General features: G+C 60.1%; 52 protein-coding genes and 2 pseudogenes (2 of these 54 only partly in view). 31 read left to right on the plus strand and 23 right to left on the minus strand.

Features of this window, described 5'->3' with window-relative positions; translation table 11 throughout:
* From C2E19_RS02890 to C2E19_RS02905, 4 genes are all read left to right on the plus strand, one after another.
* On the plus strand, positions 1–471 hold the 3' portion of the coding sequence (locus C2E19_RS02890) for a DUF2339 domain-containing protein (RefSeq protein WP_129387819.1). The gene continues 3114 nt to the left of window position 1, outside the view; only the last 471 of its 3585 coding nucleotides appear in the window; its start codon lies beyond the left edge, outside the window; it ends in the stop codon at positions 469–471.
* A gap of 5 nt (positions 472–476) precedes the next feature.
* A complete protein-coding gene (locus C2E19_RS02895; RefSeq protein ID WP_372238470.1) occupies positions 477–1832 on the plus strand; it encodes a DUF3999 domain-containing protein in 1356 nt (451 codons plus the stop codon).
* A 311-nt stretch (positions 1833–2143) separates the two neighbouring features.
* Positions 2144–3154, plus strand: a complete 1011-nt coding sequence (locus C2E19_RS02900) for a class 1 fructose-bisphosphatase (protein WP_008080580.1) — start codon at positions 2144–2146, stop codon at positions 3152–3154.
* Between the two features lie 3 nt (positions 3155–3157).
* The gene (locus C2E19_RS02905) at positions 3158–3760 is read left to right on the plus strand and encodes a DUF924 family protein (protein WP_129387825.1); all 603 of its coding nucleotides are present in this window, start codon (positions 3158–3160) and stop codon (positions 3758–3760) included.
* A 185-nt stretch (positions 3761–3945) separates the two neighbouring features.
* Here the strand turns inward: C2E19_RS02905 and C2E19_RS29335 are convergent, their stop codons facing one another.
* On the minus strand, positions 3946–4710 hold the full coding sequence (locus tag C2E19_RS29335; protein ID WP_371850962.1) for a methyl-accepting chemotaxis protein: 765 nt from the start codon (positions 4708–4710) through the stop codon (positions 3946–3948).
* Positions 4711–4803: 93 nt separating this feature from the next.
* A pseudogene (locus tag C2E19_RS29340) lies at positions 4804–5838 on the minus strand (cache domain-containing protein); the annotation flags it as partial.
* 281 nt (positions 5839–6119) lie between these two features.
* Here C2E19_RS29340 and C2E19_RS02915 point away from each other — a divergent pair.
* Both C2E19_RS02915 and C2E19_RS02920 read left to right on the plus strand, forming a co-directional pair.
* On the plus strand, positions 6120–6374 hold the full coding sequence (locus tag C2E19_RS02915) for a hypothetical protein (RefSeq protein WP_007952486.1): 255 nt from the start codon (positions 6120–6122) through the stop codon (positions 6372–6374).
* A gap of 30 nt (positions 6375–6404) precedes the next feature.
* Entirely contained in the window at positions 6405–6974 is a 570-nt protein-coding gene (locus C2E19_RS02920; RefSeq protein ID WP_129387831.1) for a lipocalin family protein, read from the plus strand.
* A 121-nt stretch (positions 6975–7095) separates the two neighbouring features.
* Here C2E19_RS02920 and C2E19_RS02925 read toward each other — a convergent pair whose 3' ends face one another.
* Positions 7096–8460 (minus strand): formimidoylglutamate deiminase, encoded by a 1365-nt coding sequence (locus tag C2E19_RS02925; protein ID WP_129387834.1) that lies wholly within the window; start codon positions 8458–8460, stop codon positions 7096–7098.
* Positions 8461–8606: 146 nt separating this feature from the next.
* Here C2E19_RS02925 and hutC point away from each other — a divergent pair, with 146 nt between their 5' ends.
* The 18 genes and pseudogenes from hutC to C2E19_RS03020 all read left to right on the plus strand — a co-directional run bounded on the left by hutC (position 8607) and on the right by C2E19_RS03020 (position 31523).
* Complete coding sequence (gene hutC, locus C2E19_RS02930; protein WP_162130175.1) at positions 8607–9317, plus strand: histidine utilization repressor; 711 nt, start codon at positions 8607–8609, stop codon at positions 9315–9317.
* Between the two features lie 9 nt (positions 9318–9326).
* A complete protein-coding gene (locus C2E19_RS02935) occupies positions 9327–9896 on the plus strand; it encodes a HutD family protein (protein WP_129387837.1) in 570 nt (189 codons plus the stop codon).
* Positions 9897–10345: 449 nt separating this feature from the next.
* Positions 10346–12028, plus strand: a complete 1683-nt coding sequence (gene hutU, locus C2E19_RS02940) for a urocanate hydratase (RefSeq protein WP_129387840.1) — start codon at positions 10346–10348, stop codon at positions 12026–12028.
* Positions 12029–12150: 122 nt separating this feature from the next.
* Complete coding sequence (locus tag C2E19_RS02945; protein ID WP_129387843.1) at positions 12151–13623, plus strand: cytosine permease; 1473 nt, start codon at positions 12151–12153, stop codon at positions 13621–13623.
* A gap of 70 nt (positions 13624–13693) precedes the next feature.
* Positions 13694–14662, plus strand: coding sequence for an ABC transporter substrate-binding protein (locus tag C2E19_RS02950; RefSeq protein WP_129387846.1), 969 nt, complete (start codon positions 13694–13696; stop codon positions 14660–14662).
* 83 nt (positions 14663–14745) lie between these two features.
* Positions 14746–15597 (plus strand): proline/glycine betaine ABC transporter permease, encoded by an 852-nt coding sequence (locus C2E19_RS02955; RefSeq protein WP_007949591.1) that lies wholly within the window; start codon positions 14746–14748, stop codon positions 15595–15597.
* The gene (locus tag C2E19_RS02960) at positions 15594–16424 is read left to right on the plus strand and encodes a glycine betaine/L-proline ABC transporter ATP-binding protein (protein WP_077570367.1); all 831 of its coding nucleotides are present in this window, start codon (positions 15594–15596) and stop codon (positions 16422–16424) included. The genes C2E19_RS02955 and C2E19_RS02960 overlap by 4 nt, the downstream gene beginning before the upstream one ends.
* A gap of 133 nt (positions 16425–16557) precedes the next feature.
* A complete protein-coding gene (gene hutH, locus C2E19_RS02965) occupies positions 16558–18081 on the plus strand; it encodes a histidine ammonia-lyase (RefSeq protein ID WP_129387849.1) in 1524 nt (507 codons plus the stop codon).
* A gap of 116 nt (positions 18082–18197) precedes the next feature.
* A complete protein-coding gene (gene hutH / locus C2E19_RS02970; RefSeq protein ID WP_129387852.1) occupies positions 18198–19730 on the plus strand; it encodes a histidine ammonia-lyase in 1533 nt (510 codons plus the stop codon).
* A gap of 351 nt (positions 19731–20081) precedes the next feature.
* Positions 20082–21287 (plus strand): imidazolonepropionase, encoded by a 1206-nt coding sequence (gene hutI, locus C2E19_RS02975; protein WP_129387855.1) that lies wholly within the window; start codon positions 20082–20084, stop codon positions 21285–21287.
* A gap of 10 nt (positions 21288–21297) precedes the next feature.
* Positions 21298–22101 (plus strand): N-formylglutamate deformylase, encoded by an 804-nt coding sequence (hutG, locus tag C2E19_RS02980; RefSeq protein ID WP_129387858.1) that lies wholly within the window; start codon positions 21298–21300, stop codon positions 22099–22101.
* A 220-nt stretch (positions 22102–22321) separates the two neighbouring features.
* The gene (pip, locus tag C2E19_RS02985) at positions 22322–23293 is read left to right on the plus strand and encodes a prolyl aminopeptidase (protein ID WP_064117068.1); all 972 of its coding nucleotides are present in this window, start codon (positions 22322–22324) and stop codon (positions 23291–23293) included.
* A complete protein-coding gene (dtd, locus tag C2E19_RS02990) occupies positions 23290–23727 on the plus strand; it encodes a D-aminoacyl-tRNA deacylase (protein ID WP_129387860.1) in 438 nt (145 codons plus the stop codon). The genes pip and dtd overlap by 4 nt, the downstream gene beginning before the upstream one ends.
* 431 nt (positions 23728–24158) lie before the next feature.
* Positions 24159–25970: a glucan biosynthesis protein G gene (locus tag C2E19_RS02995; RefSeq protein WP_129387863.1), complete on the plus strand. Its 1812-nt coding sequence runs from the start codon at positions 24159–24161 to the stop codon at positions 25968–25970.
* Positions 25963–28550, plus strand: a pseudogene (mdoH, locus tag C2E19_RS03000) (glucans biosynthesis glucosyltransferase MdoH); the annotation flags it as partial. The gene C2E19_RS02995 and the pseudogene mdoH, both read left to right, overlap by 8 nt.
* A gap of 357 nt (positions 28551–28907) precedes the next feature.
* Complete coding sequence (locus tag C2E19_RS03005; protein ID WP_129387868.1) at positions 28908–29705, plus strand: transporter substrate-binding domain-containing protein; 798 nt, start codon at positions 28908–28910, stop codon at positions 29703–29705.
* A 131-nt stretch (positions 29706–29836) separates the two neighbouring features.
* Positions 29837–30796 carry an amino acid ABC transporter permease gene (locus C2E19_RS03015; RefSeq protein ID WP_129387871.1) on the plus strand — a complete coding sequence of 320 codons (960 nt, stop codon included), beginning with the start codon at positions 29837–29839 and terminating at the stop codon, positions 30794–30796.
* A complete protein-coding gene (locus C2E19_RS03020) occupies positions 30789–31523 on the plus strand; it encodes an amino acid ABC transporter ATP-binding protein (protein WP_129387874.1) in 735 nt (244 codons plus the stop codon). The genes C2E19_RS03015 and C2E19_RS03020 overlap by 8 nt, the downstream gene beginning before the upstream one ends.
* 130 nt (positions 31524–31653) lie before the next feature.
* Here the strand turns inward: C2E19_RS03020 and C2E19_RS03025 are convergent, their stop codons facing one another.
* From C2E19_RS03025 to ubiE, 10 genes are all read right to left on the minus strand, one after another.
* Positions 31654–33570 (minus strand): methyl-accepting chemotaxis protein, encoded by a 1917-nt coding sequence (locus C2E19_RS03025; RefSeq protein ID WP_129387876.1) that lies wholly within the window; start codon positions 33568–33570, stop codon positions 31654–31656.
* 198 nt (positions 33571–33768) lie between these two features.
* Complete coding sequence (locus C2E19_RS03030) at positions 33769–34476, minus strand: 16S rRNA (uracil(1498)-N(3))-methyltransferase (protein ID WP_129387878.1); 708 nt, start codon at positions 34474–34476, stop codon at positions 33769–33771.
* The gene (gene tatC / locus C2E19_RS03035) at positions 34473–35264 is read right to left on the minus strand and encodes a twin-arginine translocase subunit TatC (protein WP_083367258.1); all 792 of its coding nucleotides are present in this window, start codon (positions 35262–35264) and stop codon (positions 34473–34475) included. Before tatC ends, C2E19_RS03030 begins: the two co-directional genes overlap by 4 nt.
* Positions 35261–35728 (minus strand): Sec-independent protein translocase protein TatB, encoded by a 468-nt coding sequence (gene tatB / locus C2E19_RS03040; protein ID WP_129387880.1) that lies wholly within the window; start codon positions 35726–35728, stop codon positions 35261–35263. Before tatB ends, tatC begins: the two co-directional genes overlap by 4 nt.
* A 10-nt stretch (positions 35729–35738) precedes the next feature.
* Positions 35739–36020, minus strand: coding sequence for a twin-arginine translocase TatA/TatE family subunit (locus C2E19_RS03045; protein WP_003220847.1), 282 nt, complete (start codon positions 36018–36020; stop codon positions 35739–35741).
* A 25-nt stretch (positions 36021–36045) separates the two neighbouring features.
* Positions 36046–36378, minus strand: a complete 333-nt coding sequence (locus C2E19_RS03050) for a phosphoribosyl-ATP diphosphatase (protein WP_007909355.1) — start codon at positions 36376–36378, stop codon at positions 36046–36048.
* Positions 36371–36772, minus strand: a complete 402-nt coding sequence (gene hisI, locus C2E19_RS03055) for a phosphoribosyl-AMP cyclohydrolase (RefSeq protein WP_007909357.1) — start codon at positions 36770–36772, stop codon at positions 36371–36373. The genes C2E19_RS03050 and hisI overlap by 8 nt, the downstream gene beginning before the upstream one ends.
* Positions 36773–36892: 120 nt before the next feature.
* A complete protein-coding gene (ubiB, locus tag C2E19_RS03060; protein ID WP_129387882.1) occupies positions 36893–38497 on the minus strand; it encodes a ubiquinone biosynthesis regulatory protein kinase UbiB in 1605 nt (534 codons plus the stop codon).
* The gene (locus tag C2E19_RS03065) at positions 38494–39117 is read right to left on the minus strand and encodes an SCP2 domain-containing protein (protein WP_003220855.1); all 624 of its coding nucleotides are present in this window, start codon (positions 39115–39117) and stop codon (positions 38494–38496) included. Before C2E19_RS03065 ends, ubiB begins: the two co-directional genes overlap by 4 nt.
* Positions 39117–39887: a bifunctional demethylmenaquinone methyltransferase/2-methoxy-6-polyprenyl-1,4-benzoquinol methylase UbiE gene (gene ubiE / locus C2E19_RS03070; RefSeq protein ID WP_008080626.1), complete on the minus strand. Its 771-nt coding sequence runs from the start codon at positions 39885–39887 to the stop codon at positions 39117–39119. The genes C2E19_RS03065 and ubiE overlap by 1 nt, the downstream gene beginning before the upstream one ends.
* A 154-nt stretch (positions 39888–40041) precedes the next feature.
* On the opposite strand from ubiE, the gene C2E19_RS03075 reads away from it, so the two are divergent.
* From C2E19_RS03075 to C2E19_RS03085, 3 genes are all read left to right on the plus strand, one after another.
* A complete protein-coding gene (locus tag C2E19_RS03075) occupies positions 40042–40317 on the plus strand; it encodes a polyhydroxyalkanoic acid system family protein (RefSeq protein WP_129387884.1) in 276 nt (91 codons plus the stop codon).
* Positions 40318–40559: 242 nt separating this feature from the next.
* The gene (locus C2E19_RS03080; protein ID WP_129387886.1) at positions 40560–40982 is read left to right on the plus strand and encodes a phasin family protein; all 423 of its coding nucleotides are present in this window, start codon (positions 40560–40562) and stop codon (positions 40980–40982) included.
* Positions 40983–40992: 10 nt separating this feature from the next.
* The gene (locus tag C2E19_RS03085; RefSeq protein WP_129387888.1) at positions 40993–41955 is read left to right on the plus strand and encodes a phasin family protein; all 963 of its coding nucleotides are present in this window, start codon (positions 40993–40995) and stop codon (positions 41953–41955) included.
* Positions 41956–42091: 136 nt separating this feature from the next.
* On the opposite strand, the gene C2E19_RS03090 is transcribed toward C2E19_RS03085, so the two are convergent.
* The 9 genes from C2E19_RS03090 to argS all read right to left on the minus strand — a co-directional run bounded on the left by C2E19_RS03090 (position 42092) and on the right by argS (position 52663).
* Positions 42092–42712 carry a TetR/AcrR family transcriptional regulator gene (locus C2E19_RS03090; RefSeq protein WP_129387890.1) on the minus strand — a complete coding sequence of 207 codons (621 nt, stop codon included), beginning with the start codon at positions 42710–42712 and terminating at the stop codon, positions 42092–42094.
* Between the two features lie 30 nt (positions 42713–42742).
* The gene (gene phaC / locus C2E19_RS03095) at positions 42743–44425 is read right to left on the minus strand and encodes a class II poly(R)-hydroxyalkanoic acid synthase (protein ID WP_129387892.1); all 1683 of its coding nucleotides are present in this window, start codon (positions 44423–44425) and stop codon (positions 42743–42745) included.
* Positions 44426–44563: 138 nt separating this feature from the next.
* Positions 44564–45418 carry a poly(3-hydroxyalkanoate) depolymerase gene (gene phaZ, locus C2E19_RS03100; protein ID WP_129387894.1) on the minus strand — a complete coding sequence of 285 codons (855 nt, stop codon included), beginning with the start codon at positions 45416–45418 and terminating at the stop codon, positions 44564–44566.
* Positions 45419–45560: 142 nt separating this feature from the next.
* The gene (gene phaC / locus C2E19_RS03105; protein WP_129387896.1) at positions 45561–47240 is read right to left on the minus strand and encodes a class II poly(R)-hydroxyalkanoic acid synthase; all 1680 of its coding nucleotides are present in this window, start codon (positions 47238–47240) and stop codon (positions 45561–45563) included.
* A gap of 258 nt (positions 47241–47498) precedes the next feature.
* Complete coding sequence (locus C2E19_RS03110; RefSeq protein WP_129387898.1) at positions 47499–47876, minus strand: gamma-butyrobetaine hydroxylase-like domain-containing protein; 378 nt, start codon at positions 47874–47876, stop codon at positions 47499–47501.
* 126 nt (positions 47877–48002) lie between these two features.
* Positions 48003–49340, minus strand: a complete 1338-nt coding sequence (hslU, locus tag C2E19_RS03115) for an HslU--HslV peptidase ATPase subunit (RefSeq protein ID WP_129387900.1) — start codon at positions 49338–49340, stop codon at positions 48003–48005.
* A gap of 55 nt (positions 49341–49395) precedes the next feature.
* Positions 49396–49926, minus strand: coding sequence for an ATP-dependent protease subunit HslV (gene hslV, locus C2E19_RS03120; protein ID WP_064117086.1), 531 nt, complete (start codon positions 49924–49926; stop codon positions 49396–49398).
* Positions 49927–50214: 288 nt separating this feature from the next.
* Positions 50215–50922 (minus strand): SPOR domain-containing protein, encoded by a 708-nt coding sequence (locus tag C2E19_RS03125; protein WP_129387902.1) that lies wholly within the window; start codon positions 50920–50922, stop codon positions 50215–50217.
* A 1-nt stretch (position 50923) separates the two neighbouring features.
* Positions 50924–52663 (minus strand): arginine--tRNA ligase, encoded by a 1740-nt coding sequence (argS, locus tag C2E19_RS03130; RefSeq protein ID WP_129387904.1) that lies wholly within the window; start codon positions 52661–52663, stop codon positions 50924–50926.
* Between argS and C2E19_RS29110 the strand changes: the two genes are divergently transcribed.
* A complete protein-coding gene (locus C2E19_RS29110; protein WP_256661278.1) occupies positions 52662–52784 on the plus strand; it encodes a hypothetical protein in 123 nt (40 codons plus the stop codon). The genes argS and C2E19_RS29110 overlap by 2 nt on opposite strands.
* A gap of 93 nt (positions 52785–52877) precedes the next feature.
* Here C2E19_RS29110 and C2E19_RS03135 read toward each other — a convergent pair whose 3' ends face one another.
* Positions 52878–55097, minus strand: coding sequence for a primosomal protein N' (locus C2E19_RS03135; protein WP_129387906.1), 2220 nt, complete (start codon positions 55095–55097; stop codon positions 52878–52880).
* Positions 55098–55385: 288 nt separating this feature from the next.
* On the opposite strand from C2E19_RS03135, the gene rpmE reads away from it, so the two are divergent.
* The 3 genes from rpmE to C2E19_RS03150 form a co-directional block, all read left to right on the plus strand.
* Entirely contained in the window at positions 55386–55613 is a 228-nt protein-coding gene (rpmE, locus tag C2E19_RS03140) for a 50S ribosomal protein L31 (protein ID WP_129387908.1), read from the plus strand.
* 14 nt (positions 55614–55627) lie between these two features.
* Positions 55628–56428: a thermonuclease family protein gene (locus C2E19_RS03145; protein WP_129387910.1), complete on the plus strand. Its 801-nt coding sequence runs from the start codon at positions 55628–55630 to the stop codon at positions 56426–56428.
* A gap of 184 nt (positions 56429–56612) precedes the next feature.
* Positions 56613–56954: the start of a malic enzyme-like NAD(P)-binding protein gene (locus C2E19_RS03150; protein ID WP_129387962.1), read on the plus strand. The gene runs 927 nt beyond the window's last position; the window shows 342 of its 1269 coding nt (coding positions 1–342); it begins with the start codon at positions 56613–56615; its stop codon lies off the right edge, out of view.

Here is a 56954-nt window from a genome sequence, read left to right on the forward strand (position 1 = left end):
TCGCGCAGTGCGATTTCGCAATTGTCGATTCGTCAGGACTATGCCGATTACGCCACGCAACTGATCGCCGGGGTTTCGTTGTTCGCCTTCTGTACTGCGCTGGTCACCCGCGCCGCGCACCATTGGGCGGGGATTCCGTTCGAACTGGATACGCTGCTCGCCTCGATGCTGGTGCAGGCCGGGTTGTCGATCGTCTGGACGCTGATGGCGCTCGGGCTGATGATCGGCGGACATCTGCGCCATCGCCGCGAAGTCTGGCTGATCGGCGCAGCGCTGATTGCGCTGGTAGTGGCCAAACTGATTTTTGTCGAACTGAGCAACCGTGGCGGCCTCGCCCGGATTGTCTCGTTTATCGGCGTTGGCGTGTTGCTGCTGGTGGTCGGTTATTTCGCGCCACTGCCGCCCAAACGCGTCGAGGCTGAACCGGTGGCGGACAAACCGGCCCCGGACACCGAAGGAGTTTCATCTTGAGTCGCATGCGAAATCCGGGTTGGTTGGCGTTGGGCGTGATGCTGGCGGCCAGCGCCCAGGAAAAACCGGCAGACTTTGCCACGCAGGTGCCGCTGGCGGTCAGCGGCAACGGCCCGTGGTACCGCCTCGAATTGCCGCTGAACGTGCAATTGCAGGCGCGCCAGACCGATCTCGGTGATCTGCGCGTGTTCAATGCCGCTGGCGAACCGCAGGCTTACGCCCTGGCGCGCGAGTCGGCGCAGACCCGCGACGATGGCCAGTTGCACGAGGTGAAATGGTTCCCGCTGTACAACGCCGCCGACGCCAGCGAACGCGCGCCGAACGTGCGCGTGCAATCGACCACCAACGGCACGCTGGTAGAAGTGCAACCGTCCAGCCAGTTGGAAGCGGGTGAAGAAGTGTTGCGCGGCTGGCTGCTCGATGCCAGCGCGATCAAGGCGCCGTTGCAGCAATTGATCCTCGACTGGACCAGCGAGCGCGACGGTTTCCAGCGTTTCAGCATTGAGGCCAGCGACGACTTGCAGCATTGGCAGCCGTGGGGCGAAGGGCAAGTGGCACGGCTTACTTTTTCTGATGAGCGTATCGAACAGCATGAGGTGACGTTGCCGGGGCAATCGGCGCGCTATGTGCGCTTGCTGTGGGAGTCGCCGACTTCCGCGCCGATCCTCACGGCGGCACAGCTGAAAAGCAGCGACCCGCGCAATCTTCCGCTGCCGTTGGTCTGGTCGCAGGCATTGGCCGGCAGCAGCGCCAAATCCGGGGAATACACCTGGCAATTGCCGATGGGACTGAACGTCGAGCGGGTACAGGTTGAACTGAAACAGCCGAACAGTCTGGCGCCAGTGACCCTGGCGGGGCGACGCGAAAGCAGTCTGCCGTGGCAAACGCTGAGCAATGGTTTGCTCTATCGCCTGACCCAGAATGGCGAGGACGTGGTGCAGAACGAACTGCAGCTCTACGGGCAGACCGTGCAGCAGTTGAAGCTGACGGTGGATGAGCGCGGCGGCGGTCTCGGTGAGCAGGCGCCGAGCGTGAAATATGCGGTACGGGCGACGCAGGTGATTTTCCTTGCGCGCGGAGACGGGCCTTTTAGCCTGGCGTTAGGTAATCCGAGTGTGAAGACGGCGAATCTGCCGTTGACGACGCTGATCCCGGATTTCAAACCGGAGAAACTGGCGGCGCTGGGCAAAGCGTCGGTTCAGGGCGAGGCGGTGGTTACGCCGACGTCGACGGCGACCACAGCGGCAGTGGCTGAGACCAATTGGAAGAAGATTGGCTTGTGGGCAGTGCTGTTGTTGAGCGTGGTGTTTCTTGGGGCGATGGCGTTTAGCTTGTTGCGTAAGCCTCCTGCCAATTCCTGAGAATGGCTGGCGCTGCGCGCCATTCGCGAGCAAGCCCGCTCCCACAGTGGATTTGTGAACGACGCAGATCCATTGTGGGAGCGGGCTTGCTCGCGAAGGCGGTCTCACAATCAATACATATCCCAAACTGATCGGCCTTCGTCGGATTTCCAACTACGCTAATTCCGCTACCTGAACTCTCCACCGACAATCACGTCTCATGCAGGCAATTACACCCCAACGCACGTTACCGGGCGTCTTCGCTCGCTACGTTTTCAGACTCCCTGTAAACTGCGCGGGTTTTTAGCCCCCCCATTCCACCGGAGCCGTCCATGTCCCGCGTTACCCTGAGTCGCTATTTGATTGAGCAGACCCGCAGCAATAACACTCCTGCCGATCTGCGTTTCCTGATCGAAGTGGTGGCGCGTGCCTGCAAGGAGATCAACCACGCCGTTTCCAAAGGCGCCCTGGGTGGTGTTCTGGGCAGCATGGGCACCGAAAACGTTCAGGGCGAAGTGCAGAAGAAGCTCGACGTAATCTCCAACGAGATCCTGCTCGAAGCCAACGAATGGGGTGGTCACCTGGCCGGCATGGCGTCTGAAGAAATGGACAATGCCTACCAGATCCCGGGCAAATACCCGAAAGGCGCGTACCTGCTGGTATTCGACCCACTGGACGGTTCGTCGAACATCGACATCAACGCCCCGGTCGGCACCATCTTCTCGGTACTGCGTTGCCCGAACGAATACCTGAGCCAGAACGAGCCGCTGAACGAGAAAGCGTTCCTGCAGCCAGGCACCCAGCAAGTAGCCGCCGGTTACGCGATCTACGGTCCACAGACCATGCTGATCCTGACCTTGGGCGACGGCGTCAAAGGTTTCACCCTGGACCGTGAAATGGGCAGCTTCGTGCTGACTCACGAAAACATCACCATTCCTGAATCGACCCAGGAATTCGCCATCAACATGTCTAACCAGCGTCACTGGGAAGCCCCGGTACAACGCTACGTGGGCGAACTGCTGGCCGGTGAAGAAGGTCCGCTGAAAAAGAACTACAACATGCGCTGGGTCGCGGCGATGGTTGCCGACGTGCACCGCATCCTGACCCGTGGCGGTCTGTTCATGTACCCGCGCGACAGCCGTGAGCCATCCAAGCCAGGCAAACTGCGTCTGATGTATGAAGCCAACCCGATGTCGTTCCTGGTGGAACAAGCGGGCGGCGCGTCCACCGACGGTCATCAGCGCATTCTCGACATCCAGCCTGAAGGCCTGCACCAGCGTGTAGCGGTGTTCCTCGGTTCGAAAGAAGAAGTCGCACGCGCTACGGCCTACCACAAGGAATAAACCATGACCGCCCCTTGGCAGCCGTTGCTCGATTGGTGGTTCGGACACGCCGAATCCCCCGACGAGATATCGGCTGACAAGGGCAAGTTGTGGTTCGGTAAGCGAGACAGCCAAGACCTCGAAGCGCAGACGCGTTTCGGGGTCTTTGTCGATCAGGCCCTGGCCGGCGAATTGACCGAGTGGACGCAACGTCCCGAAGGTTGGCTGGCGCTGGTGTTACTGCTTGATCAACTGCCACGAATGATCTTTCGCGACACTCCCAAAGCGTTTTCCGGTGATCTGCGCGCGCAGAAACTCGTCGCCCAAGGCGTTGCGGCGGATTTCGACCGGCAGTTGAAACCGATCCAGCGTGTGTTCATTTATCTGGTGTTCGAACACTGCGAAAACCTCGCGGTGCAGAACGAGGCGGTTTCCCGGTTTATCGAACTGGTGGCTGAACAGCCGGAATCTGAGCGGGCGGTGTTTGCCGATAATCTGGATTATGCCGAGCGGCATCAAAAGGTGATCGCACGGTTTGGCCGGTTTCCGCATCGCAATGCGGTGTTGGGGCGCGAGTCTACGGCGGAGGAGTTGGTGTTTCTTTCTGAACCGGGTTCACGGTTTTAAGAGCTTTCCCCTCACCCTAGCCCTCTCCCGGGGGGAGAGGGGACTGACCGAGTTGTCTGGACTTGATACATCGACCTGCGAATTTCGAGTCGAACTCAGGTCTGGAACATCCCCCCGATCGGCTCCCTTTCCCCCTCGCCCCCCTGGGGGAGAGGGCTGGGGTGAGGGGGTAAGGCTCTTGATCTTCAGATGCGGAAGCTGCCGACCAACTGCTTCAACCGCGCCGCCTGCTGCTCCAGATCCGAGCAAGCCCGCAACGTCGCCTGCAAGTTCTCCACACCTTCCTGATTCAGTGTGTTGATCTCGTTGATATCCACGTTGATCGACTCGACCACAGCGGTCTGCTCTTCGGTCGCAGTTGCCACCGACTGGTTCATCCCGTCGATCTCGCCAATGCGCTGAGTCACGCTGCCCAGTCGCTCGCCGGCCTGGTTGGCAATGCCGACGCTGCTTTCGCTCTCGCGCTGGCTCTCGGTCATGATGCTGACAGCCTGCCGCGCGCCGACTTGCAGCTCTTCGATCATCTTCTGAACTTGCTGCGCCGAATCCTGGGTGCGGTGCGCGAGGTTGCGCACTTCATCGGCGACCACGGCGAAACCGCGACCGGCCTCGCCGGCACGCGCCGCTTCGATCGCGGCGTTGAGTGCGAGCAGGTTGGTCTGCTGGGAAATGCTGGTGATCACTTCGAGAATCTGGCCGATGTTCACCGTGTTGCTGTTTAGCGTTTCGATGTTGCCGCAGGAGTCGCTGATCTTCGCCGACAGCTGCTGCATGGCCTGGATGGTTTTATCCACCACTTGCTGACCGTCCACCGCGAGGCTGCGCGCATCGCTTGAATGCTGCGAGGCGAGGGCGGCGTTCTGGGCGATTTCCTGCGCGGCGGCGCCGAGTTGGTTGATCGCGGCGGCTACGCTGTTGGTGCGAGTGGCTTGCTGGTCGGAGTTGTACATCGACGAGTTCGACGCGGCGACCACGCGCAGCGCAACTTCGTTGACCTGGCCAGTGGCCGAGGACACTTCGCGGATCGAGGTGTGGATACGTTCGACGAAGCGGTTGAACGAAGTGCCCAGCGCGCCGAATTCATCGTTGCCGTGAATCACCAGACGCTTGGTCAGGTCGCCTTCGCCTTCAGCGATGTCGTGCATGGCGCGGCCCATGGTCAGCAGCGGTTGCATCAACACGCGGATGAGCATGCCGAGCAGGGCGATGATGATCACCACGGCAATGACCATGGCGATCAACGCCGAGGTGCGGAATTCGCTGAGCATCGAGAACGCGGTGTCTTTATCGAGTACCAGTGCGACGTACCAGTCGGCCGATGGCACGCCGTTGACGTGGGTGAAGGAGATCAGTTGGGTTTTGCCGTTGAACTCGACTTCTTTCAGCCCCGGGCTGACTTTCGGTGCACCGTTCGGGTACGCCTCGGCGAGGGTCTTGAGCACCAGTTTGCTGTCCGGGTGGATCAGGATCTTGCCCTCGCTGCTGACGATGAACGCATGACCGTGGCCGCCGAAGTTCAGCGAGTTGATGATCGCGCTGACGCTGGTCAGGTCGATGTCGGCACCGGCGACGCCGAGCATCTGCCCTTGGCGCTGAACCGGAGTGGCGACGGTGATCACCAGTTTGCCCGAGGAGGCGGCGATGTACGGTTCAGTGACAATGGTCTGCTGCGTGCTGTTGGCCGCCTTGTACCAGCCACGGGCGCGTGGATCGTAATCCGGGGCGCGGTTGCCGGCCGGTACCGAGAACATCACGCCGTCGGCGCCACCGAAGTAACTGAGCTGGAAATTGCCGGTGTAGGCGGGCAGGTCGATGATGCGTTTCAGGCTGGCAGTCGCGTTGCCATCGACGGCCACTTGCTGCGACAGCGATTGCAGCAACTGAATGCGGCTTTCCAGCCACGTTTGAATGTTGCTGGTGGTCAGGCTGCCCAGTTCCTGCATCGAGGCTTCGGTGCTGCTGCTCAGGGCTTCGCGCTGTCGATAGTCGTTGAAGAAAATGAAACAGGCGAACGCAACGGCCACCACGAGGGCGGCAGCCAACAAGATCTTGTGGCTGAATTTCATGTTTCTGGTCATCGAATGAGCTACCGCGAAGGGGCTGGTCAAGAAAGGGCGGCAATTTGCCACACTCGGGGGCTTTGCGCTGCTCTTATTTCGACCGCAGCGCGCCAAAGATTAGGCGTCTTTTGCGAAATGCGACGAAATGCTCAATAGCCCTACAAAGTGTCTGATTTATCGGCAAAAGCCGGACGGGCGGGCTAATAAATAGCCTTCGCCCCACGGAACCAGATGAGGGTTTTCTCTTCTAAGCTTCTGGTTGGCACCATGCCATCCCCCCTCGTTCCAGGAGTTACACCATGTCGCTGCGATCTATCGCCCTTCTGTCGTTTTGCGTGCTGTTGGCCGCATGCAGCAAGGTCAATCAGGAAAACTATTCGAAGCTCTCGGCCGGCATGGCCAAGGCCGAAGTCGAGACCCTGCTCGGCAAACCGACTGATTGCTCGGGCGCGCTCGGCATGTCCAGTTGCACCTGGGGCGACAAGAACAGCTTTATCAGCGTGCAGTACGCCGGTGACAAAGTGCTGATGTTTTCCGGCCAAGGCCTGAAGTAAACCGGGGCTTCGCGCCCACGGAGAAGAAAAATGAAGCGGTTATTGCTTGTCCTTTTTGCCGGCCTGGTACTGGCCGGCTGCGCCAGTTCCGGCGTAGATCCGTTGGCGCCGAAAACCGTCAACAGCGTCAATCTCAAGCGTTATCAGGGCACCTGGTATGAACTGGCGCGCTTGCCGATGTACTTCCAGCGCGACTGCGCGCAATCCGAAGCGCATTACACCCTCAAGCCTGACGGCAACGTCGCGGTGCTCAATCGCTGCCTGACCCCGCAATGGCAATGGGAAGAAGTGAAGGGCACGGCCTCGCCACAAGTGCCGGGCAAAACCGACAAGTTGTGGGTCGAGTTTGATACCTGGTTCTCGCGTCTGATTCCGGGTGTGGCGAAAGGTGAATACTGGGTGCTGTACGTCAGCGATGACTACAAGACCGCCATCGTCGGCGACCCGAGTCGCAAGTACCTGTGGCTGCTTTCACGCACGCCGACCGTCAACGGTGTGGTGCGTGAAGAACTGCTGAGCAAGGCGCGTCAGCAGGGCTATGACACCACGCGATTGATCTGGCGAGCGTCGGATCGGCAGATGGCCAAGACCTCGAATTAAGCATCGCCAAAGATCAAATGTGGGAGCGAGCCTGCTCGCGAAGAGGGCGTGTCAGTTAACGAAAATGTTGACTGATACACCGCTTTCGCGAGCAGGCTCGCTCCCACATTTTTGTTTTGTGTCAGCCTAAAAGGTCGCGCAGGACTTGGGTGAACGCGCGGGCGCTGTCCTCTTCCCCGGCATGCCGGCCATCACGCACAACCCACTGGCCATTGACCAGCACATCGCGCACCTGCCGATCGCCACCGGCAAACAACCAGCGATTCAAAATCCCGTCACCATTGGCCGTCGCCAGATACGGATCATTGCCATCTAGCACGATCCAGTCCGCACGTTTGCCAACCTCTAGCGCACCAATCGGCTGCCCCAACGCCTGCGCACCACCGTCCAGCGCTGCGTCATACAACGTGCGCCCGACCATCGGCTGATCCGCGCCATACAAACGGTTACGCCGCTGATCACGCAGACGCTGGCCGTATTCCAGCCAGCGCAATTCCTCCACCACGCTGAGCGAGACATGGCTGTCGGAACCGATGCCCATGCGCCCGCCCTGCGCGAGGAAATCCACTGCCGGGAAAATCCCGTCGCCCAGATTTGCTTCGGTGGTCAGACACAAACCGGCGATGGCGCGACTCTTGGCCATCAACGTGACTTCTTCCGGGTTGGCGTGGGTCGCATGAACCAGACACCAGCGCTGATCAACTTCGGCGTTTTCGTACAGCCATTGCAGCGGACGCCGACCGCTCCAGCTCAGGCAGTCGTCGACTTCCTTCTGCTGTTCAGCGATGTGAATGTGCACTGGGCATTGCTTGTCGCTGGCGGCCATTACTTCGCTGATCTGCTGCGGCGTCACCGCGCGCAACGAGTGGAAGCACAGGCCCAGCGATTGCGCCTTTTGCTGCGCCAGCATTGGCTGCAAACGCGCTTGCAGATTCAGGTAGTTTTCGGTGCTGTTGATGAAACGGCGCTGACCGTCATTCGGCGTCTGGCCGCCAAAACCGGAGTGGCTGTAAAGCACCGGCAGCAGGGTCAGACCGATACCGCTTTCGCTCGCGGCCTGACTGATGCGCAACGCCAGTTCAGCCGGATCGGCGTAAGGCTGACCGTTGCTGTCGTGATGCACATAGTGAAATTCGGCGACGGATGTGTAACCAGCCTTGAGCATTTCGATGTACAGCTGACGGGCGATCACGCCGAGCTGATCCGGGCTGATTTTTCCGACGAGCCGATACATCAGATCGCGCCAGGTCCAGAAACTGTCGTTCGGATTGCCGGCCACTTCAGCCAGTCCGGCCATCGCCCGCTGGAAGGCGTGGGAGTGCAGATTGGGCATCCCCGGCAGCAGCGGGCCGCTCAACCGTTCGGCGCCATCTGCGGTGGAATCGGCCTGGATTTGGGTCAGCAGGCCCTCGGCGCTGACCTCAAGACGTACATTGTTGGCCCATCCGTTAGGCAGCAGCGCGCGTTCGGCAAAGAAGGCGGACATGGTTCAGCACCCCATCGTGTGTTATTTGTATATACATATACAGACGTTTGCCTGCTCGGTAAACTCCGGCAAGCTAGCCACTTTCATCCAAAGAACAGGGATCAACCGTGCCGACTCCGCCTCCAGTCTCCCCGTTGGCCGCGAACATGGGCGACAGTCCGGCGCCCTTGTACGCCCGCGTCAAACAGATGATCACCCAGCAGATCGACAGCGGAAACTGGCCGCCGCACTACCGCGTACCGTCCGAAAGCGAGCTGGTCAATCAACTTGGTTTCAGTCGCATGACCATCAATCGCGCCCTGCGCGAGATGACCGCCGACGGTCTGCTAGTGCGCATGCAAGGCGTCGGCACGTTCGTCGCCGAGCCGAAGAGCCAGTCCGCGCTGTTCGAAGTGCACAACATCGCCGACGAAATCGCCTCCCGTGGCCATCGCCACACCTGCCAGGTGATCACCCTCGAAGAAGAGGCCGCCGGTTCCGAGCGCGCACTGGCGCTGGACATGCGTGAAGGGCAGAAGGTGTTCCACTCGCTGATCGTGCATTACGAAAACGATATTCCGGTGCAAATCGAAGACCGTTTCGTCAACGCGCTGGTCGCCCCGGAATACCTCAAGCAGGACTTCACTCTGCAAACGCCGTACGCCTATTTGAACCAGGTCGCGCCGCTGACCGAAGGCGAGCACGTGGTCGAAGCGATCCTCGCTGAATCGTCCGAGTGCAAGTTGTTGCAGATCGAGAAGGGCGAGCCTTGCTTGTTGATTCGTCGTCGCACGTGGTCGGGGCGTCAGCCGGTTACTGCGGCACGTTTGATTCATCCCGGTTCTCGTCATCGTCTGGAAGGGCGGTTCCATAAATAGAGAGCATAAATGAGTCAGGTAAAAGTTTTACGCGCTGAGGGTTACCCGCGCATGCCGTGGAAAAACGGCGGCGGCAGCACCGAGGAAATCACCCGTGATGCAGGGGCAGGGCTGGACGGTTTCGGCTGGCGCCTTTCGATTGCCGACATCGCCGAGTCGGGCGGGTTTTCGACGTTCGCTGGCTATCAGCGGGTGATCACTGTGTTGCAGGGTGATGGCATGACCTTATGCGTCGACGGTGACGATACGCGGCCGCTATTACCGCTCGACCCGTTTGCCTTCAGTGGCGAAAGCCAGGTTTCGTGCACGCTGCTAGGCGGTGCGATTCGCGATTTCAACCTGATCTATGCGCCGCAGCGTTATAGCGCGCGGTTGCAGTGGCTGGACGGTGAGCAGCGATTCTTCAGCTCGGCAGGGACGGTGTTGGTGTTCAGTGTCAGTGAGCTGCTGCAAGTGCAGGTCGGTGACAGCGTTGCGCAGTTGGGGCGACATGATTGTCTGCAACTGGACGGTAACGCCGGACTGGTTGAAGTCACCACCAATGCCGCTTGCTGTGTCATTGAGCTGACGGCGCGCTGATTTAAAAAACTTAAAAGATCGCAGCCTTCGGCAGCTCCTACAGGGTGTACATCAATCCCACTGTAGGAGCTGCCGAAGGCTGCGATCTTTTGCTTTTGGGATGTTCCCAACTCACGCACCAACTTGTTACCGAACACCCCAGCGTGGAGCAAAACCTCGCTTTCGTAACAATCTCCAACCCCCTCCATCAATACCCTCGAAAAATTTCATCCGCGCCCGAACCCTTGATTCAGGCGCTCTCTAGCCTTGGCCGCGATTTTTCTTGAACACCTCTCCAGCAAGTTGGCCGCTTGATTGCATATGCTTGTATGTACAAGTAAAGACGTATGCGTATGAGTCGTTCGAGACTCTCCGCAGCGTCCACTGATTCGCTTGTCGCGCATTGAGGCGCGCAGGCTGCTTGCCCACTGCCAGGGTTGGTTTGAATTGATCGCTGAGGAGTCTTTTTCGTGACTGACAACAACCGTACAAAATTCCGTGATGTTGAAATCCGTGCCGCCCGTGGCAACAAGCTGACCGCCAAGAGCTGGCTGACCGAAGCGCCGCTGCGCATGCTGATGAACAACCTCGACCCGGAAGTCGCCGAAAACCCGAAAGAGCTGGTGGTTTACGGTGGTATCGGTCGCGCCGCGCGTAACTGGGAGTGCTACGACAAAATCGTCGAAAGCCTGACCAACCTGAATGACGACGAGACCCTGCTGGTGCAATCCGGCAAGCCGGTCGGCGTGTTCAAGACCCACAGCAACGCCCCGCGCGTGCTGATCGCCAACTCCAACCTCGTGCCGCACTGGGCGAGCTGGGAGCACTTCAACGAACTCGACGCCAAAGGCCTGGCCATGTACGGCCAGATGACCGCCGGCAGCTGGATCTACATCGGCAGCCAGGGCATCGTTCAAGGCACTTACGAAACCTTCGTCGAAGCCGGTCGCCAGCACTACAACGACAACCTCACCGGCAAGTGGGTCCTGACCGCAGGTCTCGGTGGCATGGGCGGCGCACAACCTCTGGCTGCAACCCTGGCTGGCGCATGCTCGCTGAACATCGAATGCCAACAGATCAGCATCGATTTCCGCCTGAAAAGCCGTTACGTCGACGAGCAAGCGAAAGATCTCGACGATGCCTTGGCGCGCATCGACAAATACACCAAAGAAGGCAAAGCGATCTCCATCGCGCTGTTGGGTAACGCCGCAGAAATTCTGCCGGAACTGGTTAAGCGCGGTGTGCGCCCGGACATGGTCACCGACCAGACCAGCGCCCACGACCCGCTCAACGGTTACCTGCCTGCCGGCTGGACCTGGGACGAATACCGCGCCCGCGCCAAGACCGAACCGGCCGCTGTGATCAAAGCCGCCAAGCAGTCGATGGCCGTGCACGTAAAAGCCATGCTGGAACTCCAGAAGCAAGGCATTCCGACCTTCGACTACGGCAACAACATCCGTCAGATGGCGCAGGAAGAAGGCGTCGAAAACGCGTTCGATTTCCCGGGCTTCGTACCGGCTTACATCCGTCCGCTGTTCTGCCGTGGTATCGGCCCGTTCCGTTGGGCAGCACTGTCGGGCGATCCGCAAGACATCTACAAAACCGACGCCAAGGTCAAAGAGCTGATCCCGGACGACGCGCATCTGCACAACTGGCTGGACATGGCCCGCGAGCGCATCAGCTTCCAGGGTCTGCCGGCACGTATCTGCTGGGTCGGTCTGGGCCTGCGCGCCAAGCTTGGTCTGGCCTTCAACGAGATGGTCCGCAGCGGTGAATTGTCCGCACCAATCGTGATCGGTCGTGACCACCTCGACTCCGGCTCGGTCGCAAGCCCCAACCGTGAAACCGAATCGATGCAGGACGGTTCCGACGCCGTATCCGACTGGCCACTGCTCAACGCTCTGCTGAATACCGCGAGCGGCGCGACATGGGTTTCCCTGCACCACGGCGGCGGCGTCGGCATGGGCTTTTCGCAGCACTCGGGCATGGTGATTGTCTGCGACGGTACGGATGAAGCGGCCGAGCGCATTGCGCGCGTGCTGCACAACGACCCGGCCACCGGCGTTATGCGCCACGCCGATGCCGGTTACCAGATCGCCATCGACTGCGCCAAGGAACAGGGCCTGAACCTGCCGATGATTACCGGTAAATAAACGCAAAACCCCTGTAGGAGCTGCCGCAGGCTGCGATCTTTTGATGTTGGTTTTTCAAGATCAAAAGATCGCAGCCTGCGGCAGCTCCTACAGAGAATCTAACAATCCACAGAGGTTGAATCATGGCTGTCAACACCGATCGTGCAAGCAACAAACCGTTGATCGAAAGGCGTTCGATCGACTACATCCCGGAAGCGGAAAGACACGGTCGTCTGTTTAGCCAGTTCACCCTGTGGATGGGTGCCAACCTGCAAATCACCGCAATCGTCACCGGGGCCTTGGCCGTGGTGTTGGGCGGTGATGTGTTCTGGTCGCTGATCGGGCTGTTGATCGGTCAATTGCTCGGCGGCGGGGTGATGGCGCTGCATGCCGCGCAAGGCCCGAAACTGGGTTTGCCACAGATGATTTCCAGCCGCGTGCAGTTCGGCGTGTATGGCGCGGCGATCCCGATCGTCCTGGTATGCCTGATGTACCTGGGCTTTACCGCGACGGGCACGGTCCTTTCCGGCCAGGCGCTGGGCCAGTTGTTTGGCGTCAGCGACACCGTTGGCATCCTGCTGTTCGCCAGTGTCATCGTGGTGGTCACGGTGCTCGGTTATCGGGTGATCCACTGGATCGGTCGGGTCGCCAGTGTCATCGGCGTAATCGCCTTCGTTTATCTGTTCAGCCGTCTGATCAGTCAGGTTGACGTCAGCGCACTCCTGCAAATCCGTCACTTCAGCTGGAGCAGCTTCCTGCTCGCGGTATCGCTTGCCGCGTCCTGGCAGATCGCTTTCGGCCCTTACGTGGCTGACTATTCCCGTTACCTGCCGAGCAAGACCTCGGCGGTAAAAACCTTCTTTGCCGCCGGCCTGGGTTCTGTGGTTGGCGCGCAAGTGGCGATGGTACTCGGCGTGTTTGCCGCGGCTTCTGCCAACGGCCAGTTCGCCGGTCACGAAGTCGCCTACATCGTTGGCCTGGGCGGCACCGGTGCCACTGCCGCGCTGCTGTACTTCAGCATCGCGTTCGGCAAGGTGACCATCTCGACACTGAACTCCTACGGCAGCTTCATGTGCATCGCGACCATCATCAGTGGTTTCAAAGGTCACCTGACCGTTACGCGCCTGCAGCGTCTGGTGTTCGTGCTGGTGATCGTTGGCACGGCGACGCTGATCGCACTGCTCGGCCAGCACTCGTTCCTCGGTGCGTTCAAGTCTTTCATCCTGTTCCTGCTCGCCTTCTTCACCCCGTGGAGCGCGATCAACCTGGTCGACTACTACTGCATCACCCGCGAGCGCTATGACGTGCCGGCGCTGGCCGATCCGAACGGTCGTTACGGGCGCTGGAACCTGCTCGGCATCAGCGTCTACGTGTTCGGCGTGCTGGTGCAGTTGCCGTTCATCTCTACCAAGTTCTACACCGGTCCACTGGTGGCTGCTCTCGGTGATGTGGATATCTCCTGGATCATCGGTCTGGTGTTGCCGGCCGTCGTCTACTACGTGTGCGCGAAAAAATGGCACAGCGCGGTACCCGATCAACTGATTCTGCCGGTCGAGCAGAACAGCGTTGTACAACCTAAAACAAGCGGGGCCGGTCGCGCTGCGGCGCAGGCCTGATTTGGACGTGGACAGGGCTGGATGCCTCTTGACTGCCGTAAGCCAATTCATGATTAGGAGCGTCACAACAATGAAATCGAACAAGACCCTGCTGACCACATTGCTGTCCATGGGCCTGCTGGCCAGTGCCGGTGCAACGCAAGCCGCCGGCTGGTGCGAATCGGGCAAACCGGTGAAGTTCGCCGGGCTGAACTGGGAAAGCGGCATGCTCCTGACCGACGTCCTGCAAGTGGTGCTGGAGAAGGGCTACGACTGCAAGACCGACAGTTTGCCGGGCAACTCCATCACCATGGAAAACGCCCTGAGCAGCAACGATATTCAAGTGTTCGCCGAAGAGTGGGTCGGTCGCAGTGAGGTCTGGAACAAGGCCGAGAAGGCCGGCAAGGTTGTCGGTGTCGGCGCTCCGGTAGTGGGTGCTGTCGAAGGCTGGTACGTGCCGCGTTACGTGATCGAAGGCGACGCCAAGCGCAAGCTTGAGCCGAAAGCGCCGGACCTGAAAAACATCGCCGACCTGGGCAAATACGCCGCTGTGTTCAAGGACGCCGAAGAGCCTTCCAAGGGCCGTTTCTATAATTGCCCGGCCGGCTGGACCTGCGAACTCGACAACAGCGAAATGCTGAAAAGCTACGGTCTCGAAAGCAGCTACACCAACTTCCGTCCGGGCACCGGGCCGGCGCTGGATGCGGCAGTGCTGTCGAGCTACAAGCGTGGCGAGCCGATCCTGTTCTACTACTGGTCGCCAACCCCGCTGATGGGCCAGGTCGATCTGGTCAAGCTTGAAGAAAAACCGGGCGTCGACAAGTCCGTGAGCATCAAGGTCGGCCTGTCGAAAACCTTCCACGAACAGGCGCCGGAACTGGTCGCCGTGCTGGAAAAGGTCAACCTGCCGATCGACCTGCTGAACCAGAACCTGGGTCGCATGGCCAAGGAACGTATCGAGTCGCCAAAACTGGCGAAAATCTTCCTCAAGGAACATCCTGAGGTCTGGCATGCGTGGGTCAGTGACGACGCAGCCAAGAAAATCGACGCGGCGCTGTAGGTCGATACCTCCCGGCCAACCGAGAGGCAGGCCGGGAGATATGCCGTAATCGCTTGATTGAGATTTCTGATTGAGAGCCGCTTATGTTTCCCGAGAGCTTTACCTTTTCCATCGCCGACTGGGTCAACGGTTGGGTCGATTCACTGGTCACCAACTACGGTGATGTGTTCCGCCATATCTCCGACACCCTGCTGTGGGCCATCGTCAACCTCGAAGGCTTGCTGCGTGCGGCACCGTGGTGGTTGATGTTGGCGATCGTCGGTGTGGTCGCCTGGCACGCCACGCGCAAGGTGGTGACCACAGCGGTCATCGTCGGTCTGTTGTTCCTCGTCGGCGCTGTCGGCCTGTGGGACAAACTCATGCAGACGCTGGCGCTGATGATGGTCGCGACGATCATTTCGGTGCTGATCGGCATCCCGCTGGGGATCCTTTCCGCGCGCAGCAATCGCCTGCGTTCGGTGCTGATGCCGCTGCTCGACATCATGCAAACCATGCCGAGTTTCGTGTACCTGATCCCGGTGCTGATGTTGTTCGGTCTGGGCAAGGTGCCGGCGATTTTCGCTACCGTAATTTATGCCGCGCCGCCGCTGATTCGCCTGACTGATCTGGGCATTCGCCAGGTGGACGGCGAAGTGATGGAAGCCATTAACGCGTTCGGCGCCAACCGCTGGCAGCAACTGTTCGGCGTGCAACTGCCGCTGGCCTTGCCGAGCATCATGGCCGGGATCAACCAGACCACCATGATGGCCCTGTCGATGGTGGTGATCGCCTCGATGATCGGTGCCCGTGGCCTGGGTGAAGATGTGTTGGTGGGGATTCAGACCCTCAACGTCGGACGTGGTCTTGAGGCCGGTCTGGCGATCGTGATTCTCGCAGTGGTCATCGACCGCATTACTCAGGCGTACGGTCGGCCACGGCACGAGGTGAGCAAATGAGCAACGCAACCGTGAGCAAGATCGAAGTCAAAAACGTCTTCAAGATTTTCGGCAATCGTGCCAAGGACGCACTGGCCATGGTCGGCCAGGGCAAGACCAAGGATCAGGTGCTGAGCGAAACCGGTTGCGTGGTCGGTGTTAACGACCTGTCGCTGAGCATCGGCACCGGCGAGATCTTCGTGATCATGGGCCTGTCCGGTTCCGGCAAATCGACGCTGGTGCGTCACTTCAATCGGCTGATCGACCCGACCAGCGGCGCGATCCTCGTCGACGGCGTGGACATCCTGCAATACGACATGGACGCCCTGCGCGAATTTCGCCGGCACAAGATCAGCATGGTGTTCCAGAGCTTCGGCCTGCTGCCGCACAAGACCGTGTTGGATAACGTCGCCTATGGCCTGAAAGTACGTGGCGAGAGCAAGCAAATGTGCTCGGAACGTGCGCTGCACTGGATCAACACCGTGGGCCTCAAAGGCTACGAAAACAAATACCCGCACCAGCTCTCCGGTGGCATGCGCCAGCGTGTTGGTTTGGCTCGGGCCTTGGCGGCGGACACCGACATCATTCTGATGGACGAAGCGTTCAGTGCGCTTGACCCGCTGATCCGCGCCGAGATGCAGGACCAGTTGCTGGAGCTGCAAAAGACGTTGCACAAGACCATCGTGTTTATCACTCACGACCTGGATGAGGCGGTGCGCATTGGTAACCGCATTGCGATTCTCAAGGACGGGAAGTTGATACAGGTCGGTACGCCGCGCGAGATTTTGCATTCGCCGGCGGATGAGTACGTTGACCGGTTTGTGCAGCGGCGTGCGGCGGTGGTTTAAGCAGTTTTGTGTTGGCTATGCTGGCCTCTTCGCGAGCAGGCTCGCTCCCACAGGGGACTGCATTCCAATGTGGGAGCGAGCCTGCTCGCGAAGGCGGCGGCACAGCTGCATCAATGTTCGGATGAGGTTAATGATGTCCCAGGCTGAAAAAATCGTTATCACCGGCGATCATCTGCGTTGGCAGGACGTGGTCGCCGTCGCCCGTCACGGCGCTCGACTTGAGCTGTCGAGCGACACCTGGGCGCGCATCGAAAACGCGCAAGGCATCGTCCAGCGCATCGTCGAAAGCGGCGAGCGCGCCTATGGCGTCAACACCGGCCTGGGCGGTTTGTCCAACGTCTCGCTCAAAGATGAACAGCTCAGCCAGCTCTCGCGCAACACTTTACTCAGCCATGCCTGCGGCGTCGGGCCGGTACTCGCCGACGAGCAGACCCGCGCGATTATCTGCGCCGCTATTCACAATTACAGTCACGGCAAATCCGGCATCCACCGGCGGGTCGTCGAAGCGCTGCTGGCGCTGCTCAATCGCGGCATTACTCCACAGGTGCCATCGCAAGGCTCAGTCGGTTACCTGACGCACATGGCGCACATCGGCATCACGCTGCTGGGCGTCGGCAATGTCAGCTATCGCGGGCAGATTATTTCCGCACAACAAGCATTGGCCGAAGAGGGCCTGCAACCGGTGCAACTCGGCGCGAAAGACGGCTTGTGCCTGGTCAACGGCACGCCGTGCATGACCGGCCTCAGCTGTCTGGCGATTGCCGACGCGACGCGTCTGGTGCAATGGGCCGACGTCATCGGCGCGATGAGTTTCGAAGCCCAGCGCGGCCAGATCGATGCATTCGACGCTGAAATCATCGCGCTGAAACCACACCCGGGCATGCAGCAGGTCGGCGTCAATCTGCGCGCGTTGCTCGATGGCAGCGAAGTGATCGCGTCGAGCAAAGGCATTCGCACTCAGGATGCGCTGAGCATTCGTTCGATCCCGCAGGTGCACGGTGCTGCCCGCGATCAACTGGAACATGCGATCAAACAGGTCGAAGCCGAACTCAATGGCTGTACCGATAACCCGCTGTTGTTGGGGACACCGGACAATTTCCGGGTGATGTCGCAAGCCAACCCGCACGGCCAATCGGTGGCGATGGCGGCGGACCTGCTGGCGATTGCCATGGCCGAAATCGGCTCGATCGCCGAGCGTCGCCTCGATCGTCTGGTCAACCCGCATGTCAGTGGTTTGCCGGCGTTTCTGGTGGCCAATCCGGGGGTGAATTCCGGGATGATGATCGTCCAATACGTCGCCGCGTCGCTGTGTGCGGAAAACCGCCAATTGGCGCAGCCGGCGGTGCTCGACAACTACATCACTTCCGGCCTGCAGGAAGACCACTTGAGCATGGGCACCAACGCCGCGCTGAAGCTGCATCGCGCGCTGGAAAACTGCACGCAGATCCTCGCGATCGAATATCTGCTGGCGGCGCAGGCGTTTGAATTCCTTAAGGAACAGCGCTTTGGCGTGGGCACTGATATCGCTTGGCGACTGCTGCGTGAAAAAGTCCCGGCCTACGATCAGGATCGCTGGCTGGCGCCGGATATCGCTGCCGCTGCGAGCGTGTTGAAAGCGCCGAATCTGCTGCACAACGCTTTACCGAATTTGCACTGAAAAATACCCACGCCAGCGTGCCAAGGCGCGACTCCCCAAAAGGCGAGACGCGACGGACAACGGACATCTCCGGAGCGTCTGGCGAGTTAATAACAAACTCTCAAAAGGAGCACAAAATGACTGCGCTGAACCTGATCCCCGGCCAACTGAGCCTGGCCCAATTGCGTGACGTCTATCACAACCCGGTCAAGCTGAGCCTCGACAACAGCGCATCGCAGCAGATCGAAGCCAGCGTTGCCTGCGTCGAGCAGATCCTCGCCGAGAACCGCACCGCCTACGGCATCAACACCGGTTTCGGCCTGTTGGCGTCGACGCGCATCGCCAGCGAAGACCTCGAGAACCTGCAGCGCTCGCTGGTGTTGTCCCACGCCGCCGGCGTTGGCGTGCCGATCAGCGATGAGCTGGTGCGGCTGATCATGGTGCTCAAGGTCAACAGCCTCAGCCGTGGTTTTTCCGGTATCCGTCGCGTGGTGATTGATGCGCTGATTGCGCTGATCAACGCCGAGGTTTATCCGCACATTCCTTTGAAAGGTTCGGTGGGGGCTTCCGGCGATCTGGCACCGTTGGCGCACATGTCGCTGGTGCTGCTGGGTGAGGGCAAGGCGCGCTACAAGGGCGAGTGGATGGAAGCGGTTGAAGCGCTGAAAGTCGCTGGTCTGACGCCGCTGACACTGGCGGCTAAAGAAGGTCTTGCGCTGCTCAACGGTACTCAGGTTTCCACCGCGTTTGCCCTGCGTGGTTTGTTTGAAGGTGAAGATCTGTTCGCTGGCGCATTGGCGCTGGGCGGCCTTACCGTCGAAGCCGTATTGGGCTCGCGTTCACCGTTCGACGCACGCATTCACGCGGCGCGTGGCCAGAAAGGTCAGATTGATGCTGCTGCCGCTTATCGTGATCTGCTCGGTGAGCGCAGCGAAGTCTCCGACTCGCACCAGAACTGCGAGAAGGTTCAGGATCCGTACTCGCTGCGCTGCCAGCCGCAAGTCATGGGCGCTTGCCTGACCCAGTTCCGTCAGGCCGCTGAAGTGCTGGTTGTCGAAGCCAATGCGGTTTCCGATAATCCGCTGGTGTTCGCGGCTGAAGGTGACGTGATTTCCGGCGGCAACTTCCACGCCGAACCAGTGGCCATGGCCGCTGACAACATGGCGCTGGCCATCGCCGAAATCGGCTCGCTGAGCGAACGCCGCATCTCGCTGATGATGGACAAGCACATGTCGCAGCTGCCGCCGTTCCTCGTCGCCAATGGCGGCGTCAACTCCGGCTTTATGATTGCGCAGGTCACCGCTGCGGCACTGGCCAGCGAGAACAAGGCGTTGTCGCATCCACATTCGGTCGACAGCCTGCCTACCTCGGCCAACCAGGAAGACCACGTGTCGATGGCCCCGGCGGCTGGCAAGCGTCTGTGGGAAATGGCCGAGAACACCCGCGGGATTCTCGCGGTGGAATGGCTGGCGGCGGTGCAGGGCCTGGATTTGCGTAACGGTCTGAAGACTTCGCCGAAGCTTGAGCAGGCGCGGGCGATTCTGCGCAAGGAAGTGCCGTTCTATGAGAAGGACCGCTTCTTTGCGCCGGACATTAACGCGGCGACTGAGCTGTTGGCTTCGCGGTGTCTGACTGAGCTGGTTTCGGCGAAGCTTTTGCCTAGTTTGTAAGTGGGCTTTCAGGGGGGGTGTAGTTGCTGAAATCGATCCCCCTCACCCCAGCACTCTCCCCCAAGGGGGAGAGGGGGAAGGGAGCCGATCTTCATCGTTTTCAGAGCCTGAGTTCGGCTCAAGATTTTCAGGTCGATGTACCTCGACAGAACAACCCGGTCAGTCCTGCTTCTTCCAGGCGAGAGCAGGGAGCCGATCTTCAAGTTTTTCAGAGCCTGAGTTCGGCTCAAGATTTTCAGGTCGATGTACCTCGACAGAACAGCCCGGTCAGTCCCCTCTCCCTCCGGGAGAGGGCTAGGGTGAGGGGCTTTTCAGGGTCGCCCACCAAACCAGCCCCAACGGAGGCCAACAGTGAAAACCCTCTGGCAACACTGCCACGTCGCAACCATGGCGCAAGGCGTCTACTCGATTATCGAGGATGCGGCCATCGTGACGTCGGGTACGCTCATCGAGTGGATCGGCCCACGCAATCAATTGCCGTCCGGCGAATACCCGGCAGTCAATGATCTGCAAGGCGCGTGGGTCACCCCCGGCCTGATCGACTGCCACACCCACACGGTGTTCGGTGGCAACCGCAGCGGTGAATTCGAAAAACGCCTGCAAGGCGTCAGCTATGCCGAAATCGCAGCGTCCGGTGGCGGCATTGCCAGCACCGTGCGCGCGACCCGCGAGGCGAGCGAAGACGAGCTGTTTGCCAGCGCCGCCAAACGCCTGAAAAGCCTGATGCGCGACGGCGTCACCACGGTGGAAATGAAGTCCGGCTACGGCCTCGATCTGGTCAACGAGCGCAAAATCCTTCGTGTCATTCGACGCTTGCAGAAAGAGTTGCCGATCAGCGTGCGCAGCACCTGTCTGGCCGCCCACGCGCTCCCGCCGGAATACAAGGATCGCGCCGACGACTACATCGAGCTGATCTGCAGCGAGATGCTGCCGGCGCTGGCTGCCGAAGGTCTGGTCGATGCCGTGGATGCATTCTGCGAATACCTGGCGTTCTCCCCGGAACAGGTCGAGCGGGTGTTTATTGCCGCGCATAAACTCGGTCTACCGGTGAAGCTGCACGCCGAGCAATTATCGTCACTGCATGGCTCCAGCCTTGCCGCGCGCTATAAGGCGTTGTCCGCCGATCACCTGGAATTCATGGACGAGGCCGATGCCATCGCCATGGCCGAAGCCGACACCGTCGCGGTGCTGCTGCCGGGCGCGTTCTACTTCCTGCGTGAAACCCAGCTGCCGCCGATGGACGCCCTGCGCAAGCACAAGGTGAAAATCGCCATCGCCAGCGACCTCAATCCCGGCACCTCGCCGGCGCTGTCGTTGCGGCTGATGTTGAACATGGCCTGCACCTGTTTCCGCATGACCCCGGAAGAAGCCTTGGCTGGCGCGACGATTCACGCCGCGCAAGCGCTGGGCATGGCCGCCACCCACGGTTCGCTGGAAGTCGGCAAGGTTGCGGATTTCGTCGCCTGGGACATAGATCGTCCGGCGGACCTAGCCTATTGGCTGGGTGGTGATCTGGACAAACGCGTCGTGCGTCACGGCGCCGAATCAAATCTGTAGGAGAGCGGTTGTGGATAAGGTTCTGAACTTCAAACAAGGTCGCGTGCCACTGCTGATCAGCATGCCGCATGCCGGCGTACGCCTGACGCCGGCGGTGGAAGCCGGGTTGATCGCCGATGCGAAAAGCCTGCCGGACACCGATTGGCACATTCCGCAGCTGTACGACTTCGCCGAAGAGCTGGGCGCGAGCACCTTGGCTGCCGAGTATTCGCGCTTCGTCATCGATCTGAATCGTCCGTCTGACGACAAACCGCTGTACGCCGGCGCCACCACCGGGCTGTATCCGGCGACGTTGTTCGATGGCATTCCGTTGTTCAAGGAAGGGCTGGAACCGTCGAAGGAAGAGCGCGCGACTTATCTGGAGAAAATCTGGACGCCGTATCACCGCACGCTTCAGGAAGAGCTGGCGCGATTGAAGGCTGAGTTCGGTTACGCGTTGCTGTTCGATGCGCACTCGATCCGCTCGATCATCCCGCACCTGTTTGACGGCAAGCTGCCGGACTTCAACCTCGGCACCTTCAACGGCGCCAGTTGTGATCCGCAACTCGCTTCGCAGCTGGAAGCGATCTGCGCGCGCCACGACAAATACACCCATGTGCTCAACGGACGCTTCAAGGGCGGCCACATCACCCGTCATTACGGCAACCCGGCGGAGAACATTCACGCCGTGCAACTGGAACTGGGCCAGTGCACCTACATGGAAGAGTTCGAACCGTTCCGCTATCGCGCAGATCTGGCGGAGCCAACGCGGGTCGTCCTCAAGGAACTGTTGCAGCACTTCATCGTCTGGGGCGAAAAACACTACCGCGGTTGACTCACCCCTGTAGGAGCTGCCGAAGGCTGCGATCTTTTGATCTTCTTTTGATTCTGAAAAGCAAAGTCAAAAGATCGCAGCCTTCGGCAGCTCCTACAAAGGAGCAAGTTTTGATTCATGTCCTGAGCATGCTCATTGACGTAAATCGGGTTTATGATGCCCAACGGCAGAATAATAGATGTCCCCCCAGGGATGACCTCGACCCCTTACGGAGCGCGCAATGCAGACTTTGTTTCCGCAGATCAAACCTCACGCCCGGCACGATCTGGCTGTCGATGACACCCACACGCTGTACGTCGACGAAAGCGGTTCACCGGAGGGTTTGCCGGTGGTGTTCATCCACGGCGGCCCCGGCGCCGGTTGCGACGCCCAGAGCCGGCGTTATTTCGATCCGAACCTGTATCGCATTGTTACCTTCGACCAGCGTGGTTGCGGGCGCTCCACGCCGCACGCCAGCCTGGAAAACAACACCACCTGGGATCTGGTCGCCGACCTTGAGCGCATCCGCAAACACTTGGGCATCGACAAATGGGTGCTGTTCGGCGGCTCGTGGGGCTCGACCCTGGCGCTGGCTTACGCACAAACCCACCCTGAGCGTGTCCACGGTCTGATCCTGCGTGGGATCTTTCTCTGCCGTCCGCAGGAAATCGAATGGTTCTATCAGGCTGGCGCCAGCCGTCTGTTTCCCGATTACTGGCAGGACTATATCGCACCGATCCCGCTGGACGAGCGCGACGACCTGCTCAGCGCTTTCCACAAACGCCTGACCGGCAACGACCAGATCGCCCAGATGCATGCAGCCAAAGCCTGGTCGACCTGGGAAGGGCGCACCGCGACCCTGCGCCCTAACCCGCTGGTGGTCGATCGTTTCTCCGAGCCGCAGCGCGCATTGTCGATCGCGCGGATCGAATGTCACTACTTCACCAACAACGCCTTCCTTGAGCCGAACCAGTTGATTCGCGACATGGGCAAAATCGCCCATCTGCCGGGGGTGATCATTCACGGTCGTTACGACGTGATCTGCCCGCTCGACAACGCCTGGGAACTGCATCAAGCCTGGCCGAACAGCGAGCTGCAGGTAATCCGCGATGCCGGCCACGCGGCGTCGGAACCGGGTATCACCGATGCGCTGGTGCGCGCCGCGAGCAACATGGCCCGCCGCCTGCTCGATCTGCCGCCCGAAGAAGCATGAAGGGGCTTCTACAGCGCGTACGCGGTGCGCGAGTCGAGGTGGCAGGCGAAGTAGTGGGGGCGGTGGATCACGGTTTGCTGGTGCTGGTAGCGGTCGAACCCGACGACACGCATGTCAGCGCCGACAAACTTCTGCATAAGCTGCTTAACTATCGTGTATTCAGCGACGCCGAGGGCAAGATGAATTTATCTTTGGCGGATGTTGGCGGTGGGTTACTGCTGGTCTCTCAGTTCACCCTGGCTGCCGACACCAAAAGCGGGTTGCGACCGAGCTTTTCGACGGCGGCGCCTCCCGCGTTGGGCGAGGAGTTGTTCGACTATTTATTAAACAGAGCGAAACAGGTGCATGGCACTGTGGCATCAGGTAGATTCGGCGCCGATATGCAGGTGCATTTGGTCAACGATGGCCCGGTGACCTTTTTGTTACAGACCTGAAAGTGCTTGAAACACCTTTTTAGGAAATTTCGACTGTTTTTAGGGTGTTTTCGCGATAAATACTTTGTTACCCCTGATGCGTTGTCATGCGGGCTACTAGATAATCGCGCGCACTGGGATCAGCGTTCGCTGATCCATTTTTCACTTAGGTAGAGACTTGTCCGGATCCGATTGGGGAATCATTTTGCCCCAGCGGAGTCGGAACAATGCTCGCCAACCTGGTATGAGCGGTCTGTACGGCCATTTTTGCCAGCGTTATTTCGAGGGCCAGGGAGTCAGAGACAAGGCGCTGCGACGACTCATAGCTTGCTATGGGGAGGAGCAGCAACGCAGTATCTGGCTCCCTGGAACCGAAATAAGCTGACAAAGATGGCCACACAGACGGCTTGCTGGCCGTTGGTTTATTGATCTGTTTTCGGCGAGGGTTGCTCGTGATTGTTAGTCCCTGTAATGCAGCAAAATTGTCTGCCAAACGCGTGCGAAGTGCCCTGGTAGCGGGTTCGGCGCTCCTGTGCCTGCTCAGCGCCGGTCAGCTTTGGGCGTTCAATCTTGACGATGTATCGGCCAAAGCTAAAGAGCTGGCCGGGCAAAAATTCGAAGCCCCGCGCAGCAACCTGCCGAACGAATTCCGCGACATGAAATTCGCGGACTATCAGAAAATCCGCTTCCTCACCGAAAAGGCTGAGTGGGCTGATCAGAAGACCCCGTTCAAATTGTCCTTCTATCACCAGGGTATGCACTTCGATACACCGGTGAAAATCAACGAAATCACAGCGAACACCGTCGAAGAGATCAAATACGATCCTAGTCGCTTCGATTTCGGCGACCTGAAATTCGATCCGAAAGCCACCGAACAACTGGGTTATGCCGGTTTCCGTGTGCTGTACCCGATCAACAAGGCCGACAAGCAAGACGAAATCATGACCATGCTCGGCGCGAGTTACTTCCGCGTTGTCGGCAAGGGTCACACCTACGGTCTGTCGGCGCGTGGCCTGGCTATCGATACCGCATTGCCGTCGGGTGAAGAATTCCCGCGTTTTCGCGAGTTCTGGATTCAGCAGCCGAAGCCGGGCGACAAGCACCTGGTGATCTTCGCCCTGCTCGATTCGCCACGTGCTACCGGTGCCTACCGGCTGATCCTGCGTCCGGGCAGCGACACCATTGTCGACGTCAAGGCGCAAATGTTCCTGCGTGACAAGGTCGGCAAACTGGGCATCGCGCCGCTGACCAGCATGTTCCTGTTCGGCGCCAACCAGCCGTCGAAAGTGCTCAACTACCGTCGTGAACTGCACGACTCCAGCGGTCTGTCCATCCATGCCGGCAACGGCGAGTGGATCTGGCGTCCACTGAACAACCCGAAACACCTGGCCGTCAGCAACTTCAGCATCGAGAACCCGCGTGGTTTCGGTCTGCTGCAGCGTGGCCGCGACTTCAGCCACTACGAAGACCTCGACGATCGCTACGACAAGCGCCCAAGCGCCTGGATCGAGCCGAAGGGCGAGTGGGGCAAAGGCACCGTTGATCTGGTAGAGATTCCGACCGCTGACGAAACCAACGACAACATCGTTGCGTTCTGGAGCCCGGAAAAAATGCCGGAGCCGGGTCAGCCGCTGGACTTCGCTTACCGCATGCACTGGACCATGGACGAAGCGGCGATTCACGCGCCGGACAGCGCCTGGGTTTCGCAGACTCTGCGTTCGACCGGTGACGTCAAGCAATCGAACCTGATCCGTCAGCCGGACGGCAGCGTTGCCTACCTGGTCGATTTCGAAGGTCCATCGCTGGCCGCTCTGACGCCGGATGCCGACGTTCGCAGTCAGGTCAGCGTCGGCGACAACGCCGAGCTGGTTGAAAACAGCGTGCGCTACAACCCGGAAACCAAGGGCTGGCGCTTGACCCTGCGGATGAAAATCAAGGACGCGGGCAAGTCGACCGAAATGCGTGCTGCCCTGGTTCAGCCAGTCGTGACCGCTGATCTGGCGAAATCGGTGCCGGCGTCCAACTCGTCCGTCGCCAAGGCCGACAAGGTTGCCGCCAAGCAACAAGAGAAACTCGACAAGGAAGCCAAGGCAGCCGAGGCCAAACAGGCCGACGCCAAGCCAGCAGCAGATGCCAAGGACAAGGCCAACAAAGACGCCAAGCAGCCAGTTGCTGCCGACGCGGCCCCAGCCACACCGGAATCGGCACCGACTGAAGAAGTCCTGACCGAGACCTGGAGCTATCAGTTGCCTGCCGATGAGTAACTCTCAAGTACAGCCAGAGACTCTCTCCGAGTATCTGGCGCATCTGCCGATGACCGACGAGCAACGCGCGGAACTCGCGGGCTGCCAGTCGTTCAGCGAGCTGCATCAACGCCTGTCGTCCTCGACGTTCGACGCCCCTGCCGAAGCCGCCCAGGCTTCGGTGGGCAAGCGCCTGGTCCTGAGCACCGCCGAAGAGCTTGAAGAAGCGGAGATGCTGGTGCTCGACGCCAGCGGTCGCGTCAGCATGAAGGCGACGCCGCCGATCCGTCGGACCAAAGTCGTGCCGGAGCCATGGCGCACCAATATTCTGGTGCGTGGCTGGCGCCGCATGACCGGTCGCACCAACCCGCCGCAGCCGCCGAAGGACGAAAACGTTCTGCCGGCCGCGCGCTGGCGTACCGTCGGTTCGATTCGTCGCTACATTTTGTTGCTGCTGATGCTCGGCCAGACCATCGTCGCCGGCTGGTACATGAAAGGCATCATGCCGTATCAGGGCTGGTCGTTCGTCGATCTTGACGAAGTCCTGCACCAACCGCTGCTGCAAACCGCCACGCAAGTGCTGCCGTATGCGCTGCAAACCAGCATCCTGATTCTCTTCGGGATTCTGTTCTGCTGGGTCTCGGCCGGTTTCTGGACGGCGCTGATGGGCTTCCTCGAGTTGCTCACCGGTCACGATAAATACCGTATCTCCGGCAAAAGCGCCGGCAACGAGCCGATTGCCAAAGACGCGCGTACCGCGCTGGTAATGCCGATCTGTAACGAAGACGTGCCGCGCGTCTTCGCCGGTCTGCGCGCAACGTTCGAATCGGTCGCTGCCACCGGTGATCTTGATCGTTTCGACTTCTTCGTTCTCAGCGACAGTAACGACAGCGATATCTGTATCGCCGAGCAACAGGCCTGGCTGGACGTCTGCCGCGAAGCCAAAGGCTTCGGCAAGATCTTCTATCGCCGCCGTCGCCGTCGTGTGAAACGCAAGAGCGGTAACCTCGACGACTTCTGCCGTCGCTGGGGCGGTGACTACAAGTACATGGTCGTTCTTGACGCCGACTCGGTCATGAGCGGCGAGTGCCTGACCAGTCTGGTGCGCTTGATGGAAGCCACGCCGGACGCCGGGATCATCCAGACCGCGCCGCGTGCGTCGGGCATGGATACTCTCTATGCGCGCATGCAACAGTTTGCGACCCGCGTTTATGGCCCGCTGTTTACCGCCGGTCTGCACTTCTGGCAGCTGGGTGAATCCCACTACTGGGGTCACAACGCGATCATCCGCATGAAGCCGTTTATCGACCACTGCGCCTTGGCGCCGTTGCCGGGTAAAGGTGCCTTCTCCGGTGCGATCCTGTCTCACGACTTCGTTGAAGCCGCGCTGATGCGCCGTGCCGGTTGGGGCGTGTGGATTGCCTACGATCTGCCGGGCAGCTATGAAGAACTGCCGCCGAACCTGCTCGACGAACTCAAGCGTGACCGTCGCTGGTGCCACGGCAACCTGATGAACTTCCGTCTGTTCCTGGTTAAAGGCATGCACCCGGTGCACCGTGCGGTGTTCCTGACCGGCGTGATGTCGTACCTGTCGGCGCCGTTGTGGTTCTTCTTCCTGGTGTTGTCGACCGCGCTGCTGGCGGTGAACACGCTGATGGAGCCGCAGTACTTCCTCGAACCACGACAGCTTTATCCGCTGTGGCCACAATGGCACCCGGACAAGGCGATCGCACTGTTCTCGACGACCATCGTGCTGCTGTTCCTGCCGAAACTGTTGAGCATCATTCTGATCTGGGCCAAAGGCGCGAAAGAGTTCGGCGGCAAGTTCAAGGTGACCCTGTCGATGCTGCTGGAGATGCTCTTCTCCATGCTGCTGGCGCCGGTGCGGATGATTTTCCACACCCGTTTCGTGCTGGCCGCGTTCCTCGGCTGGGCCGCGACCTGGAACTCGCCGCAACGTGACGACGACTCGACACCTTGGAGCGAAGCGGTCAAACGCCACGGCCCGCAAACCCTGCTGGGTTTCTGCTGGGCGCTGCTGGTGATCTGGCTGAACCCGAGCTTCCTCTGGTGGCTGGTGCCGATCGTCGGTTCGCTGATGCTGTCGATCCCGGTGTCGGTGATCTCCAGCCGTGTCGGTTTGGGCCTGAAGTCCCGTGACGAGAGCCTGTTCCTCATCCCTGAGGAATACAATCCTCCGCAGGCGCTGCTGGCGACCGATCAGTACACCCACGAAAATCGTTACCACGCCCTCAATGACGGCTTTGTCCGCGCAGTGGTCGATCCTCAGCAGAACGCTTTGGCGTGCTCGCTGGCGACCTCCCGTCACGGTCAGGCCGAGCCGATCGAGTGGCTGCGTCAGGAACGTGTGCGTCACGCGCTCAAGGTCGGCCCTGCCGGGCTGAACAACCATGATCGCCTGCAACTGCTGAGCGACCCTGTGGCGCTGGCGCGTCTGCACGAGCAGGTTTGGGCGGAAGGTCACGCCGAGTGGCTGGATGCCTGGCGCGCTTCGGTGAAAGCCGATCCGCATGCGCCGTTGTTGCCGTTGCAACCGGTGAGCTTGCAGGCTCAGCCGGCCTGATGAAGAAACCCCGCGATGTTGCGGGGTTTTTTTTGCCTGCTGAAAAGCCCCTCACCCTAGCCCTCTCCCAAAGGGAGAGGGGACTGACCCGGGGATGCTTCAGAGTTACGCCGACCTGATCCTGCTTTGCCGAATCCATAATCGACTCGATCTTTCAGGTCGGCGTATAGCTTGAGACACCTCGGTCGGCCCCCTCTCCCTAGGGGAGAGGGCTGGGGTGAGGGTCAGCTCTTGATGTTAAACAAATCGTCCATTAAACCTTGTGCAAAAAAACGAGTGCGTTAGCATCCGTCCCCGAATTGGCGCACCCGGGCTTTTTTGCCCGTCTCTGTTGGTTTTCGCGCCGCAAACGCAATGGTTTTGGGGACTTGAAGATGAAGAAGTATCTGTCGATGCTGCTGGTCGGCGTCACGGCACTGGTTGCAGTCAATGCGGCGCAGGCTGGCGCAATCGATGACGCGGTCAAGCGCGGCACGTTGAAAGTCGGTATGGATCCGACCTACATGCCGTTCGAAATGACCAACAAGCGCGGCGAAATCATCGGCTTCGAAGTCGACATCCTCAAAGCCATGTCCAAGGCCATGGGCGTCAAGCTGGAACTGGTTTCCACCGGCTACGACGGTATCATCCCGGCGCTGATGACCGACAAGTTCGACATGATCGGCAGCGGCATGACCCTGACTCAAGAGCGCAACCTGCGCCTGAACTTCAGCGAACCGTTCATCGTCGTCGGCCAGACCCTGCTGATCCGCAAGGAACTGGAAGGCACCATCAAGTCGTATAAAGACCTGAACACCGCCGACTACCGCATCACCTCCAAGCTCGGCACCACCGGCGAAATGGTCGCCAAGAAGCTGATCTCGAAAGCCAAGTACCACGGCTACGACAACGAGCAGGAAGCGGTGCTCGACGTGGTCAACGGCAAGGCTGACGCCTTTATCTACGACGCGCCGTACAACGTCGTGGCGGTGACCAAGGTCGGCGCTGGCAAACTGGTGTTCCTCGACCAGCCGTTCACCTACGAGCCTCTGGCGTTTGGTCTGAAGAAGGGCGATTACGACAGCCTCAACTTCATCAACAACTTCCTGCACCAGATTCACGAAGACGGCACCTACGATCGCATCCATGACAAGTGGTTCAAGAGCACCGAGTGGCTCAAGGACATGGAATAAGCCCGGTCAGATAGACCGAGTCGCCCCATTCGCGAGCAAGCCCGCTCCCACATTTGAAATGCATTCCAATTGTGGGAGCGGGCTTGCTCGCGAAGAGGCCCTCCAGAGCAACACAAAATCCGGAACCTGCAATGAAACAGAAAAAAGCCCAATGGCCCTGGCACGTCCTCACCGTGCTGGTGCTGGTCGGCCTCGCGGGCGCGTTGTATTACGCGACGTCGCTGATGTCCTACGAATGGCGCTGGAACCGCGTGCCGCAGTACTTCGCCTATCAGGCTGAAGAAACCCAGCGTGCCACCGATATTTCCACCGTCACTGAACTCGTGCGCAAGGGCGGCAGCGCTATCGTCACCCTGCGCAATGACGCCGGTGACAAGCAGCACCTGACGGTCGACGAGAACAGCCTGCAATTCGCCCAGGGCGATGATGTCGCGGAAGGCGACGTCGTCGGTGTTACTCGACATTGGGCGGCAGGGCCGCTGTTGTGGGGCTTGTGGACGACGCTGTGGCTGTCGGTGGTGTCGGGGATTCTGGGGTTGCTGATCGGTCTGGTCACGGGCCTGTGCCGGCTATCGAACAACCCGACCCTGCGTGACCTCTCGACGATCTATGTCGAACTGGTACGCGGCACGCCGCTGCTGGTGCAGATCTTCATTTTCTACTTCTTCATCGGCACGGTGATGAACCTGTCCCGCGAGTTCGCCGGGATCGCCGCGCTGTCGCTGTTCACCGGCGCCTACGTGGCCGAAATCATCCGTTCCGGCGTGCAATCGATTGCCCGTGGCCAGAACGAAGCGGCGCGCTCGCTCGGCCTGAGTGCCGGCCAGTCAATGCGTCACGTGGTGTTGCCGCAGGCGCTGAAGCGCGTGCTGCCGCCACTGGCGGGGCAGTTCATCAGTCTGGTCAAGGACACCTCGCTGGTGTCGGTGATCGCCATCACCGAACTGCTGAAAAGCGGCCGTGAAGTCATCACCACGTCGTTTTCGCCGTTCGAGATTCTGTTCTGCGTTGCCGGCCTGTACCTGTTGATCAACCTGCCGCTGTCGAAAATCGCCAGCCGGCTTGAGCGGAGGCTCGCGCAAAGTGATTGAAGTCCGCTATCTGGTAAAAGTCTTCGATACCCGTGGGCAAGTGGTGCGCGCGGTGGATAACGTCAGCACCACGGTGGCCAAGGGTGAAGTGCTGGTGGTGATCGGCCCGTCGGGTTCCGGCAAGTCGACCTTCCTGCGCTGCCTGAATGGCCTGGAGGAGTTCGACTCCGGCTCGGTGAGCATCGACGGCCTGCAACTGGCCGACGCGAAAACCGACGTCAACGCCTACCGCCGTGAAGTCGGCATGGTCTTTCAGCATTTCAACCTGTTCCCGCACATGACCGTGCTGGAAAACCTCTGTCTGGCGCAGAAAGTCGTGCGCAAGCGCGGCAAGAAAGAGCGCGAGGCCAAGGCCATGGAGTTGCTGAAAAAGGTCGGCATCGCGCAGAAGGCCAACGAGTTTCCGTCACGCCTGTCCGGCGGTCAGCAACAGCGCGTGGCAATTGCCCGGGCGCTGGCGATGGAGCCGAAGGTGATGTTGTTCGATGAGCCGACGTCGGCGCTCGACCCGGAAATGGTCGGCGAAGTGCTGGACGTGATGAAGAACCTGGCCGTGGAAGGCATGACCATGGTTTGCGTGACCCACGAGATGGGTTTCGCCCGGGAAGTGGCGGATCGGGTGTTGTTCTTCGATCACGGCAAACTGCTGGAAGATGCGGCGCCGGCGGAGTTCTTCGATGCACCGAAAGACCCGCGCGCTCAGGCCTTTCTGCGTCAGGTTCTGTAATTTCAGCGTCTGTCAGTAAGCCTTCGCGAGCAAGCCCGCTCCCACATTTGGAATGCGTTCCCCTGTGGGAGCGGGCTTGCTCGCGAATGCATCACCTCGGTTTTGAGTGAACCGAGGCAGACCAATCACCTCAAACCTTGAAGCGCCCCACCAGCATCTGCAGATGCGTCCCCAGTCGCGCCAGCTCGACGCTCGACGCCGCGGTCTCTTCACTCGCCGCCGAGGTCTGATCCGACACGTCCCGCACATTCAGCACGCTACGGTTGATCTCTTCAGCCACTGCGCTCTGCTGCTCGGCGGCCGCTGCGATCTGTTGGTTCATCGCCTGAATCGCCGACACGGTGCGGGTGATGCTCTCCAGCGAACCGCCGGCGCGGCGGGTCAGTTCGACGCTGCTGTCGGTCAGGGTGCGGCTGTTGTCCATGATCGTTGCGACTTGCTGGGTGCCGTTTTGCAGGCCGATGATCAGCTCTTCGATCTCTTCGGTGGACTTTTGTGTGCGCTGAGCAAGGCTGCGCACTTCATCGGCGACCACGGCAAACCCGCGCCCGGCTTCACCGGCACGCGCGGCTTCGATAGCGGCGTTGAGCGCTAGCAGGTTGGTTTGCTGGGCCACGGATTTGATCACGTCGAGGACGCTGCCGATCTTGTCGCTTTCGCGCTTGAGTTCGCCCATCGCTTCGGTGGAGTGACCGACTTCAACCGCCAGGCGCTCGATCTGTGCGATGGCTTCGCCGACGACCTTGTCGCCTTCACGGGCTTGTTGGTCGGCAGCCACGGCCGCTTCGGAGGCTTCCTCGGCGTTGCGCGCGACTTCCTGCACGGTGGCGGCCATTTCGTTCATGGCGGTGGCGACCTGATCAGTCTCGATCTTCTGATTGTTGACCCCGGCGCTGGTCTGTTCAGTGACGGCCGACAGCTCTTCAGCGGCGCTGGCGATCTGGGTGACGCCATCGCTGATCCCGCCGATCAAGTCGCGCAGGCCCTGGGTCATGCTTTGCATCGAGCGTTGCAGCTGGCCAAGTTCGTCGCGGCGCTGGGAAACCAGGTTGTGGGTCAGATCGCCAGCGGCGACGCGCTCGGCAACTTTCAGGGTCTGGTTCAGCGGGATGATGATCTGACGGGTGATCGCCCACGCCGCCAGCAGGCCGAACGCCACGGCCAGCAGGGTGGCGATGATCAGCATGTTCTTCGCGTGAGCGGCGTCGGTGTCGCGCACCACGGTCTGCGATTCGGTGAGCTTCTTGCTGACGTCGAGCAGGATGTCGCCTTGCGTCGCCATCTGCGCCTGCGCCTTGGCGTTGTTGACTTGCGAGTCGCGGAACTGGCTGACCGCCGCGCGATAGGCTTTGATCGAATCGGTGGCCTGTTGCAGGTTGGCGATGTGCTGCTCCGGCAGTTTCGCCGGCAGGCTGTCGAGATTTTTCAGCGCGTTGTCGATGGCGTCCAGCGCCGGTTGCTCGGCGTCGGCCTTGCCGCTGTAGGTGTAGCCGCGAACCTGATAGCGCGCCTGTTGCAGCAGTTTGCTCAGCTCGATCACGCTGTTGAATTGCGCGACGCTGTCGCCTTGCAGCAGGGATTTTTCCACTTCGGCGACTTTCGCCACAGCGTTGTCGGCGCTGGCGCCGAGCTTGCTGCGCGCGTCTTCACGCTGCACGGTGGCCTGGGTCATGTCGGCAAAGGCACGCTTGTATTCGGCGACGGCGGCCAGTTGCTGATCGACCATGGCGGCATCGCTCGGTTGTTCAATCAAGCCGCGCGCAGTTTGCAGGCCGCTGCCGAGTTTGCCGAGCAGCTCGTTCACCGCGCCAGGGCCTTGCTCGCCACGGCGCGCTTCATAGTCCAGGCGCGCCAGGCGCAGGTCCTTGGTCAGCTCGTTGAGGCTGGAGATGAAACCGAGCTTGTCGCCACGGCTGATGATGCCGCTCATGCCGGTCCAGCCGGTGAAGGTGATCAGTAGCGTCAGCAACAGCACCAGGCCGAAACCGATCCCCAACTTGCGTTTGACGCTGACATTTCCCAGATTCTCGGCTAACCAACGGTACATGCGACAACTCCCCGACCACTAATTGGACTTATGGGGACTGTATCGGCTGGAAGATGGCAATCTGTAACACCATTTATCCGAGACGCCGCCATCCTGTAGGAGCTGTCGAGTGGAACGAGGCTGCGATCTTTTGATCTTGCTTCTAAAAAACAACATCAAAAGATCGCAGCCTGCGGCAGCTCCTACAGGGTGTTGGGGTTAGAAGAGGCGGGCGAGGAGGGCGGTGACGGCGGTTTCGACGCGCAGGATGCGCTCGCCGAGTTGCACCGGTTGCAGGCCGGATTTACCCAGCAGATCGATTTCGTAAGGGATCCAGCCGCCTTCGGGACCGATCGCCAACGTGACCGGTTCGCTCAAGGCGCGTGGGCACGGCGGATAGTTGCCGGGGTGGCCGACGAGGCCGAGGGTGCCGTCGGTAATCGCTGGCAACCGATCTTCAACAAACGGTTTGAAGCGTTTCTCGATGATGATCTCCGGCAGCACCGTATCGCGGGCCTGTTCCAGGCCGAGGATCAGTTGCTCACGGATCGCCTCAGGATCAAGAAACGGCGTCTGCCAGAAACTCTTCTCGACCCGGTAGCTGTTGACCAGAATGACCTTCGAGACGCCCATGGTCGCCACGGTCTGAAATACCCGACGAAGCATTTTCGGGCGCGGCAGCGCCAGCACCAGCGTCAGCGGCAGCTTGGCCGGTGGCGGTTGGTCGAGGGTTACGCGTAATTCCGCTTCACCCGGCTCCAGGCGCAGCAACTCGGCCGACCCCATCAGCCCGTTGATGCGCCCAACGCGCAGGCTGTCACCGACTTCCGAGCGGTGAACTTCCTGCATATGGGTCAGGCGGCGATCACGCAGCACCACGCGGTCGGCCGCAATGAAATCGGCCTCTTCGAGCAACAGCAGGTTCATGCCTGGGTCGCTGGCGGCTGGTCGTTGTGGTCGTCGGCCGGGGTTTCGTCCGGGCGTTCGCGCTTGCTGATCAAACCACCGAACAGAATGCCGATTTCAAACAGCATCCACATCGGCACGGCCAGCAGGGTCTGCGAGAAGATGTCCGGCGGGGTCAGAATCATGCCGACCACGAAGCAGCCGATGATCACGTACGGGCGGATTTTCTTCAGGTATTTGACGTCGACCACGCCGATCCACACCAGCAGGACCACGGCCACCGGAATCTCGAACGCCACGCCGAAAGCGAAGAACAGCGTCATGACGAAATCGAGGTAACTGGCGATGTCGGTCATCATTTCCACGCCGGCCGGGGTGGCCGCAGCGAAGAATTTGAAGATCAGCGGGAATACGAAGTAATAGGCGAACGCCATGCCGGTATAGAACAGCAGGATGCTCGACACCAGCAGCGGCACCGCGATGCGTTTTTCATGCTTGTACAGGCCCGGCGCGATGAAGCCCCAGATCTGATGCAGGATCACCGGAATCGCGAGGAACAGCGAAACCATCATCGTCAGCTTCAGTGGCGTCAGAAACGGCGACGACACATCAGTGGCGATCATCGTCGCGCCAACCGGCAGGTACTGGCGCAGCGGCGTCGAGACGAAGGTGTAGATCTGCTGGGTGAAGGCGAACAGCCCGGCGAAGATGATGAAGATCGCCGCCACACAACGCAGCAGGCGGGTGCGCAACTCGGTGAGGTGCGAAACCAGCGGCATGTGCTGGTCGTTTTCGGGGAGATCGCTCATGGGGCTCGCGGCGGCAGAGTGGAGTCTTGAGGCGCTGGTGTGATCGGCGCGGCGTTTGGCGCAACGTGTTCAACAGACTGTTCCACAACAACGACTGGTGCCGGTTCTGTCGGTGCTACAACGGCAGCAGGTGCAGGTGTCGGAGCAGGCACAACAGGTGCAGTCGGCGCATGAATCGTCTGCTCGCCTACATGCTCAACCGGCGTTGGCTCTTGCTGAACCGGGCTGAAAATCTTCCGCGCCTCCTGCTCCAGCGACAGAATGTGCTCGTTGTGCAGTTGCCGACGAATCTCGTCGGCACCGATTTCACGTTCAACTTCCTGTTTGATCGCGTTGAAGCTGCGCTTCAGCCGTCCAACCCACAGGCCAGCGGTGCGCGCAGCGCCCGGCAAACGCTCGGGGCCGAGCACCAGCAGGGCAACGAGGCCGACGAGCAGCAGTTCAGAGAAGCTGATACCAAACATTAGTCAGTGCTCACACGTCTTTGCGGATCGGCTCTTCGACTTTCTGCGCCTGCACGTCGATGGTGTGCGGCGGGTTGGCCTGAGCGGTGGCTTGTGGCTGCACCGGTGGCACTGGCTGCGCAGGCGTCACGGTTGGATCAGCGGCAGGTTTTTCGTCGTCGTTCATGGCTTTGCGGAAGCCTTTGATCGACTCGCCAACGTCGGTGCCGAGGTTTTTCAGTTTCTTGGTGCCGAACACCAACACCACGACTACCAGAATGACAATCCAGTGTTTCCAGTCAAAAATGCCCATGTTGCTGTTCCTCTCTAAAAATTGTTCAGGCGGACGGACGCGAGGCTTTCTCGACGTGTCCGGACAGGCCGAAGCGGCGATCCAGTTCATCCAGCACAGCCTGCGGATGCTGCCCCAGTTGGGCGAGCATGACCATGCTGTGGAACCACAGGTCGGCGGTCTCGTAAATCACATCGCTGCAGTCGCCACTGATCGCGGCATCCTTGGCGGCAATAATGGTTTCGACCGACTCTTCGCCGACTTTCTCCAGAATCTTGTTCAAACCCTTGTGATACAGACTAGCTACATACGAGCTGTCGGCAGCTGCGCCTTTGCGCTCTTCGAGCACTTCAGCCAGGCGGGTCAGGGTGTCACTCATGTTTGTGTCCTGCGGAATAAATGGCGTGCGGGTCTTTCAGGACCGGATCGACGGTTTTCCAGTCGCCGTTTTCGAAGACGCGGTAAAAGCAGCTTTGACGGCCGGTATGGCAAGCGATGTCGCCGATCTGTTCAACCATCAGGATGATCACGTCGGCGTCACAGTCCAGACGCATTTCATGCAGGGTCTGCACATGGCCGGACTCTTCGCCCTTGCGCCACAGCTTGCCACGCGAACGTGACCAGTAGATTGCACGGTTTTCCGCGGCGGTCAGTTCGAGCGCTTCGCGGTTCATCCAGGCCATCATCAGCACGCGTCCGGTCTTGTGATCCTGGGCAATCGCCGGCACCAGGCCATCAGCGTCCCACTTGATCTCGTCCAGCCAGTTTTTCATCTTCAATTCCCGAAACGCAGCTACGAGCGTTGAGCTTCAAGCTGCAAGTAAAAGCAGATTGCGGTGTTGCTGTAACGTCAGGCTTGCAGCTCGCAGCTTATAACTTGCAGCTGATTCGTGCTATCGGCGAACGACCAGATACAAGCCCACGGCCACCATGATTCCCGCCGGCCAATGTCCCAATTCGTTTAGCGGGCCACCGATGGCGAGGATCACCCCGCCGGCCAGATGCGCGCAACCGAGCAGGCGCAGGAACCAGTCGTCCTTGCGTTTATGCCACGGTGGCGGCGGGTCGTAGGCGTGTGGCTGGGACATGCGTTCGAGCAGATCGCGGGCCATATTCGCCAGATGCGGCAACTGTTCAAACTGGCTCTGCACGTTGCCGAGCAAGGCTTTCGGGCTGACGCGCTCGCGCATCCAGCGTTCGAGGAATGGCTGCGCGGTGTTCCACAGATCCAGATCCGGATACAGCTGACGGCCAAGACCTTCGATGTTCAGCAGGGTCTTTTGCAGCAGCACCAGTTGCGGCTGCACTTCCATGTTGAAACGGCGTGCGGTCTGGAACAGGCGCATCAGCACCTGGCCAAATGAAATATCTTTTAACGGTTTTTCGAAGATCGGTTCGCACACGGTGCGGATCGCCGCTTCGAATTCGTTGAGTTTGGTTTCTGCCGGAACCCAGCCCGAATCGATGTGCAACTGCGCCACGCGACGGTAGTCACGCTTGAAGAAGGCGAACAGGTTGCGCGCCAGATAATCCTGGTCTTCCGGGGTCAGGCTGCCGACGATGCCGCAGTCGATCGCGATGTATTGCGGGCTCCACGGGTTGACGGTGCTGACGAAGATGTTGCCCGGGTGCATGTCGGCGTGGAAAAAACTGTCGCGGAACACTTGGGTGAAGAAAATCTCCACGCCACGCTCGGCGAGCATTTTCATGTCGGTGCGCTGGTCGGCGAGGGTCGCCAGATCTGTCACCTGAATGCCGTAGATGCGCTCCATCACCAGCACTTTCGGCCGGCACCAGTCCCAATAGACCTGCGGCACATAGAGCAGCGGCGAACCTTCGAAGTTGCGCTTCAACTGGCTGGCGTTGGCCGCCTCGCGCAGCAGATCGAGTTCGTCGTAGATGGTTTTTTCGTAGTCCTGGACCACGTCGACCGGGTGCAGCAGACGCGCGTCGGCGGAGACTTTTTCGGCGGCACGGGCGAGGATGAACAGCCACGCCAGATCCTGCGCGATGATCGGCTTGAGGCCCGGACGGATCACCTTGACCACCACTTCTTCGCCAGTTTTCAGCTGCGCGGCATGCACCTGCGCCACCGAGGCCGAGGCCAGCGGTTCGACGTCGAAGCGGCTGAACACGTCGCTGATTTTCTTGCCCAGTTGCTCTTCGATCAGCTTGATCGATAGCTGCGAATCGAACGGCGGCACACGATCCTGCAGGTGCATCAGCTCATCGGCGATGTCTTCCGGCAGCAGGTCGCGGCGGGTCGAAAGAATCTGCCCGAACTTGATGAAAATCGGCCCGAGATCCTGCAACGCCAGACGCAAACGCGCGCCCCGGCTCAGATCCAGCGGCTTGCGCGGGAACCAGCGCCACGGCAGCACATAGCGCAGCGCGAGGAGAAACCACGGCAACGGCAGATCGAACAGCAGGTCATCGAGGCGGTAGCGGATCACGACGCGCTGGATGCGCAACAGACGGCGGACGGCAAGCAGCTTCATGCGTTATCGCTTGGGTCGAGGGATCGGGAAAGGCGCTCGAAACGCGCCTCGAGACGTTCCAGATCAAGTTTGATCCGGTCCAGTTCGCTGAAGCGCGCTTCGGCTTCGCGCTGCCCGACGAGGGTGCGCGATTCTTCGGCGAGGTATTCGGCGAGATTCTGGTTGAGGCTGGCAAATCCTTGTTGATACCAGCGTGCGCGGCTGCGCAGATGACCGCCAATCAGTTGCGTGGCGACAGGTCCCAGCCAGCGCGAGAGTTCGTACTCCCAGTCCAGCTCAAGATCCTGCAACACGCCGGCCAATTCCAGCAGCACGCCGCTGTCGCCATCGAGCTCGACTTCCGGGGCGTGCAACACCGCAGTCTTGTCTTTGCTCACGGCCAGTTTGACCAGGCTGGAGGCTGGGGCACGCAGGGTGCAGTCGACACCGGTTTCCCAGTGCGAGGCCAGCATCAGACCTTCGTCGCTGGGCAAGATGAACAGTTGCAGCGCCGGGCTGCGGCAGTCGACGGCAATTACCTTGCCGGTCAAATGCGCCAGCCGCGGCAGCGCCGTGCTGTCGAGACGCAGCACCCGGTTGAGGCCGAGTTCAACGCTGGCGAGCAGCCCGGTGAGCAACATCAGGGCTTGATGCCACGGTGCAGGGCGACGATGCCTGCGGTCATGTTGTGATAGGTCACGCGGTCGAAACCGGCGTCGACCATCATCGACTTCAACGTTTCCTGATTCGGGTGCATGCGGATCGATTCGGCGAGGTAGCGATAGCTTTCCGAGTCATTGGTGATCAGCTTGCCCATCAGCGGCATGAAGGCGAACGAGTACGCGTCGTAGGCTTTCGACATCAGCGCGTTGGTCGGCTTCGAGAATTCCAGCACCAGCAGACGACCGCCGGGCTTGAGCACGCGCAACATCGAACGCAGGGCGTCTTCCTTGTGCGTCACGTTGCGCAGGCCGAAGGCGATGGTCACGCAGTCGAAGTGGTTGTCCGGGAACGGCAGTTTTTCGGCGTCCGCCTGAACGAATTCGACGTTGCCGGCGACACCCAGATCGAGCAGGCGGTCACGGCCGACCTTGAGCATCGATTCGTTGATGTCAGCCAGCACCACCTGACCGGTCGGGCCAACCAGGTGCGAGAATTTTTTGGTCAGGTCGCCGGTACCGCCGGCGATGTCCAGCACGCGGTTACCGCTGCGCACACCCGACAGTTCGATCGCGAAACGCTTCCACAGACGGTGCATGCCGCCCGACAGAAGGTCGTTCATCAGGTCGTACTTGGCGGCTACCGAGTGGAAAACCTCAGCGACTTTTTCCGCTTTCTGGCTTTCCGGAACGTTTTTGAAGCCGAAGTGAGTGGTGGGTTCGGCATCGCTGCCTTTGCGCTGATCAGTCATATCGCTGTCACCAAAAGAGAATGCGCGACATTCTAATCCCCAAGCCATGCTTTGTCTTGGAATGGCTAAAGGTAAGATGGGCGACCTTCGGGACGATTTGCCGCAGCAGCGGTCAAGATTTACCGACACCTATTGATCAATCAGGAGGCATTCAATGGCCAAAATCAGTGTTGAACGTGCCCACAACCTGGGTAAGGAAGCCGCCCGCGAGAAGGCCGACAAGCTCGCGCAGAAACTTTCCGAGCAATATGGCCTGGAGCCGCAATGGTCCGGCGACACCCTGAACCTCAAGCGCTCGGGCGTGAAAGGCGCGGTGCATGTGGCGGACGATTCGATCAAGGTCGACGTTGAGCTGGGCATCATGATGTCGGCCATGAGCGGCATGATCAAAGCCGAAATCGAGAAAGCCCTCGACAAAGCGCTGTTCTGATTCCTGGTTGCAATGTTATCCCCTGTGGGAGCGGGCTTGCTCGCGAATGCGGTGTGTCAGTCGACTCAGATATTGACTGATACACCGCATTCGCGAGCAAGCCCGCTCCCACATTTGTTTTGTGGTGCCCCTGCTGTTTATGTCAGTTGTTAGGGTGCCGTTTCTAATTTTTCTACTTACTTTGTGCATGAGCCCGACACTTGTCCGGCAGTTCCTCAAACCTTCTGCGCGTGAGGTGCACCATGGCCAAAGTTATTTTGAAGAAAAAAATCGACGCTTCGACTTCTGCTCTGAGCGACGTCAAATCCTATGCCCGCAAGATCTGGCTGGCAGGCCTGGGTGCCTACGCCAAGGTCGGCCAAGAGGGCAACGAGTACTTTCAAGAGTTGATCAAAGCTGGTCAAACTGTTGAAAAGAAAGGCAAAAAAGCCGTCACCGAAAAACTCGAAGCGGCCAACGCCGAGATCGATGAAGCCAAGGGTGAAGTGAGTTCATTCAAAGGTCGCGTCGAAGTTCAGCTCGACAAGGTCGAGAAGGCGTTCGACTCCCGTGTAGCAAGCGCCTTGAATCGTATCGGCATTCCGTCTAAACATGACGTTGAGACACTCTCTGCTAAGCTCGATGAGCTGACGGCATTGCTCGAACGCGTCGCGCGTAAATCTTAAGGAGAACGGGATGGCTGGCAAAAAGACTACTGATAAAAAAGATAGCAGCTCGTGGGTCGGGAAGGTCGAATCCTACTCCCGCAAAATCTGGCTGGCTGGTTTAGGCGTGTACTCGAAGATCGACACTGACGGCAGCAAGCTCTTCGATACATTGGTCAAAGACGGCGAGAAAGCCGAGAAGCTCACCAAGTCGGCAGTCGGCAAGAAAGTCGATGCCGCCAAGGACTCTGCTACCTCGGCCAAGTCGCGCATCAGCGGCGTGAAAGATCGCGCACTGGGCAAGTGGGACGAGCTGGAAGGGGCTTTTGACAAGCGCCTGAACAGCGCGATTTCGCGCCTCGGTGTACCGAGCCGCAATGAAGTCAAAGCGCTCAACAGCAAGGTCGACACACTGACCAGACAGATCGAAAAACTCACCGGTCTGAAAGCTCAGCCTGTGACGGCGAAAACCGCTGCTGCCAAGCCTGCAGCGAAAACTGCGGCGGCCAAACCTGCTGCTAAAACGACGGCCAAGCCACTGGCCAAGGCAGCGGCTAAACCTGCCGCAAAAGCAGCGGCCAAGCCTGCAGCGAAAACTGCTGCCGCCAAGCCAGCAGCAAAAGCTGCAGCCAAACCGGTTGCCGCCAAAGCCGCTGCCAAACCGGCAGCAAAACCTGCGGCCAAAACCGCAGCGAAGCCTGCGGCCAAGCCTGCAGCGAAAACCGCAGCGAAGCCTGCGGCCAAGCCTGCAGCGAAAACCGCTGCCGCGAAGCCGGCTGCCAAGCCTGCGGCGAAACCCGCTGCGGCGAAAAAACCGGCAGTGAAAAAACCGGTCGCACCGAAAGCCGCTGCGCCGAAACCGGCCGCGCCTGCTGCAGCCAAGCCGGCCACTCCGGCAGCTCCGGTGAGCGCGTCGAACTCCGCCGCAGCACCGACTCCGGTGGCTACCCCGACTGTTGCATCGACGCCGTCGACGCCAACCAGTCAGTCCTGATTTATCAGGGCAAAACAAAACGCCCGGCCTGTGAAGGTCGGGCGTTTTGTTTGAAGATCAAAAGATCGCAGCCTTCGGCAGCTCCTATACAGACCTCTGTAGGAGCTGCCGAAGGCTGCGATCTTTTGATTCCGGGTCACTCGTGGTCTTCAAGATACTGCAGGGCCATGCGTTCGGTAGCGACCTTCACCGGCGGCAAAAGATGCGGGGCCACCAGCATCATGATCTGATAAACCACCAGCCTGACCTCGCCCTCACGATCAAGAATCCGCTGATAGTCCAGAGAAAACAGTAGCGTCATGGTGATCTGCTCCACCAACTGCCCCAACGCCTGGGTATCGCTGACCAGCTGCCCGCCCGCCTTCAACCGCGCCAGCAACGACGCCAGCGTGCGCTTCAATGCATTGAGCAGATTGCGAATGCCCTTGGCCAGTTTCGGCAAGCGCCCGGCGAGGTTCGACAGGTCCTGAAACAGGAACCGATACTGCGCCAGCCGCTCGACGATCAGATGCAGGAACAGCCAATAATCCTCCGGTGCCAGCTCGACATCCGATGGCGGATCCAGCAGCGGGGCCAGTTCATTCTGGAAGCGCTCGAACAACCCGAGAATCAGCGGTTCCTTGCCATGGAAGTGGTAGTAAAGGTTGCCCGGGCTGATCCCCATTTCGTTGGCAACCTCCATGGTGGAGACGTTCGGCTCGCCCTTTTCGTTGAACAATTGCAAAGCACATTCGAGAATCCGGTCGCGGGTTTTCATCCAGTCTTCTTAGAAAAGTTCGGTTAAGCGTCAGCGCACACGCACGTAGGTACCGGGCGCTGCCTCCATCGGTGGATAGTTAGGGTTGCCGAGGGTGAACGAGGTTTCGTGCTGCGCGCCGGAGCGCTGTTGAATCCATTCCAGCCACTGCGGCCACCAGCTGCCGTCGACGTGCTTGGCGTCGTAGTACCAGGCGCGCGGGTCGCTGCTCATCTTGCCGTTCTCGACGTACGCGGCTTTCGGGTTACTCGGCGGGTTGAGAATGCTCTGCACGTGGCCGCTGTTGGACAGCACGAAACGTCGCTCGCCGCCGAGCAGCAAGGTCGAGCGATACACCGCATCCCATGGCGTAATGTGGTCGTTCATGCCAGCGACGCTGAAGCTGTCGACGGTGACCTTCTGCAGGTCGATCGGCGTGCCACAGACTTCCAGGCCACCCGGATGGGTCAGCGGGTTGTGCTTGAAGAAGTCCAGCAAGTCGCCGTGAAACGCCGCCGGCAGGCGAGTGTTGTCGTTGTTCCAGTAGAGGATGTCGAAGGCCGGCGGCTCTTTGCCCAACAGGTAGTTGTTGACGAAGTAGCTCCAGATCAAATCGTTGGGGCGCATCCAGGCGAAGACCTTGGCCATGTCGCGACCGTCGAGCACGCCTTTCTGATAGGAACGACGCTTGGCGGCTTCGAGGGTTTGCTCATCGGCAAACAGTGTGGCCGAAGTTTCGATTTCACTGTCGAGCAGGCTGACCAGATAGGTTGCGCTGGAGACCCGGCGAAGTTGCCGCTTGGCCTGCAAATGCCCTTGCAGCGCGGCGATGGTCAGCCCGCCGGCGCAGGCACCCATCAGGTTGACCTCGCGGGCGCCGGTGATCGCCCGGCAGATGTTCATTGCCTCTTCCACCGCTTCGACGTAGGTCGACAGGCCCCATTCGCGATGGCGCACATCAGGGTTGCGCCAGCTGATCATGAACGTCTGCAAACCGTTTTTCAGCGCGTACTGGACGAAGCTGTTATGCGGGCTCAGGTCGAAAATGTAGTACTTGTTGATTTGCGGCGGCACCACCAGCAGCGGCTTGGCGTACTGCTTTTCGCTCATTGGCTTGTACTGGATCAGCTCAAGCAAATCGTTGCGAAACACCACTGAGCCGGTGGTGGTGGCGACGGTCTTGCCGACCTCGAAAGCCTGTTTGGTCACCTGGCGCGGCAAACCGTCGTTGTGCAGCAAGTCATCGAATAAATGACTGAGGCCGCGCACCAGACTGTGGCCGCCAGAGTTGAAAAGCTCTTTCACCGCCAGCGGGTTGAGCAGGGTGTTGGACGGCGCCACCGCGTCGTTGAGCAGGGTGAAAGCGAAGTGCGCGCGAGCGCGGTCTTCCGGGTTCATGTCGCTGTCGTCGATCCAGCTTTTGACCTGTTTCTGCCAGGCCAGATACGCCTGCAGGCTGCGCCGGTAAAACGGGTTGAGGCTCCACGCCGGATCAGCGAAACGGCTGTCCTGTGGATTGGTCGGGTGCAGGGTTTCGCCGAGCAGCACGCGGCCCAGTTGGCCGCCGAGTTTCAAGGCGTGTTTTGCGCTATGAATCGGGTTGCGCAAACCATGGGCGGCGACGCTGCGCAAGGTCGAGATCAGGTCCCGGCCGCGCAGGCCGGTGATCGCACTCTGTGCGTTGATGAACACGGCGGGGCTGGGCACTCCGCCCGTCGCTGGTTTGTCGCGCATGACTCAACACTCCTTCGTCTTCAGGCCAAAAACACATTCACCGAACCAGAACACCATAGACGCTGTTATCGGTTGCTGCCTGCGCGGCGTCCTGCCACGCACTTTCTGTAAAGCCCTGCATAAAGCCTGCCGCAGCGCTTAGCCGCCCTGCGGTGTCGGATGCGGATGCATCACCGCGCGCTGACGTTCCTCCTGGAGGAATTTCATGATGATCGGCGCCACGGCTTCGGCGCGGGTGATCAGGAACAGATGGCCGTCATCGATGATGTGCAACTGCGCGTTGGGAATGCGCCAGGCGAGCATGCGCATGTTGATCAGCGGGATCAGCGGATCGTCGTCACCGGCCAGCACCAGCGTCGGCTGATGGATCTTGTGCAGCCAGTGAATGCTGGTCCAGCCGAGGCCGGCAAACAGCTGCCAGTAATAACCGAGCTTGCCCGCCGAGCGTACTTTCGCCGCGTGGCTGGCGGCCAGGGTCGGGTCGCGACGGAACGAGCCGCCATAGATCAGCGGCGCGATGCGGATCACGTGCGAAGGCTGAATGTAGCGCCGTGGACTGGCCATCATCCACAGCACTTTCGGTTTGCCCGGCACCATCACCGCACCGGCCGCAGTCGCCGCCAGCACCAGTTTCTTGCAGCGTTCGGGGTAGTCGTAGGCGAACTGCTGCGCGAGTGCGCCGCCCCACGACACGCCGATGACGTTGACCTGACCGTAATCGAGGTAATCGAGCATCCGCGAGGTCAGCTTGGCCAGGCCGGGAAAGCGATACGGCCGGTTAGGCGTCGAGGAGCCGCCGACACCGGGGACGTCGAAGGCGATCACTTCCAGATCCGGGTCCAGCGCCGCGACAAATGGAAACACCAGCTCCAGGTTGGCGCCGATGCCGTTGAAAATCAGCAAGGGCGTCAAGTGAGGCTTGCCGGGGCGTACCGCCGTGCGGATGGTCTGCCCATCCAGATCGACGGTACGGAATATGAACGGTTGCGGCATGCGTCAGGCCCTGTGGATTTAAATTCACCACACCCCCTGTAGGAGCTGCCGAAGGCTGCGATCTTTTGATCTTGTTTTTTAAAAATCAAAAGTCAAAAGATCGCAGCCTGCGGCAGCTCCTACAGGGGAGGGGTGGTGTCAATTACCGCTCGTGTACGTAAGTGCCCGGCGAGGCTTCGCCCGCCGGATGTGCCTTGTTGCCCAGTTTCAGCGGGGCCTTTTTCAGGTTGCCCGAACGTTCGGCTTGCCACGTCTGCCAGTGCAGCCACCAGGAATCGGTGTGCTTGGTCGAGTTTTCCTGCCAGTCATCGGCATTCGCGGCCATTTCTTCGCTGGTCATGTAACGCGATTTCGGGTTGCCCGGCGGGTTGAGGATGCTCTGGATATGCCCGCTGCTCGACAGCACGAATTCCACTTTGCCGCCGAACAACTGCGCCGACTTGTAGCAGGACTTCCACGGCGTGATGTGGTCGTTGGTGCCGGCCAGCGAGAAGATGTCGGCCGTGACCTGCTTGAGGTCGATCGGTGTGCCGCACACTTCCAGTGCATTCGGGCGGATCAGTGGGTTGTTTTTGAACATCTCGATCAGGTCGCCGTGGAACGCCGCCGGCAGCCGTGTGGTGTCGTTGTTCCAGAACAGGATGTCGAACACCGGCGGCTCGTTGCCGAGCAGGTAGTTGTTGACCCAGTAGTTCCAGATCAGGTCGTTGGGGCGCATCCACGCAAAGACCTTGGCCATGTCTTTGCCTTCGAGCACACCGGCCTGGTACGAATGGCGCTTGGCGGTCTCCAGGGTCTGCTCGTCGACGAACAGGGCGACGTCGCTGTCCAGCGTCGTGTCGAGCACGCTGACCAGCAGCGTGAGGGCATTGACCTTCTTCTCGCCGATAGCCGCGTAGTGGCCGAGCAGGGCGGTGCAGGTGATGCCACCGGAGCAGGCGCCGAGCATGTTCACATCTTTGCTGCCGGTGATCGCGGTGACCACGTCGACCGCTTCTTTCAGCGCGTCGATGTACGTCGACAGGCCCCACTCGCGCTGCGCCTTGGTCGGGTTGCGCCAACTGACGATGAACGTCTGCACATTATTGCGCAGGCAGAAGCGCGCCAGACTCTTGTCCGGGCTCAAATCGAATACGTAGAACTTGTTGATCTGCGGCGGCACCACCAGCAACGGGCGCTCGTGGACTTGCTCGGTGATCGGCTTGTACTGGATCAGCTCCAGCACGTCGTTGCGAAACACCACCGCACCTTCGGTGACGCCGAGGCTCTTGCCGACCTCGAACGCGCCCATGTTGACCTGGCTCGGCATGCCGCCGTTGTGCACCAGATCCTTGGCCAGATGCGAGAGGCCATCGAGCAGGCTTTTGCCGCCGGTCTCGAAGAAGCGTTTCACCGCAGCCGGGTTGGCGGCAGTGTTGGTCGGCGCCATGGCTTCGGTCATCAGATTGATGACGAAGTGACCGCGCGCGATGTCTTTGGGGGAGAGGCTACTGTCATCGATCCAGGAGTGGAGTTCCTTGCGCCATGCCAGGTAGGTTTGCAGATAACGTTTGTAGAGCGGGTTCTGGCTCCACGCCGGATCGGCGAAGCGACGGTCATCGCCAGCCGGTTGCAGTTCGGATTTGCCGAACAGCACGTTCTTCAGTTCGAGGCCGAAATGGGTGACGTGTTTGACGCTATGGATCGGTTGTTTGATGGCCTGTTTGAGCACCATACGAGCAGAGGCCAGCAGATCCTTTCCGCGTAGCCCAACGACGGGATTAAGCCCCAGGGTGTTTTCCGAGGCTTGGTACTTCAGGTCATCGTTATTCTTGTTACTCATCTACGACGCTCCATTGTCCTGAGACGAGTACCCGGTTTTCTGCTGTGCAGTTCCACAGCCAATGCCAGGTACTACTGCTCGGGTGACCGTTAATTCTGCATAGCTGCTTTACAGTCGTAGAGCACTGCAGGGAACTTGCCAGCTCCATTGGTTACCCGAGTTTAATTTTTTTCGCAAGCGGGCCGATCCTCGGCCACACAGCGGAGCATTCAAACAGATGAATTTAGAAAATGCCCTCTAATGAGCGCAAGGCTCGGGCTAGAGCATCAGCTTGACGATCGACTCGTTCGGGTCGCGGGTTTTTCCAGCGGCTTTGACCTCGGCCAGATAATCGGCCCAGAGTGCGTCATAACGTCGCCCCAGCTCGTAGAGATAATCCCAGGTGAACAGGCCGCTGTCGTGACCGTCGTCGAAGGTCAGTTTCAGTGCGTAGTGACCGGCCGGTTCCAGCTTGCTCAGACCGACGTTGATCTTGCCGAATTGCAGGATCGGTTTGCCGTGGCCCTGAACCTCGGCGGAGGGAGAATGCACGCGCAGGAATTCGGCGGGCAGGGTGTATTCCTCGCCGGACGCGTAGGTGAGCGTCAGGGTTTTCGAGGCTTTGTGCAGTTTGATGTCGGTAGGGATAGTAGTCATTGCAGGTCATCCGACTAGAGGAACACCCTGTAGGAGCTGCCGCAGGCTGCGATCTTTTGATCTTGTCTGTTAAAAATCAAAGTCAAAAGATCGCAGCCTGCGGCAGCTCCTACAGGGAGAAGTGACCTACAGGATATAACGGGACAGGTCTTCGTTCTGCGCCAATTCGCCGAGGTGGCTGTTGACGTAGTCGGCGTCGATCAGAATCGGCTGCTCATCGTGGGTGCTGGCCAGATCGCCGGCGCTGAACGATACCTCTTCGAGCAGACGCTCAAGCAGCGTGTGCAGACGACGGGCACCGATGTTCTCGGTCTTCTCGTTGACCTGCCAGGCGATCTCGGCAATGCGCTTGATGCCTTCCGGCTGGAACTGGATGTTCAGGCCTTCGGTTTTCAGCAGCGCGCAGTATTGCTCGGTGAGCGAAGCATGCGGTTCGCTGAGGATACGTTCGAAGTCCGACGGGCTCAGCGCTTTGAGTTCAACGCGGATCGGCAGACGACCTTGCAGCTCAGGCACCAGATCGCTCGGCTTGCTCAGGTGGAACGCGCCGGAGGCGATGAACAGGATGTGGTCAGTCTTGACCATGCCCAGTTTGGTGTTGACGGTGCAGCCTTCGATCAACGGCAGCAAGTCGCGCTGTACGCCTTCACGGGAGACATCGGCACCGCCGACATTGCCGCGCTTGGCGACTTTGTCGATCTCGTCGATGAACACGATGCCGTGCTGCTCAACCGCTTCCAGCGCCTTGGCCTTCAGCTCTTCTTCGTTGACCAGACGCCCGGCTTCTTCGTCGCGCACCAGCTTCAGCGCTTCCTTGACCTTGAGCTTGCGCGACTTCTTCTTGCCCTTGCCCATGTTGGCAAACAGCGATTGCAGCTGGTTGGTCATCTCTTCCATGCCTGGCGGCGTGGCGATCTCGATGCCGGACACTTCGGCGACTTCGATCTCGATTTCCTTGTCATCCAGCTGACCTTCGCGCAGACGCTTGCGGAACAGCTGACGGGTGTTGGAATCGGAGCTTGGCGTTTCTTCGTTGCTGAAACCCATGCGCGCCGGCGGCAGCAGCGCGTCGAGGATGCGATCTTCGGCGGCGTCTTCGGCGCGGTGACGTACGCGGGTCATTTCCTGCTCGCGGAGCATCTTGATCGCAGCGTCGGCCAAATCACGGATGATCGATTCGACGTCACGGCCAACGTAGCCGACTTCGGTGAACTTGGTCGCTTCGACCTTGATGAACGGCGCGTTGGCCAGTTTCGCCAGACGACGGGCGATCTCGGTTTTACCGACACCGGTCGGGCCGATCATCAGGATGTTCTTCGGGGTCACTTCAACGCGCAGCTCTTCAGGCAGCTGCATGCGGCGCCAGCGGTTGCGCAGGGCAATCGCGACGGCGCGCTTGGCATCGTCCTGGCCGATGATGTGGCGGTTGAGTTCGTGGACGATTTCGCGGGGAGTCATGGACATAGTAGTTGGCGGTCCTCAAGCACAAACAAGCCGTGGCGCGGTGGCCAGGACAGGCTTATTCGGCGAGATCCTGCTCCTCAATGGTCTGAGTGTGGTTGGTGAATACACAGATGTCGGCGGCGATACCGAGTGCGGTTTCGACGATTTCGCGGGCCGACAGGTCGGTCTTTTTCAGCAGGGCACTGGCCGCAGCCTGCGCGTAACCGCCGCCGGAACCCATGGCGATCAGGCCATCTTCGGGTTCGACCACGTCACCGTTGCCGGTGATGATCAGCGAGGCGTCCTTGTTGGCGACCGCGAGCATGGCTTCGAGGCGGCTCAGGGAGCGGTCGGTGCGCCATTCTTTGGCGAGCTCGACAGCGGCGCGCACCAGGTGGCCCTGATGTTTCTCCAACTGGCCTTCGAAACGTTCGAAGAGGGTAAAGGCGTCGGCGGTGGCACCGGCAAAACCGGCAATGACCTGGCCGTGGTACAGGCGACGAACTTTTTTCGCGTTGCCTTTCATCACGGTATTGCCGAGAGAAACCTGGCCGTCGCCGCCCATGACGACTTTGCCGTGACGGCGGACTGAAACGATGGTGGTCAAGGGAAGAGTCTCCACACAGCGGGGCGAAAGTGCCTTATGCCCATTCATATGGGGGTGCTGGAGAGGATTTCAACCGTGAGGGGCGCTGAAGGACGAACGGCGGGTGATGACTGTGGCGAGGGGATTTATCCCCGTCCGGCTGCGAAGCAGTCGCTATTCCAGCATTCACGGTGTGCCTGATGCACCGTAATTGCTGGTTTCAGGGCAGCTTCGCGACCCAGCGGGGATAAATCCCCTCGCCACAGGGATTGTGGGCAACCTCAGGAAGAGGTGCCCACCATCGGTGGATCAGCGGCTTTGGCGTTGTTGTAACAACAGGTTGCTAAAGCCGGCGCCCGCCAATTGTTTCTGTGCGGTGGTCAGTTGTTCGCGGTTGCTGAACGGGCCGACCAATACGCGGTACCAGGTTTCATCCTTGACCGTGCCGGACTCAACCGCTACCGCCTGGCCGAGCAGAATGATCTGCGCGCGCACCTTGTCGGCATCGGTCTCCTTGCGGAACGAACCGGCCTGCAAGAAGAACTTGGTCACCGGCGCGGCTTTGCTCACGGGTGGTGCTGGCGGTGGCGTAATCCCGGCCAGCGCGGCCTGAGCGCGCGCTGTGTCGATCTTCGCCGCTTCCGCTGGCGTTACCGGCGTGGTTGGCACCTGTGGCGTCGGCAGGGTCTTCTCCGGCACGGCGTCCGGCGGCACGATCACTTCCGATTCCGGCAGCAGGGTGTAGAAATCGTACTTCGGCTTCACCGGTTGCGTCGGGCTCGGCGGGGTCTTGTTGGCCTCGGCGATTTTCGTCGCTTTCTGCTGCTGCGCCTGTTCGACCTTCTCGCGCTTGACCGTGTCGCTGCCCTTGCCCGGCTCCAGTTTCATCAGGAACACGATAAACGCGCCGACGGTCAGGCCGATGGCCATCCACAGCCAACCCGGAATCGGTTGCTTCGCAGGAGCTTGGTAACGGCTGGCGCCACGCTTGGGTGCAGGTTTTTTCTTGGCAGCCAACTTACATTTGCTCCAGGACTTTCAGGCCCAGCAGCTCCAGGCCTTGTTTAAGGGTACGACGCGTCAACTCGGTCAGGCGCAGACGGCTTTGCATCTGTTCTGGTGTTTCAGCTTTCAGGATCGGGCAGTTCTCATAAAAGCTGGAGAACAGGCTGGCCAGATCGTAGAGATAAGTGCACAGAATATGCGGAGTGCCTTTTTCCGCGACGCCGTTCAGCACTTCACCGAATTGTGCCAGTTTGGTGCCCAGATCCTGTTCCAGCTCGGCTTCGAGGACAATGTGGCCCTGGACCTCGCTGAAGTCTTTGTCCAGTTTGCGGAATACGCCGGCAGCGCGGGTGTAGGCGTACAGCAGGTATGGCGCGGTGTTGCCTTCGAAGTTCAGCATCAGGTCGAAGTTGAAGCTGTAGTCGCTGGTGCGATGCTTGGACAAGTCGGCGTATTTCACGGAGTCGATACCGACGACTTTCGCGATTTCGTGCAGAGTTTCGACCGGTAATTCCGGGTTCTTTTCTTGTACCAGTTTGAACGCCCGATCTTCTGCTTCGATCAGCAGGTCAACGAGTTTCACGGTGCCGCCATCACGGGTTTTGAAGGGACGGCCATCGGCGCCGTTCATGGTGCCGAAGCCCATGTGCTCCATTTCCATCGGATGGGTGACGAAACCGGCCTTGCGCGCCACAGCGAACACTTGCTGGAAGTGCAGGGCCTGACGCTGGTCGACGAAGTACAGCGCGCGATCGGCTTTCAGCTTGCCACTGCGGTAGCGAACGGCGGCCAGGTCGGTGGTGGCGTAAAGGTAGCCTCCATCAGCCTTGACGATGATCACCGGCAGCGGGTCGCCGTCAGCATTCTTGAACTCGTCAAGGAACACACACTGCGCGCCGTTACTTTCGACCAGCATGCCCGCCGCTTTCAGGTCGTTGACCACGTTGATCAGGTCGTCGTTGTAGGCGCTTTCGCCCATCACGTCGGCCATGGTCAGTTTAACGTTGAGCTTTTCGTAGATGTCCTGGCAGTGAGACAGGGAAATGTGGGTAAAGCCTTTCCATGCCTTGATGCACTCTTCATCTCCTGCTTGTAGATCGACTACCAGCTTCCTGGCGCGGTCGGCAAACAATGGATCTTCGTCGAAACGTTTTTTCGCGGCGCGGTAGAATTCTTCCAGATCCGACAGTGCGCTTTTGAGCATGTCTGGATGATCTTCCAGCATTGCCATCAGCATGCCGAACTGGGTGCCCCAGTCGCCCACGTGGTTCTGACGGATCACTTCGTCGCCGAGGAATTCAAGTACGCGCGCCACGCCGTCGCCGATGATAGTCGAGCGCAAATGACCAACATGCATCTCTTTAGCCAAGTTCGGTGCCGACAAATCGACCACGGTGCGCTGTACAGGACCAGCCTTGCGCACGCCAATGCGCTCGTCAGCCAAAGCAGCTTCGAGGCGATTGGCCAGCGCCTGGGTGTTCTGGAAGAAGTTGATGAAGCCCGGGCCAGCGATTTCGGCCTTGGTGACGTTCTCGTCGGCCGGCAGCGCGGCGATGATTTTTTCCGCCAGATCGCGCGGTTTCATGCCCGCAGGCTTGGCCAGCATCATCGCGATGTTGCTGGCGAAGTCGCCGTGGGTCTTGTCACGGGCGTTCTCCACCTGGATCGCCGGCGTCAGGCCTTCAGGCAACACACCTTCGTTGACGAGTTGGGTGATGGCTTGTTGGATCAGCTGGCGAATGGTGTCTTTCATGGTCTTCTCTTTCGACCGCAAGCGCGGCGGGCGCATCGGTGCGCGGGTGGAAAAACTGGGCATTATCCGTTGCGAAGACGGGCTTGCCAACCTTAGCAGGCAGGTTATGGATATGTGGTGACATTAAAAGCAAAAGATCGCAGCCTGCGGCAGCTCCTACACGGGGATCTGGGTTTTCCTGTAGGAGCTGCCGCAGGCTGCGATCTTTTGATCTTCAATACAAATCGACGGGATCGACATCCAGGGACCAGCGCACTGCCCGCCCGCTCGGCATCTGCTCCAGCACCAGCAACCAACTGGCCAGCAACCGATGCAGCGGTGCCCGCGCGTTCGCCTGCAACAACAACTGCGCGCGATAACGTCCGGCGCGTCGCTCCATCGGCGCCGGCACCGGCCCGAGCAACTCGATCCCGCTCAGATTCTGCTCAGCCAGCAAACGCTCGGCCTCGCTGCACGCTTCATCAAGAAACCCTTCAGCCTGTCCCGGCTTGTGCGCTTCGGCGCGCAACAGCGCCAGGTGCGCGAACGGCGGCAGCCCGGCAGCCCGGCGCTCGCTCAAAGCCTGTTCGGCAAAAGCGAAGTAACCCTGCTCGGTCAGTTGCACCAGCAAAGGATGGTCAGCCAGGTGGGTCTGAATGATCACCTTGCCCGGCTCTTCCGCTCGCCCGGCACGTCCGGCGACCTGCACGATCAACTGCGCCATGCGCTCGCTGGCGCGGAAGTCGCCGGAGAACAAACCGCCATCGGCATCAAGGATCGACACCAGTGTCACTCGTGGAAAGTGGTGCCCTTTGGCCAACATTTGCGTGCCGACCAGAATGCACGGCTGACCTTTCTGAATCGTTGCGAACAGCTGATTCATCGCGTCTTTGCGCGACGTGCTGTCGCGGTCGACGCGCAGCACTGGATAGTCCGGGAACAGAATCGCCAAACGTTCTTCGGCGCGCTCGGTGCCGGCGCCGACGGGCCGCAGATCGACCTTGTTGCACTTCGGACACTGGCGCGGCGTGCGTTCGACATAGCCGCAGTGGTGGCAGCGCAACTCACCATGACGCTGGTGCACGGTCATCCGCGCATCGCAACGCGAGCACTCGGACATCCAGCCGCAATCGTGGCACAGCAGCGTCGGCGCAAAGCCGCGACGGTTGAGGAACACCAGCACCTGCTGGCCATTGGCGAGCGTCTGGCCGATGGCTTGTTGCATCGGTCCGGAAATACCGCTGTCCAGCGGACGGCTTTTTACATCCAGGCGCAAGAAGCGCGGTTGCTTGGCGCCGCCAGCGCGTTCATTCAGGCGCAGCAGGCCATAGCGTCCGGTGTAGGCGTTGTGCAGGCTTTCCAGCGACGGCGTGGCGGAACCGAGGACGATCGGGATGTTTTCCTGCCGTGCGCGCACCAGCGCGAGGTCGCGAGCGTGGTAACGCAAACCTTCCTGCTGCTTATAAGAGCCGTCGTGCTCTTCGTCGATGATGATCAGCCCGGGGTTTTTCATCGGCGTAAACAGCGCCGAGCGAGTGCCGATAATAATGTCGGCCTCGCCATCACGGGCAGCGAGCCACGCGTCGAGGCGTTCGCGGTCATTGACTGCCGAGTGCAGCAAGGCGATACGCGCGTTGAAGCGCTGCTCGAAGCGCGCCAGCGTTTGCGGGCCGAGGTTGATCTCCGGAATCAGCACCAGCGCCTGCTTGCCGGCTTCGAGGGTTTCGCGGATCAGCTGCAAATAGACTTCGGTCTTGCCGCTGCCAGTGACGCCGGCCAGCAGGAAGGCGTGATAACTGTCGAAACCGGCGCGGATCGCTTCGTAGGCGGCGCGTTGCTCGGCGTTGAGCGGCAATTCCGGCTGTGCCAACCAGTGTTCGTGACGCACGCCCGGTGCGTGGCGGCGGATTTCCACCTGCACCAGATTCTTTGCCAGTAGCAGATCAAGGCTGTCCTTGCTCAGCATCAGTTTGCTCAGCAACTGATGGGCGACGCCGTGCGGGTGCTGGGCTAGCGTTGCCAGCGCTTCACGCTGGCGCGGCGCGCGGGCAACGCGCGGATCATCAAGGCTGGCGCCGGGGGTGATCGACCAGAAGCGTTCCTGCCGCGCTTCAGCCAGCTCGCCCTGGCGCAACAACACCGGCAGCGCCCAGCTCAAGGTGTCGCCGAGGCTGTGCTGATAATACTGCGAGGTCCACAGGCACAGCTTGAACAGCGCCGGTGGCAGCGGCGGCGTGGCATCGAGCAGGGCCAGCGCCGGTTTGAGTTTTTCCACCGGCACTTCGCTGGTGTCGGTGACCTCGACCAGAATTCCGATCATCTCGCGTCGACCGAACGGCACCCGCAGGCGCATGCCCGGCTGCAATTGCTCGCGCAGCACGCCGGCCGGCGCTCGATAGTCGAACAGGCGGCGCAGGGGCGAAGGCAAAGCGAGGCGCAGAATGGCGTCGGGCACGCGGGGGGATCTCTATCAACACAAAAGAAGGGCTGGGCGCAGATCAATTGTGGGAGCGGGCTTGCTCGCGAATGCGCTGTGTCAGGCACTAAATCATTAACTGGCACAGCGCATTCGCGAGCAAGCCCGCTCCCACAGGGGGAGTGCGCTCAGTGGCGGGAGCCTAGCAGACGGTCGGTCTCGGTGACAGCTTGCGTGATTGAAAAGGTCTGGTAGAATCCGCGGCCTAATTACGTGCGGTATTCAACAATAGTGTTGGATGGCGGCACGCTAGCTGAGGAAGACACCATGAAAGCTGAAATCCACCCGAATTACCCAGTCATCGCTGTTACCTGCAGCTGTGGCAACAAGTTCGAAACCCGTTCGACTTTCGGCAAAGCTCTGCCAATCGACGTGTGCAACGAATGCCACCCGTTCTACACCGGTAAGCAGAAGACTCTGGACACCGGTGGTCGCGTTCAGAAGTTCGCAGACCGTTTCGGTGCTTTCGGCAAGAAACCTGCTGCTGCAGAGTAAGGTTGAAGGGCCCGGTGGGCTTTTCCTCGTTGCTGAAAAAGGCGTCCCTAGCGGGCGCCTTTTTTGTGTCCGCGATTTGGCTGTCCGGCGCGCAGGCCTTTTGCCCGGCGCCCGCCGGATTGACCCGCGTCACGGTGCAGCGCGTGGTCGATGGCGACACCCTGCGCCTGAGCGATGGCCGCAGCGTGCGGATGATCGGCCTCAACACCCCTGAACTGGGCAAGCAGGGCCGCAGCGACGAACCGTTTGCGCTGGCGGCGCGCCAACGCCTGCAAAGCCTGGTGGATGACAGCGGTGGCCGGGTCGGTTTGCGCCTGGGTAAGCAGGCCAAAGACCATTACGGGCGTACGCTCGCGCATATTTACAGTGTCAGCGGTGCCAATTTCGAAGCGCAAATGCTCGCCGATGGCCTGGGATTCCAGGTCGCGGTGGCACCGAATGTCGATCTTGCCACCTGCCAGCAAGCCGCCGAAAGCACTGCGCGACGGGCCGGTCTGGGCCTCTGGCGGAAATCGCCTGTACTGAAAGCGGAGCAGATCCAGCGCTCGGGTTTCGCCGTTATAAGTGGGCGTGTGAGCAAGGTTCAGCGCAATCGCGGGGGAATCTGGATCGAGTTGCAGGGTGCGCTTGTATTGCGCGTTGCACCCAATCTGGTCGGACAATTCGACAATGCCCGCTTGCAGGCGCTGAAGGGCCAGCAGATCGAGGCGCGCGGCTGGATTGTCGATCGCTCGCGACGCGGCGGCGTGAAACCGGGTCAGCCATGTTGGCTGCTTCCGCTGACAGATCCTGCGATGTTGCAAAGCACCCACTGAACAAAAAATTGTAGACATTTTTTCTGTCGATTGTGAACAGTCCAGCCCTTGTGCGCCGTGGCTCTTGGCCCAAAGTCGTAGGGCAAGGCGCTTGACAGGGGTGACCGCTCAGTCTTGTGGGGACTTTGCGAGGCGCGTATCCTCGCTGACCAGTCTGTCCAACAGTAAAAAGCGGAATGCCAAAATGTCTGATCTGAAAACTGCCGCTCTCGAATATCATGCCAATCCTCGTCCAGGGAAGCTGAGTGTCGAGCTCACCAAGGCCACTGCTACCGCTCGCGACTTGTCGCTGGCCTACAGCCCCGGCGTAGCTGAACCAGTGCGTGAGATCGCTCGCGATCCTGAACTGGCCTACAAATACACCGGCAAGGGCAACCTGGTTGCAGTCATTTCCGATGGCACCGCGATTCTCGGCCTGGGCAACCTCGGCCCATTGGCTTCCAAGCCAGTGATGGAAGGTAAAGGCGTACTGTTCAAGCGTTTCGCCGGCATCGACGTATTCGACATCGAAGTCGACTCCGAAAGC

The sequence above is a fragment of the Pseudomonas sp. DTU12.3 genome (assembly GCF_004124275.1).
In the GTDB taxonomy this organism is placed as follows: Bacteria; Pseudomonadota; Gammaproteobacteria; order Pseudomonadales; family Pseudomonadaceae; genus Aquipseudomonas; species Aquipseudomonas helmanticensis.

What these genes read in the sequence shown, in the direction of transcription:
- C2E19_RS02935 (WP_129387837.1), top strand. Translation starts at nt 9,327, where the DNA reads ATGAGTCAGGTAAAAGTTTTACGCGCTGAGGGTTACCCGCGCATGCCG.
- hslU (WP_129387900.1), bottom strand. Translation starts at nt 49,340, where the DNA reads ATGTCCATGACTCCCCGCGAAATCGTCCACGAACTCAACCGCCACATC.
- phaC (WP_129387892.1), bottom strand. Translation starts at nt 44,425, where the DNA reads ATGCGCGACAAACCAGCGACGGGCGGAGTGCCCAGCCCCGCCGTGTTC.
- hutC (WP_162130175.1), top strand. Translation starts at nt 8,607, where the DNA reads ATGGGCGACAGTCCGGCGCCCTTGTACGCCCGCGTCAAACAGATGATC.
- C2E19_RS02920 (WP_129387831.1), top strand. Translation starts at nt 6,405, where the DNA reads ATGAAGCGGTTATTGCTTGTCCTTTTTGCCGGCCTGGTACTGGCCGGC.
- C2E19_RS03005 (WP_129387868.1), top strand. Translation starts at nt 28,908, where the DNA reads ATGAAGAAGTATCTGTCGATGCTGCTGGTCGGCGTCACGGCACTGGTT.
- C2E19_RS03025 (WP_129387876.1), bottom strand. Translation starts at nt 33,570, where the DNA reads ATGTACCGTTGGTTAGCCGAGAATCTGGGAAATGTCAGCGTCAAACGC.
- hisI (WP_007909357.1), bottom strand. Translation starts at nt 36,772, where the DNA reads ATGAAAAACTGGCTGGACGAGATCAAGTGGGACGCTGATGGCCTGGTG.
- C2E19_RS02915 (WP_007952486.1), top strand. Translation starts at nt 6,120, where the DNA reads ATGTCGCTGCGATCTATCGCCCTTCTGTCGTTTTGCGTGCTGTTGGCC.
- C2E19_RS03015 (WP_129387871.1), top strand. Translation starts at nt 29,837, where the DNA reads ATGAAACAGAAAAAAGCCCAATGGCCCTGGCACGTCCTCACCGTGCTG.
- argS (WP_129387904.1), bottom strand. Translation starts at nt 52,663, where the DNA reads ATGAAAGACACCATTCGCCAGCTGATCCAACAAGCCATCACCCAACTC.
- C2E19_RS02900 (WP_008080580.1), top strand. Translation starts at nt 2,144, where the DNA reads ATGTCCCGCGTTACCCTGAGTCGCTATTTGATTGAGCAGACCCGCAGC.
- hutH (WP_129387849.1), top strand. Translation starts at nt 16,558, where the DNA reads ATGTCCCAGGCTGAAAAAATCGTTATCACCGGCGATCATCTGCGTTGG.
- C2E19_RS02960 (WP_077570367.1), top strand. Translation starts at nt 15,594, where the DNA reads ATGAGCAACGCAACCGTGAGCAAGATCGAAGTCAAAAACGTCTTCAAG.
- C2E19_RS03085 (WP_129387888.1), top strand. Translation starts at nt 40,993, where the DNA reads ATGGCTGGCAAAAAGACTACTGATAAAAAAGATAGCAGCTCGTGGGTC.
- C2E19_RS02905 (WP_129387825.1), top strand. Translation starts at nt 3,158, where the DNA reads ATGACCGCCCCTTGGCAGCCGTTGCTCGATTGGTGGTTCGGACACGCC.
- C2E19_RS03110 (WP_129387898.1), bottom strand. Translation starts at nt 47,876, where the DNA reads ATGACTACTATCCCTACCGACATCAAACTGCACAAAGCCTCGAAAACC.
- tatC (WP_083367258.1), bottom strand. Translation starts at nt 35,264, where the DNA reads ATGAGCGATCTCCCCGAAAACGACCAGCACATGCCGCTGGTTTCGCAC.
- hutH (WP_129387852.1), top strand. Translation starts at nt 18,198, where the DNA reads ATGACTGCGCTGAACCTGATCCCCGGCCAACTGAGCCTGGCCCAATTG.
- C2E19_RS29110 (WP_256661278.1), top strand. Translation starts at nt 52,662, where the DNA reads ATGGTCTTCTCTTTCGACCGCAAGCGCGGCGGGCGCATCGGTGCGCGG.
- phaZ (WP_129387894.1), bottom strand. Translation starts at nt 45,418, where the DNA reads ATGCCGCAACCGTTCATATTCCGTACCGTCGATCTGGATGGGCAGACC.
- C2E19_RS03030 (WP_129387878.1), bottom strand. Translation starts at nt 34,476, where the DNA reads ATGAACCTGCTGTTGCTCGAAGAGGCCGATTTCATTGCGGCCGACCGC.
- C2E19_RS03065 (WP_003220855.1), bottom strand. Translation starts at nt 39,117, where the DNA reads ATGTTGCTCACCGGGCTGCTCGCCAGCGTTGAACTCGGCCTCAACCGG.
- tatB (WP_129387880.1), bottom strand. Translation starts at nt 35,728, where the DNA reads ATGTTTGGTATCAGCTTCTCTGAACTGCTGCTCGTCGGCCTCGTTGCC.
- pip (WP_064117068.1), top strand. Translation starts at nt 22,322, where the DNA reads ATGCAGACTTTGTTTCCGCAGATCAAACCTCACGCCCGGCACGATCTG.
- C2E19_RS02950 (WP_129387846.1), top strand. Translation starts at nt 13,694, where the DNA reads ATGAAATCGAACAAGACCCTGCTGACCACATTGCTGTCCATGGGCCTG.
- C2E19_RS02945 (WP_129387843.1), top strand. Translation starts at nt 12,151, where the DNA reads ATGGCTGTCAACACCGATCGTGCAAGCAACAAACCGTTGATCGAAAGG.
- ubiB (WP_129387882.1), bottom strand. Translation starts at nt 38,497, where the DNA reads ATGAAGCTGCTTGCCGTCCGCCGTCTGTTGCGCATCCAGCGCGTCGTG.
- C2E19_RS02895 (WP_372238470.1), top strand. Translation starts at nt 477, where the DNA reads ATGCGAAATCCGGGTTGGTTGGCGTTGGGCGTGATGCTGGCGGCCAGC.
- C2E19_RS03075 (WP_129387884.1), top strand. Translation starts at nt 40,042, where the DNA reads ATGGCCAAAATCAGTGTTGAACGTGCCCACAACCTGGGTAAGGAAGCC.
- C2E19_RS03080 (WP_129387886.1), top strand. Translation starts at nt 40,560, where the DNA reads ATGGCCAAAGTTATTTTGAAGAAAAAAATCGACGCTTCGACTTCTGCT.
- C2E19_RS03090 (WP_129387890.1), bottom strand. Translation starts at nt 42,712, where the DNA reads ATGAAAACCCGCGACCGGATTCTCGAATGTGCTTTGCAATTGTTCAAC.
- phaC (WP_129387896.1), bottom strand. Translation starts at nt 47,240, where the DNA reads ATGAGTAACAAGAATAACGATGACCTGAAGTACCAAGCCTCGGAAAAC.
- rpmE (WP_129387908.1), top strand. Translation starts at nt 55,386, where the DNA reads ATGAAAGCTGAAATCCACCCGAATTACCCAGTCATCGCTGTTACCTGC.
- C2E19_RS03045 (WP_003220847.1), bottom strand. Translation starts at nt 36,020, where the DNA reads ATGGGCATTTTTGACTGGAAACACTGGATTGTCATTCTGGTAGTCGTG.
- C2E19_RS02955 (WP_007949591.1), top strand. Translation starts at nt 14,746, where the DNA reads ATGTTTCCCGAGAGCTTTACCTTTTCCATCGCCGACTGGGTCAACGGT.
- C2E19_RS02925 (WP_129387834.1), bottom strand. Translation starts at nt 8,460, where the DNA reads ATGTCCGCCTTCTTTGCCGAACGCGCGCTGCTGCCTAACGGATGGGCC.
- ubiE (WP_008080626.1), bottom strand. Translation starts at nt 39,887, where the DNA reads ATGACTGATCAGCGCAAAGGCAGCGATGCCGAACCCACCACTCACTTC.
- dtd (WP_129387860.1), top strand. Translation starts at nt 23,290, where the DNA reads ATGAAGGGGCTTCTACAGCGCGTACGCGGTGCGCGAGTCGAGGTGGCA.
- C2E19_RS29335 (WP_371850962.1), bottom strand. Translation starts at nt 4,710, where the DNA reads ATGTACAACTCCGACCAGCAAGCCACTCGCACCAACAGCGTAGCCGCC.
- C2E19_RS03050 (WP_007909355.1), bottom strand. Translation starts at nt 36,378, where the DNA reads ATGAGTGACACCCTGACCCGCCTGGCTGAAGTGCTCGAAGAGCGCAAA.